The following is a 56,252-nucleotide window of genomic DNA, read 5'->3' as shown; positions in this document are numbered from 1 at the left end:
GTTCCTGATGGCAGCAGACACAGGCTGTCAGCCGATCTTTCTGTCCGTCCAGACAGTGCGGAAGCTGAGTGGAGAAGCAGTGGACCCCGAAGAATGCTCTGCAATTCTGGAGTGCCGCTCGTTCCGGACTGCTTATACCAAGTTTCTGGAATGGCATACCTCTTCGGACCATGTATGTCCGTTTTTACAGCTATGCCCAGACCGGGATACCTACTTCGGATGATTCTGCCTGTTAAGACGCAATGCCGCCGTCATCGGCGCGTAATGGAGGTGATTTTATTGAAACAAAAGCAAATCAAATGTCCTTATTGTCATGCTCACGCTTCTCTTCGGCCTGCAAGCCTTGTGTATGGATCTACTCCACAGACCAGAGGAAAATTCCTGTATGTCTGCGACAGATGGCCGGCCTGCAATGCCTATGTCAGTGCTCATGAGCGCACATTGCTCCCCATGGGGACACTGGCGAATGGCGATCTGCGCCACAAACGCATTCTGGCCCATCGTGCCCTAAAAAAACTGCAGCAGGACTGCCATATGGAAAAATGGGAGGTCTATATCTGGCTGCAAGCCAAACTGGGGCTTGATGCACACCAGACCCACATCGGCCAGTTTTCCGAATATATGTGTGAGCAAGTCATTTCCCTCTGTCAGCAGGCTCCGGCGTACACATCCGGGCGTGCTGCCTGAACGGAGGTGAAGCCTGATGAAGCAAAACTTTAAGCTTACCAAAGACCAGCAGACACTGGTAGAAAAAAACCTATCCATCGTTCACTGGGTCATTGTCAACAACATCCATGTAAATCCCGGCATCTGTGGTCTGGAGTACGGAGATCTGTTTCAGGAAGGATGCCTGTGGCTCTGCAAGGCCGCTTTTACCTACAATGCCGGACAGGCGCAGTTTTCAACCTACGCCAAAAAGGTTGTGAAAAATGGACTCCTCTCCTACTGCCGAAAAATCTGTAGTCAGGGGCGGCACATCAGTCGGCTGATCATCGGAGAACAGGGCGAGCTGGCCGCAGATGGAGAGCAGGTAGACCAGCCGGATGACCATTTTGACTCCCACCTTTCTCGTCTGGAGACCCTTGATCTGCTGGAAGCCAGCAAACAGAACTATCAGGGCGTTGCCAGACTTGGCATCGAAGCACTGGCGCTGAAGGTTCAGGGAATGCGCATTACAGACATCGCCGCCCTCTATCAAGTCCCTCCTTCCCATGTGGGCGCCTGGATCTCCCGCTCCCTGGAAAAACTTCGCAATGACCCTGACTTTTTAACCTGCCTGCTTTGATCTGTTGAAAATCAGCATCAATAACAGTAAGGGATATGTATAAAAAGGAGGTATCGAAATATGGCAATCAAAACCCTATACACTGCGGTCGGCCGGTTTGAACGAAGGACAAACGGCTGCAACCGCAGTTGTCCAATCATCCTGTTAGGCGGTCAGGAGTACATGGCCGATATGCAGGAAATGGTGATTTGGAGCATGCTCAACTGGAGAATCCTGCGCTGGGATGACATCGCACAAGAATACGAAAAGCTAGCCACCGCATCCGGTTACTGTACCGAGCGTTCTTGGGAAGACTGTACAAACCGACTGCTTACCCGCGGTCTTCTGGTATCCGGCAGCGGTGAAACAGAATACGATGCTCTGTATGACCTGCTTGGTTCGCTCAGCATTATCCCAACCAGCGGACCGTTCTTCCTCCGGCTCGCCTCTTTTGTCAAGCTGACGCTGCTGGCACATGTTCCGGTATCCGCTGCGCGGAAACTGTTCCAGAAAGATAAACGCACCAAATACGAAGTTCTGGTCATGCGCCTTGCCGGCCAAGCCCTGCTCTCCACTGCAGAGATCATCAAGTGCATAGATAAAAATATTTCCCGCCTCCCCAATGAATGTGCGCTTTTGGATTCCCTCTACGGAGATGAAACGACCACCAGTGACAACATTGCCAGCATGGTCAAAATCAGCCAGAGCAGCAAGCCAGTGACATTAGCCGTTGCCAATCTTTATCTGCGGCAGCAGATTATCTTTGAGAGGGTATGAGCATGATGAAACAATGGACTCTTTTTCCCACCGTATTGCAGCGAAAGTTTCTGCTCACTCTGCTGGCCGGAATCGCCAGTGCGGGAATCAGCGTCATCATCTGCGTGGCGACTAAAGATCATATCCTGCTGGCATTGGGGATTGTCGTACTCTGCGCCTGTCTTATATCCTGTCGATGGATCTGGGCGACTGCAGCACATAAGAACTACGAGGTAGTGGAAGGCATCTGCGCCGGTATCAGTACACCTATGCTCCGCCACTACCGCAAAGTACATCTGATAGACAGCCATGGTATAGAGATCACACTGCTTCTCAGTAAATCGGCCCGGCTTAAAATAGGCGCACCCTACCGATTTTACTTTCAGAAAGGGGCGCGGCCTGCCGTGGGAAATGACTATCTGGACGCAGCCCTTTCAACGAACAGCTTTTTGGGCTATGAAGCAATCAGCGAGCCGGAGTAACATCCCGATCCGTCCTCTGAATCCTAAAAATGCGAGGTGGTTTTGAGCCACCTCGCTTTCTTAAAGGGCATTTTGCAAATCACAATGACCAACGCCTGATTTCCTTATATTTTGCAGAATACATTCCTTCTGTCCCTATTTATTGGGTAGATCAAGGAAAGGAGGGTTTCCTATGTATAAGCCCCATACCATCGAACAATATAAAGTCTATCGCTTTCTGGAAGAAAACTTTGCGCTGGAGCATTTCCTGCTCGCTCCTTTGTCGCGCTTCGGACTGATGCTGGAGGACAAAACCGGTGAAAAAATCGCGTTTGCCTTTCTCAATGACTGTGTACAGGAAATACCTATACCAGCTCCAGCTGCTCCAGAAACAGTAATCGCTTTTCTAAAGCAATTCCGCAGCCTTACGCCCCGCCCAGTCGTCCATGACTTTGAAGCGCTGACCCGCTGGTGGCTGGACAATCCCAACCCGCTTACCTACCAGCAGGCACTTGGTATGTCCGATGATCTCTACCACCATTTTCTGTCCCATCCTTTGATCAGTGAAGATGACGCCCTTCGGCTGGCACGCAAAAGACTCGTTACCGAATCGGAATATAATGACCTGCAGCTATGGTATTTCAACGGCCATACAATGTCCTGCTGGTTTGGTCCTCTGGGAGTAGATGGCACCGGAAGCCTATACGGCCTGACCTTTGACTATCAAACGGCATCCCCAACAAAGACTCAGTTCTACCTATTGGATGACTACTACCGCGTTATGAACCATCTTACAGAGTAAAACCTTTTCAACTACTACATATCGTACTTGTCGCTGGCTATAAATCTATATATAGTGTTTTACATCTTGACAGGCACAAGATGCAGTGCTATACTGTATCTGTAATTGATTTTTGTGCGTATCCCATTTGGGAATACAGGTCTTTTTGATCTGTACCGTAGGCCAAAAGCCTGCATTGCACACGCTGTTAAGTTTGTATGCAAGTGTCAGTGATTTTTTGCGCCCTTTTAGGGTCGAAAAACTGCTGGCACTTTTTTATATAGATAATAATGCCAATGGCAGAAAGGAGTGTTATGGCACAGATTTTTGTGTTCGGGCGCGTCATGAACGACCTCGTACCCAAAGAAAGCCAGTCCAAACAAAGCTATGTATGCTTTGATCTGATGGAACGCACCAAAAACTGGACGCAGTTCTATCAGGTGTGGGCCTGGGATGCAGATGTCACCCGGCTCATGCAATTCAAGGTCAAAAAAGGCAGTATGATCTGGCTTGCCGGCTCACAGCGGCTGGTAGATGTTCGCATGAAGGACGGCAAATTGGAAAAGAAACTGAAGGTCAGTCTAAATGACTTCGGTTTTCTCCCCAAACAGCCCGCCGCGGCGAACAGACAAGAGAATGACCCGGACATTACGGCGGAACCCGCACTGCCTCCCGCGGAGGTATTGGACGGTGACCGTGAATCCCTGCCGGAGTAGTTTACTTCGGCTCCTAAGAGGGACCGTATCAAGTTTTTCAGAATGAAACTGAAAGCTTGGTGCGGTCCCTCTTTTTTTGTTTTCCAACAAATTCAGAAAAAAGGATGGTATCAAACATGAATAATGACAGAGGACTTTTGAGTGGCAGCATCACGATCCTGATTGGTGCGGTCATCGCAATTATGGCTCTCGTGCGCAGGCCCTGGCAGATCTGGCTGCTGCTGGGCGTTTTCACTCTCTGGGGACTGTGGGTAGTTTTGATCCTGCTTCTCCCCTATATGCAGCAGGCCCAACGGCGTCGCCAGCGTCAACAGCGCACCAGACAGCTCCATGCAGAAGGCATCCAAACACGAAGTTTTGAGATTCCTGACTTGGGCGGCACCAACTCCGATGACCTTCTGGTGCGCCACACCAACCATCGTATTCTGGCATATCTGCGCTCCGCTTATCCGCAAGCCACCTTCGAGTGGTGTGAAAAGCAGCCGGAGCAGCTGATCCGCAATGGCGGTACCGGCCGAATCCGTGTGTTTGGCATTGACGAGTTTGATCACGCCGATGTGACACTGGATCAGAACGCCAATATCAAATGCGATATGGTCAAAATCGTTCCGCTGTCCAAGGTCGGCGGAGAAACTAACGAGGATGATGCAACACCTCCGAACAGGCAGCCTGTTGATCCCCGTATCTGGTATGAAACGCAAGGACGCTCTGTACTGGAAGCACTGATCTCCGACCTTAATTCCCGTGGGCACAGTAAACTGACGCTTCGGGAAGACGGTGATATCTGCATTGAGCAGGGCGAAGATGCTGTTTCTCAGGAGCATCTGAACAACTTTCCCCAGAAGGTCTACTGGCCCCGTCTGGCAGAGGTTCTGGAAAGCAATGGTCTGGCCGCTGAAGTCACTGCCCAGGGCATTCAGGTGTCCTGGTAATGCTTCTGCTGCCAAGGAACACAGAGAAAGGAGTGAACTTGACGAATGAAATCAGGACTTACCATCGTGGAAATGGCACAGCAGATTGAACGCCAATCCAAACTCAAGCAAGACTATTTGCTTGATACCCGTCGGCTTCAAGTAGAACCTTTTGGTTCTCAACTTTATCTCCACACCTTTGATGACCACGATGACCCACTGGTGGAGCCACTGGAGATCAACCAGATCGCCCATCGGCAGATCGGCACACATCTGAAGATTCCGGCTGCTTACTATGACCGTATGCTTTCCGATTATCCGGAACTGCTGGCGGAGAATGTGAATTCCTGGTTCCAGCGGGAACCGACCCAGCGTATGGTCCGCACCCTGGATGGCACTGTACGGGCGTTTTTGAGCAACCGCTATCGCCGCATTGACAACCTGGACATTGCAGAAATCGTCCTTCCTGTCATTCAGCAAATGGAGGACGCCTATTTTGAAAGCTGCCAGATCACGGACAGCCGTATGTACATCAAGGTAGTCAACAAGCGGCTTGAAGCCGAAGTTGTACCCGGTGACATCGTGCAGTCCGGCGTTATCATCAGCAATAGTGAGGTTGGACTGGGTTCCGTCAACATCCAGCCTTTGGTCTATCGGCTGGTATGCAGTAACGGCATGGTTGTCAACGATGCCCAGACTCGCCGTACTCACATCGGACGGGTCAATGAGGCAGACGAAAACTTCCAACTGTTCTCACAGGAGACATTGGCCGCTGATGACCACGCATTTGCCATGAAGATCAAGGATACCGTGATGGCCGCCGTGGATGAAACACGGTTTACACGGGTAGTCGGCATGATGCGTGAAGCCACAACCGTCCAGATGAATACCACTGATATTCCCAGTGTTGTCCGTCTGGCAAGCAAGGATTTCAATATCACCGAGGAAGAAAGCACCGGCGTTCTGCAGCGTCTGATTGAAGGCAAGGATCTGACCCTCTATGGGCTATCCAATGCCGTAACACGCTTTAGTCAGGATGTGGACAGCTATGACCGCGCCACTGCCCTGGAGGGGATCGGATACAATATCCTGTCCATGCCCCGGCAGCAGTGGAACCGTATCAATCAGATGGCCGCCTGACCATCTGCAACCATCACATTTTTAAGGAGGAACCACTATGTATAATCAGAACAGCGATTTGATGAAACAGGAAAAATTCATGCTCCCCACTATGATCGAAAGCGATTTCAGCGCCGAGGAACTGGCCGAGGACGCCGATGGTCTGCAGATGAGCTTTCCGCGTGTCAAGATTCCCGCCGGCGGCACACTCCAGTTCGAGATGCCGTCCGATGATCCGGACAATCCTGACTATGAAAAGACTCTGGTAGGCGTCATTCTGCATAGCCACGCCACCTGCGCCTACTGGCCGGCCGGCAGCGAGTACGATGACGATACCACGCCGCTTTGTTCTTCTGCGGATGGCAAGATCGGCATCGGTACACCCGGCGGTGCCTGCGCCACCTGCGCAATGAACCGCTTTGGTTCTGCACCTGATGGCAGCAAGGGAAAAGCCTGCAAAAATATGCGTATACTCTACCTGCTCCGCAGTGGAGAGTACATGCCTCTGCAGATAAATCTGCCCCCCACCAGCATCAAACCTTTCAAAGACTTTTTGAATCGAGCTTTTATGTTCCGCTGCCGCGCCACCTGCGGAAGCATCGTGCAGATTGGTCTCAAGCGTGAGAACAACGGCACCAATGACTACAGTGTTGCTACCTTCAAACTGCTGCAGGATTTCCAGGGCGAGGAACTGGCTCAGATCCGGGCTTACGCCAACAGTTTTAAGGAGCAGATCAAACTCCTGCTCCAACAGCGTACCGAAATCACTGAGGAGCAGCGCGACACCGGCTGCGATTATGTAATCGAGCCTGGCGCCATGACCAACGAGCCGGCAGACGGTCACTATACTGTCAGCCAGATCAATGGTGACTGCGAGCAGCTGCCCGCATAAGTATCTTGATGTGACCTGCGCCACATGACACATGAACAAAGGGATGCCTTCGGTTGAACACACCGGAGGTATCCCTCTTTTTTTATTTAAGGAGGAAAATACAATGTTATGTGAAGTACCATTAACCAAAGAACAACAGGCATTTGCCACCGCCCATCATAGCCTGGTCTATAAGTTTCTGAACGAAAACCGGTTGCCAGAAGATGAATTTTACGATGTAGTCATTTTCGGCTATCTGAAAGCCGTTCGGGATTACTTTTCTGATCTCACCGCACAACAGTTCACTTTTTCCACCATCGCTAATCGGAGAATGAAATTCTGCTTATTCGATTACTTCCGTACCCAGGAGCGCCGCAAGCGCAATATGGAGGTTCTCAGTATTCATGTCGGATTATATCCTGATGGTGCACCTTTAGAAGATACCATTCCTGCCCATGACCCAATCATGCAGCAGTTGGAAATGGATCTTCTGCTCCACGAACTGGCCGGCAGAGTATCCAAGCAGCAAATGGATATTGTGCATCTGAAACAGGGCGGCTATGGTATCCGTGAGATTGCCCGCACCCAGAAGGTTCCTATGCGGCGCATTAAAGAGCTTCTGGCCGAAGTCCATGATGTGCTGTTGGACATTTGCTATGGGTAAACCCATTACAGATACGAAATACCCTTACATCCACATTTTCAAAAAGATTGGAGGTCAAACCGAATGAAGAAAGAAAAGAAACAGATCGTTTTGAATGGTTCTCTGCTACGTCCACTGTCTGTTGGGCGGGGTGCGCTTCTGCACGCCGGAGGAAACATCTACCACACTTCGCGTGTGGTGGCGATTCTGGAGGAGTCGGAGGATTGCGTCCGTTTTGAAACGCAGAACTCCCACTACCATCTGTCCATGTCCCCTTTTCCGCTGGCGGCTGTCAGTCCGCTCCCTGTGAGATTGGCCGCATGTGCGTGAAGGGACTGTAAATGGATTGGAACAGCCGGCTCCCGCTGACTATTCCACAAGTTCTGGCCGTGGCGGATACCATTCCGTCACGGCTCTTTTTATGGAGGAACAAAATGAACGAAGAAATCATGAATGAAATTCAACCAGTCCGCCCCAAAGACCAGTTTACCTTTTCCTGCCGTCAATGCGGGGCGTGCTGCCGCAATATCGAAGGCTGTGTAATGGTGGAGAGTCTGGACGCCTACCGCCTGGCTCGCTATCTCCGAACAAAAGGTGAGCCCATTGAAGGAATAGAGGATTTCCTGTTCCGCTACTGCGAACCGGAACCACTGACCGAAGAAGGCTTCCCTATCTATATGCTCAAGACAAAAGCCCCAAACGGCCCCTGTATCTTCCTTATGGATGGGCGCTGTTCCGTCTACCCTGCCCGTACCCGTACCTGCCGTATCTATCCTCTTACCGTAGGTCCAGGGGAGCGTGGCCGTGATTTTGAATACTGCCTGTGTCTGGACCGGCACCGGAGCCACTTTACCGGCAGCCGGGTATCCGTCAAGGACTGGTTGTATCAGAATTTTAAGAGGGAAGACAAAGAATATGTAAAGCGGGAATATGAGATCGCCACCGAACTGGGCAAACTGATGCGCGCCATTGACCCTGACATGCGGCAGGGCATTGTATTCAAGGTGATCTACTACCGCTATTACAATTTTGATTTAGACCAGCCTTTTCAGCCTCAGTATGAGCAGAATAACCGGCACCTGTTAGCAGACCTGCACCGGATTGCCAGGGAACAGTAAAAGGCAAATGGCTTTTAGAAAGGGGGCCTCATTTTATGAATTTACACGAAACAGCAATGGGGCAAAGATTTTTTAATGTTCAGCTCCCTGCACTGATCAACACACTCAAAGATATTGCGGCGGCGCTTTCCCGCCCTGCACCATCTGCTATATCCTTTCCGGCAGACCCACGCTTTCTCACTTCGCTCTATTATGGCGAATATGAAGCAGATGTGTTCAAGCTTGATAAACGCCTCACACCTTTTAATCAGGCAGTACAACAGAAAGAAAAAGCTCTGCTCCCGCTGCTCTCCAACGAGGCATCCATCGCTTTTGAACAGTATCAGACTGCGGTACAATGCCGCAATTCTGCTGTATTGGAGCAGGCATACGCCTCTGGTTACCGTACCGCTGTGCAGATGTTTGCGGCAGGCTTAGGCCCACAGCCGCCAATACCGGAACATGAGGAGGATAGCAATGGATGAGGACAGACTGCCCGAACTGCCCCAGGAAGCTTTTCGGCCAATGATCGCACAATCAGTCCAACTGGAACAGTTTTTGGGGGAAGAACTGATTTTTTGCTTTCGGGATCTTGATGGCGTCCATACCTTTACTACCTGCTATGGCGATATCTACAAAACAGTCAACGCACTGCGGGATTATGTCCGGCTTCTGGAATCGGTGTGCGATCAGTGGGAGCTGACTGGATTCCATCGTGCTACCTATGAGTACCATGCAGAAAAGCTACGTAAAATTGCGGACAAGCTGCAAGCTGGTATCGGCTACGACTATGACAAAGCCGTGGAACGATGCAAAAGAAAACGAGCCCAAAAGTCCCACAGCAGCGATGTCGGGGAAGATGCCCTTCTGCTGACGGTACGGGCTGCCGACAAGTCCACTGACAATGAAAAGGAGGCTGCGCCTTATGAGGAAGATACCCCTTGGGAACCTGAACTCGAATAACCCTATAAAAACATCTGTTAAAAAGTATCATGCAAACGTTGCCCGGCAATCTTCCAGAGAACGGAACCGATTGCTGGCCTGCAAGAGCTTTGCGTTTACCCACGCCAATGTGCATGAGCACTGCCGCCACTTCCGGCGCGGATAACCGCCCGGAAGTTACCCACGGAGGATGCCTATGGAACGAGATGAACTACGCACCACTTTAGTGAACCATCTGGAAACCCTGCGGCGCAATCTGCAGGTCGTATCCATGGAGGTGCTGAAAACCAAGTACAAAAAACCATTTGATGCCTTGCGGCAAGACATCTGTAAAGCTGCTACCGCCTATACCCGCTTTCTGGTATTTGACGGTATGCGGATCAAACACAAATACTTTGATGAGGCCGTACCCTATATAGATGCAGCTGTGAAGCAAACCAAGCGGCTCAAACAGATCTCAGATGCTGCCTTTCAGCGCCAGGATATTGACGAGATCGAATCCCTCGCCCTTGCCCTGCGCAAAGAGATTGAAGCAGCTCTGCAGCCCTTCTATATGGGACATATGTGCCTTTATGTGACGCCAGAATGCTTTGACGACCCGCCCAAGATACCGGAAGTCTACAACGATGCAACCGCCTGCGTCTGGCGGGATGGTACATGGCAGCTTCTGGAGGATACCAGCGAAGGGTTCCTACTCTTTGTTCAATCCAAATCCAAGGAGGAAGCTGCCGCATGAAAAATACATCCCAGCAATATCTAAACAGCGAAGCACACGGTTATCTCATGGAGGCCAAAGCCTGCAAGCTTTTGCTCAAAGACTTGGAGCGCATCCGCGCCAAGCTCAAGCGGCACATCGAAAAGGAAGCCGCAGACCGCGAGGCAGAATTTGAAGCAGCTATGCAATACCATAGCGAAAGCGACATCCAGGAAGCCTACGGCTGGGAATTTATCAGCGAACAGCAGTATGAGCGCTATCTGGAATTGTTCCGTCAAGGCCGCAAGGCGCTTGATGAACACAGCCCCACTGTTACAGAGCTGGCTCTCTCCATCCTGAACCGCATCTTTCAGGATATTGATAGAGACTGCCGCCAATGCGAGTTTGAAGCCCTGTCGCCGGAAGAACAGCTTGCCGAGTTGAAGCGTGCTGAAGAATCCAAGCAGGCATGGAGGCAGTATATCGCCAGTCTGAAAGAAATGGTCGGCTCCGCCGCTGCGCAGGAATGACCCTTAAAAATCGCTACTGAGGTTTACTTTGCAGACTGCCTACTTGCAAAATCAGATTTTTTCGGCTAAAATAGGTATATAATAATATATCAGCCGAAATCAAGAAAGGAGGAACGCCTGTGTATATCACCCGACACATGGAGAAACCGGTAATGGAGCTGAATGAACAGTATCCTGTGCTTCTGCTTACCGGCCCAAGGCAGGTTGGAAAAACCACCATGCTGGAACATTTGATAGAGGTCGAGGGCAAGGGGCGCAAGAAGGTCTCTTTGGATGATCTGACGCTGCGGGAACTCGCCAAGACGGACCCAAAGATGTTCTTCCAGCTGTATCAGCCACCGCTGCTCATTGATGAAGTGCAATACGCACCGGAACTGTTCCCATATATCAAAATCATGGTAGATGAACGCCATCAGCCCGGCGATTTCTGGCTGACGGGTTCTCAACTTTTCAAGATGATGGAGGGCGTACAGGAATCTCTGGCCGGCCGGGTGGCTCTGCTCCACCTCTCACCGCTTTCCCAGAGTGAGATCATGAAACGGCCCCCTGAACCACCGTTCAGCCTGGAACTACCTCTTTTGTCAGAACGGCAGAACGGACGCCAAATGCTGAACACACCAGAGGTCTTTCAGCATATCCATCAGGGCGGGATGCCTGCCCTGGTCACAGGAACCTATTCCAATGCCTCCATCTTCTATTCCAGTTACATTGACACTTACATGGAACGGGATGTGCGGCGGCTGTCCAATGACATTGACAGCTTGAAGTTTTTGCGCTTCCTGCGTTCTGTTGCCGCCAGGACTTCCCAGCAGGTCAATTACAAGGGCATTGCCGATGATGCGGAGATCGACCAGACCACAGCCAAAAACTGGCTTCATGTTCTGGAGGCGCTGGGGATCATCTTTTTATTGGAGCCCTATTCCAATAATGTCCTCAAACGCACCGTATCCACGCCCAAGCTCTACTTCTACGACTCCGGCATTGTCTGCTACCTGACCCGTTGGAGCAGTCCGGAGACAGCCATGGAAGGAGCCATGAGCGGCGCACTGCTGGAAAACTATACCGTAGCGGAAATCATCAAGACCTATCAGAACGCCGGTCAGGAGCCATTCCTGTACTACTACCGGGATAAGGATGCCAGAGAAATCGACCTGATCTTGGAGCAGGACGGAAAACTGTTTCCCATCGAGATCAAAAAGATGGCCTCGCCGCCAAAGAAATTGACGAAGGTGTTTGACCTGATCGACAAGTCTCCGCTGCAGCGCGGCACTGGTGCTATCCTGTGCATGGCTGACCAGTTGGGTGCTTTTGATCAGAACAATCTGATTGTGCCTATCTCTTTGATTTAACCAGGAACCCTGCCGCATTCCCTGCGGCTTATAACCGAAAGGATCGACAGACTGCATTTAGCGGCCTGCCGGTCCTTTTTTCATTTAGGAGGAAACATCTGATGATAAAACGACAAATATCTTTTCTGTTTGAAGATCCCGGATTCTGTATAGATGTATTCTGCACCATTGCAGAACCGATACGCTACTACAACCGGGATAACGAAAGCGGCGCATGGTACAGCTCTACACCGGACTGGCATGAAAATGGCAATCTCATCCGGGAAGACCTCATCTTGGAAGTGATCGCAGATGGCGTAGTCTGTGCACTGGACGGCAATGGTAACTTTGAAGGCAAGAAACCCTTCGTACCTTTCTGCCAATTCCGCCAATCGCTGGTGCAGTCCGTTCATACACAATATCCGCACCTGCAGGATCAGGAAGCACTAAGGGAAAAGCTACTCTCCCTGCCGGATGCCAGAGAAACGGTTGGACATGGCTGGTACTGGGAAAACTGGCTCTTTGCCGCCGATGTTGAGAACACCGCTGAGGAAGCCGTAGACTCAGCTGAATGGCTAAATAGTCAGTTCCACATTCTGGCTGTCCGCTATATCCACAAGCCCACCGGCTTTGTGTTTACCAATTACCGTTTCCGTGACAAAAGAGCCGAAGCCAAATCTTCCGGACATGACCTACTGCTCTATGACTGGAAAGACCAATGACCACACTGCGTCAAAAAATGCAGCAGCTATACACAAGGAGGAGGCAAAATGAAAATTCACGAAGATCGTTCTCATATGAATATTGATACCAGATGGTTTGAAAAAGGCTATGCCAAAGAAGACATTCACTCCCTGCGCCTGCAGTCTCTGTGCACCGAAGCAGAGGCAGCAGCCAACAAACAGTTTTTTGACAGCCACACCCGCGAAGAATGGGATCAGTATATCCGTCAGACAAGTTTGGAGAGCAGCGCAGCAATGAAACCCGTCATGGAAGCTATCGCACAGGACTTTGTCTGCTACCAGTATGACGAAAATATCCCTGTGTCCTATGGCAGCGACCGATGGGATCTGTACTTCTGGTGTAATCCCTTTAGCGGCGCCGCAGACGCATCCGAACGGGATTTCTCATATTTCACGCTGACCTTTAACGAGCGTCAGACGCTGGAGAAACGAAAAAAAGTCTGTCAACAGGTACTGGATCTCCTATGCTCACGCTTTCAGGAGCATCCTAATCTCGATGTAGCCGTACAGTATTCCATATGGTTTGACCATCCAAAGATCCACGATGCGGTGGAGCGCGCAAAGCCCCGTCTGCATGGCCTGCGCTGTATTCAGGACCAAAAAGAAGGAAAGCTGCTCCTGCAGAACGGTGCCCTGCTCTTCAAGCCAAAATACGCAAAGAAATATGCTCGCACGCTGAGCCAGAGCCAGATTTTGTCCCTTAGTTGGGAACTGGGCGTAGAGGGCGGAGAACCTGATACCAATGCTGCACCTGTTACCTTGCCTTACGAGAAATTTGGCGCCACGCACCCCATTCAGCTGCAGGTGACTTCCTACCTGAATGGAAACCTTGCCATACAAATGGTGACATGGGAAAGCGGCGACCCGGAATCCTGGGCGACTCTCACCGTCAACCTGTCCGGCCAACGGCAAAAAGACCATGCCTTTATCGACACCAATGCCGATTCGGAATTTCCCACCTGGCTCATCCGACATGGTCTGGCTATCCCCACCGGCCGCACCTTGCAGAGCGGGTTCTGCACCTATCCTGAATATCGTTTTCGTGCCAACCGGCTGCAGGAACTGGATCCAAAAGGGTATGCAGCCTACCTGAAAAACCTTGAAAGGCGGTGCAGTGCATGAAATATAAGGCAGTTTATGATGTACTAAATGAACGACGGCAGACTACTCCCGGCTTCTGCTACGATGACCGCAGCGGTTGGCGTGCTTCTCCCCAGACCTACATGACCATACAGCGCCCTTTATGGATTATTGCTGAAGATCCTGCCACGGGCAGGCGTCTGTGGATCACCCAGGAAGGCACCCGATTTAGCATTGCCATTCGAAGAATGGATGAACAGAGGCATAACTATGGCCCTACCTATCACATTACTTGTGAAAACAGGACAAAGCTAGCTCAGATTCTGCGCTATCAGTTCGAGTCAAAGACTTTGGCTGTGTAGCTGACGATGACCTAAGAGGAACTGTATTCCTCTCCCCCGCTCCGGGTTTTCTTGTCCGGAACACACACTAAGAAGCACCGGCAATCTGCATTTTTGCAGGCGTCCGGTGCTTCTTTGGAGGAAAACACTTATGGATACTCTCGCATTTACGCTGGGCGAACACCGATCCCAGCTGACTTTGAAAATCAGTACATATCCCAACGGCAATCTCGCCATCAAGCTTTATGAAAAGGATCACGGCATCCTAATTTTTTTGGAAACCCTTACCACCAACTTAACCGGAATCCGGCCCGACCACTGCGCTTTCATCAATATAAAAGCCGCAGACGGACTTTTTCCGGCCTGGCTGTCAGACAATCACCTTGCGGAACCTACCGGGCAAATTCTTGAATCGGATGGCTGCCTTTACCCTGAATACCTGTTTTATGGCAAAGAACTGGATGCCCTGGATCATGAGGGGCACACCCTCTACATCCGGCAGCAGAAAGGCGAACTGGGGCGCCGCTTTGAGCGGCTGTATATTGCCCTGCGCCGGCTAGCGCGGGAAATCAACGGGTTCAGCTACACCGATTACAGCGGCTGGCGGTGTCCGGATGGGGTTTCCACTACCCTGCCCCTCTGGATCGAGGCATCTGACCCTTCTCATGGCCGCAAATTCATCTTCACGCAGAAAGGTCCCGCACTCCAGACTACCATCCGCTATGCCGATGGTACGGAGAAGCAGCGCATCTACCGGCGTAAAGAGGACATGGCAGCCGAGCTGATGACCATGTTTCAGGAGGAACTTCGTGTCTACCCTCCCTGGTCTGAAGACCGGAGGAAACGGTATGAATATGAAAGACAATAAAACAGGAGGACATCATCATGAAGATCCGTATCTATCCCAAATCCCTATTGGAAACCGTATGGCAGCAGGACAAACTGCTGTTTACCCCAGAGGCGGAGCAACCACCCTTGTGTCTTCGGTGTGGTCAGCCGCTGGACCGCAGGCTGGTCATCAACGCCCTGAGCCGCTATGCAGATGTCCATATCTGCGAGGCGTGCGGTATGGATGAAGCCCTGCGTGATACCAACCGTTGCCCACTCCCTCTAACAGAATGGGCAGCTGTCAAAAACGGTTTGAGCCAGCAGCAGACCGATTTTGAGGATCCGCTGCTGACTACTTCCTGCACCTTTGAAGATCTGTTTCAGCAAGGCTCCCATCCTGCCAGCGAGATAGCCTATTCCCGTTCTGATTATGATGGATGGAAATGGTGGACCACCTGGCATCAGTGCCAAAAGGATACGCCTGTTCTGGAAGTTGCCCGTGAAATTGATGCTTTCCAGGATGCGCTGTTCCAACTGCCGGAGTTTCGGAATTTGGACACCTTGACACGGTTCTGCCGAGGGTACGCCCAACCCACTAGCGAGCCCACCGAATTCAATTTGTATTCGGAAACTGCTCACTTTTATATCTGGCTGCGGCTGATTACCAGGCGTCGAGATTATAATGTGTATGTACATTACTATCTGAAAGGTTAAAAAGTCTGCAACGCACCGGATACAGTATGCCTATCGACCCTGTATTCGGTGCATTTTTCTCTATGAAATAGTTATTTATTTTGCTATACACTTATAAAATCTTGTTGCAAAAGTCAACCTGCTATATAATTATAAAGAAATATATTTTTCAAAATCTGTCCGTTGTAATATTTCGCAGACATTTGCCTGTTATAATATCCGCAAAAGCAAAGGAAGTTGAGGGATTTTTGAGATTTACCATATATCATATAAAGAATGGAGGTGCATGATTTTGAATCCTAAATTACTGGTCGTTGATGATGAACGCGGTATTGTTGATATGATACAGAGTTATTTTCAAACACGATATGATATTCTGACCGCTTATAGCGGCCAAGAAGCACTCAAAAAAGTAGCCTGCAAACCAGATTTAATTTTATTAGACATCAATATGCATGGAATGGATGGCCTGACTGTATGCCAGAAGATACGGGAACACATAGCCTGTCCCATTCTTTTTTTGACTGCTCGTATTGAATCCAGCGATAAGATTATTGGATTTCAGGCCGGGGCGGATGATTATATCGTCAAGCCCTTTGATTTGGATGAATTGGGGGCGCGTATTGCTGCACATTTGCGCCGTGAGCAGCGACGCCAAAATAATTCGGCAGTACGCTTCTTTGGTGAATTGATACTGGACTATTCCGCCCGAACAGTTACAATCAATAATCAGAACATCCCGCTATCTAAGAGGGAGTTTGAGATTGTAGAACTTTTATCCCTCAATGCAGGACAGGTTTTTGATCGTGAGCGGATTTATGAGCGTGTGTGGGGATTAGATGGGGACGGAAACAGCGATACAATTATGGAGCATATCCGGAAAATACGCGCTAAATTTGCAGCACATACATTGCACAATTACATTGAAACAGTTTGGGGGTGTGGGTATCGGTGGAACGCCTAAAAAATATGGGACTAAAGAAATCTTTCCTGTTATTATCCCTCTCCTGTTTAGCGGTGGCATTTCTCCTGCTTGGTGCGGTTATCTTTCTTTGCCGTGGCATTGAAAACTATTATCCTTTAGGCGGTGTAGAAATCCTATCGGATGGTTCAATCGTACCCCTGCCATCTCCTACGGCGTCACAACAGCGCATTTTGGCTATCCTAAATATTGTGCAGACGCTTTCCTGTATTCTTTTCCCGGTAGGTGGATTGATTGTTTCAGTCTTTCTTTTTTATTATCTCAAATTGAAGCAGCCTATTTCCTGCCTGCAAAATGGCATTATGCGGATTCAGAATAATGATCTGGATTTTTCGCTACCGATTTTGTCTAACGATGAAATGGGACAGCTATGTGCTGCCTTTGAAGAAATGCGGAGTGAACTTTTGAAATCGAATCGGCTGTTGTGGCAACAGGCCGAGGAACGCAAACGGCTCAATGTCGCATTTTCCCATGATCTGCGTAACCCGATTACGGTCTTAAAAGGAAGTGTAAAACTTTTGCGGCAAGGTATTCAGGATGAACAGACCATAGACCGGCTGGAAAGTTACACTTTACGGATCGAGCAGTATGTAGAAGCTATGAGCAGTGTTCAAAAATTGGAACAACTCTCTGTTAAGCCAAAAGAAATCAGACTATCAGTTTTACAGAGTGAATTGCAGGAAACAGCACGGCTGTTAGCACTATCCAAAAAAGTTTCTGTTTTAGTACCATCAGATGGAACAGTTTGTATAGATCACGGGCTATTTCTTACCGTAGCGGAAAATCTGATTGGAAATGCAGCGCGATTTGCAGAAAAAGCAATCTCTATTCAAATAACGCTGCAAAATGATTCTTTGGTCTTGAAAGTAGAGGATGACGGTGCGGGGTATCCGCTGTCTCTCGTGCAGAATGGGCCAAATCCCTTTGAAACGACAAGTAGCAATTCCTCACATTTCGGAATGGGACTTTACAGCAGCAGAATTTTATGTGAAAAACATGGTGGACGATTGATTTTGGGAAATCAGGCCGGGGGCGGTGCATCCGCAACTGCCATTTTTCATTTCGTGTAATCCTTGAGCAATTTTTGAGATTTATCATTTACACTCTCCTTATACCACAAATAAGGAGAGTGTTTTTTATGAATATTGAGGCAAAGAATTTATCAAAGATTTATGGTGATGGTGAAAACCGAGTGGTGGCTTTGGATCATGCGAATCTCGAAATTGTATCCAGCGATTTTATTTCTATTATGGGACCATCTGGAAGCGGAAAAAGTACCCTGCTTCATTTGCTTTCCGGCTTGGATAAGCCATCTTCCGGTTCGCTGACCTACGATGGTAAAGATATTTACAGTTACAGCGATAAGGAGTTGTCGGCATTCCGCCGGAAACGGATCGGATTTATTTTTCAACAATTTAATCTGCTTCCGGTTCTGACGGCGAAAGAAAATATTATCATGCCTCTTTTGCTGGATAAACAAAAACCGGATGAAGCATACCTGAAGCAGCTTACAGAACTGCTTGGCATTCAGGGGCGCTTGGAACATCTGCCCCATGAGTTATCCGGCGGCCAGCAGCAGCGTGTAGCCATTGCCCGCGCTTTGATTGCAAAACCAGATGTGATTTTTGCTGATGAGCCTACGGGAAATCTGGACAGCAAAAGCGGCGGCGAAGTCATGGAACTGCTTCAAAATGTATGGAAAAAGATGGGTAAAGCTCTCGTTGTCATTACCCATGACAGCCGTATTGCGCGAATGGCAGACCGCCAGTTTCAGATCGTAGATGGTTTGCTTGCGGAGGTGACAGCGAAATGAAATCTTATCGTACATTAGCATTAAAAGAACTGCTATCCCAAAAAGTCACTTCTATTCTTATTTTGATTGCCGTTGTGCTGTCTACTATGATGACAACTATTGTGGGACAATCCATTGGCGTACTTAGTGCAATGCGGGAACAGCAGGCCATCGCTGTCGGAGGAAACCGATATGCCACTTTTTTGCAGATGAATGCAGAGCAGCTTCATGCACTGGAACAGGATGAGCGTCTTTCCTATGTAGGCAAATCTATTTATATGGGAAGTTTAGAACTCTCCCCATCTCTTACCCTTGGTTTGATGGAGTATTTGGATGATACTGCCGCTATCTACCCATCAAGTACCAGTATAGAGGAAGGTCGCCTGCCGGAAGCCTCGATGGAAATAGCGCTTTCTGAAGATATTCTGAAATACCTTGGCTTTGAGGGTGATATTGGAGATAAGATTACACTTTCACTGCAAAAAAATCTTCGCCACAACATTGCGGACAGCTATTCCTACACAGCGGAATTTGTCCTTACAGGGATATTGAAAAATAACTACTTAGGATATACAAGCGGCACTGTTACGGGAGTTGTAGGAGAAGGAACTGCCGAACAACTTTTGCCAGAATCTTATGTTTATTACAATGTAGATATTCGGACTGCCGATAAAAAGAGTTTTCAAGCAGTCGTCAATGACATCAACATGGAATTGAACATCCATGAGCTTGATACCAGCTACAATATTGTATATTTGAACGCTTTGGGAATTTTCTATACTGCAAATTCCGAGGATGCCAATGATAAGGGATTCTCTTTTATGACAGTCGCAGGGATATTAGTGGGCAGTTTAATTTTGCTGGCTGCTGGCCTTGTGATTTACAACATTCTGAAAATATCTGTCTCAAAACGAATAAAGGGATATGGAACACTTCGGGCTATTGGAAGCGAAAAAGGACAACTTTATCAGATCATTGTAATTGAAGTAACCCTATTGTGTCTGATTGGGATTCCTATTGGTATGCTTCTTGGCTTTTTGAGTGCCAGAGGGATTTTAGAGGCAGCTACCGGCCTGGTTTCTCCTGAATTGTTCTTGGTTCAGGATTCTTCCGAATTGAAAACCCTAATAGCAGAAAACAGTTCTTTGAATGGAACCTTACTGATATTAAGCGGAGCAATCACTTTGGCGTTTGCGTTGTTTGCAGCATTACCAGCAGCCAGATCAGCCGCAAGGGTATCCCCTATTATGGCGATGTCTGGAACAAATCTGAAAATTCGACGCAGAAAGCGTAAAACAAAGAAAATCCATAATTTTGAAGCATACTATGCCCGTCTGAACTTAAAGAGAAATAAAGGCCGTACTGCAATTACAATTTTGTCCCTTGTTATGAGTATCACGGTTTTTATTGCACTGCAAGATTTTTCCTCTTTACTGAACGCTGCAAGTGCCCTGCAAGATAACCATTTAGGAGATTATCAGATCACAAATGAAAGTGTTGGATTTACCGCAGACGATCTGAATACCTTAAAGAAAAATAAAGCAGTACAGAGCGTAGCTGCTATACAGTTTTCGCTTTACGAACAAAATGAAAATGGGCAGCTCGATGGAATCAGTCTTGAATTTCAACTAAAACCCGGCGAAACTTTTCAGGTTGTCGGATTGAACGATGAATATTGGGATTATTTCATGGGAGATCAATTATCAGAAGAACAGCTCGGACAACTGAAATCAGGGAACGCCTGTATCGTAAGGAATCCTATTCCAATGAGCTACGGCGAAGATGTTCTTGAATTTACAAACATAGAGGCTGGAGAAAGCATCTGTGTTGCGGAAACGGAGCTGGATGTTTTGAAAACCTTAGATGGTTATGACGGTTATCTTGGTATTGGCAATGGCGGTTTCACAAATGGTGTCCAGGTAATCGTTGATGACGCTATCTATGAACGCCTGACGGGAAAAGATACCTATTCAGAGTTTTTGCCCACGCTGAATGAGGGCGCAGACAGGGAAAACTTTGATACATTTATCGAGGCGTTTTGTAATAAAACACCGGGGACAACATTCTTGTCATATGAAGAAACCGACCAGCAACTAAAAGAGAGTTTTGCACAGATTCAAATGCTGGCATGGGGACTGATTCTTTTTGTTGGCCTAATCGGCATTCTTAACATCATCAATACCGTTTACACAAATATTCACACCAGAGTAACAGAAATCGGTATGCAACGGGCCATTGGAATGAGCGCCGGTAGCCTCTATAAAACTTTTCTTTGGGAAGGTGCATATTACGGGATTATTGCCTCTGTGATTGGAAGCGTGCTGGGATATGTTTGTACGATTTTCATTGAGGCGGCCACGAGCGACACCCTCCAGCTTGTTGCAATTCCTGTCATACCCATTCTTGAAGCAACCCTCTTGGCAGTAGGGGCTTGCTTGCTGGCAACAGCAATTCCTCTGCGGAAAATTTCAAAAATGAGTATTGTAGATTCCATTGAAACGGTTGAGTAGAACACTATTTTTTGAACTGTCCGAACTTTCTAATATTTTGTGGACATTTAGGTTTTAGAATGACCTTATCAGTGAAAGCAGGTGGATAAAGGAGCTTTTGTCTATTTGCTGTGCTGATTCTGGTACTGTTGGCGGCCACTGGCGCAGCAGTTTTCCGCATTTACCCCAAGCAAAGGAGGCGAACAATATGGGCAAAATTTTAATATTATCCGTCACTGACCACGAAGAACATATACTCAATAAAATTATGGAAACTATCGCAAACGAGCCGGAGCTTAACCATATTGCGCCTCCTCTCCCTTGCAACATTCTTTCTTTTACAAATCTGGAAATCCGGCTGAAGGAGCAGACAGTGTCCTGCAGCGGTCAACTTGTTACTCTGACTCACCATGAGTTTGCTGTCCTTACATATCTGGCTCGTCATCCTGGCTGGGTATTCTCAGCCAGCCAGATTTATGAGGCCGTATGGGATAGAGACGGTGAACGCTGCGGCACTGCCGTTGCCAGTATCATCAGTCAGATCCGGCGCAAGTTGACGCCGGATACACCAAAGGGTGGCTATATCCGCACTGTACTGGGCAGTGGATATAAATTTGAATCCGTGATATAGGAAATGCCGGACATGATGACCTACTGGATCTGTCCGGCGTTCTTTTTTCCTTAGCTTCTCGCATTTGCAGCTCAGGAGTGGTGAACTTTTATAGCCCTAAATTCATAAACAAAAAGAGGTTTTCTGTATCCTGAAGCCTCTTTTTATACTAATGGAAAAAAATAAGAGTCGTTTTATATCCGCAGTTCGGCATGCTTTCAATTTTCATAGTACCATTATGTGCCTCTACAATTTGCCGTACCAACAGTACACCAAGTCCATGACGAAGGTTTAGTTTTTCATCTGTGCTTTCAAGATAGTGCGTTTTGGTATTCAATTCTTGCAACTTATCGGTAGATACCCCCACGCCATTATCCGCGACAATAATTTCTGTATGTCCATCCGTACAGTCAACCGAGATTGTTATTGCACAGCCGTTTGGATTGTGGCCGATGCTATTTTGAAGAAGATTTGTAATCGCCCGCTTTAAGAGCGCTTCATCACCCAGCATATAGTGTAGCTCGCTTTCTTCATCCGATTGAAAATCAATAGAGAAGCTTTCATCAAGCCCACTATCCAGAAAATCACATACCACTTGCCGGGCCAATTCTACCGGGGAAATTTTCTCAGTTCGTAATGGCTGCATATCATATTCCAGTTTTGAAGTCAAATTCAAATCCTCAATGAGCTGCTTAATTTTGGTAGCCTGCTGGCGGATTGCCACAATCTTTTCTTTCTGTTCTGTGTTCAAATCCCGGCTTTCCTCTAAGCTGCTGGAATAGCCAAGCACCATTGATAGAGGTGTGCGGATGTCATGTGAAATACCGCTGATCCAGTTTGCCCTTGCCCTGTCCCTGCGTTGCAGGGTTTTGGCGACCTTATTCAGCTTTGCGTTGATTTCCGCCAATTCCCCCCGTTCAACTAACTGTGTTTTCTTCCCAGATGAAATTTCTTCTATGCCGGTGAGGATCGGCTTAATGGATTTTTCAATCTTGCGGTTATTGTGAATGAACAGGATCAGCACAATGATGATATTGAACAAAAATAAAGTAACCAATCCAAATATGTCTATTTTAATGCTGTCAGAAGTTTTGTAAGCAGACAGTTTCCAAAAACTATCCTGCGGGTAGCCGACAACCAGCAGACCATAAGATTGATTTGACACGAATACTGGATAATCCTCTAAGTACCACCTTGTCATTTCTGCAATATCGCCCGGTGTATAGTGCAGAGGTAATTCGGACGGTATTTTGTAATTCCAGACCACATCGCCGGTGTCATTGCTTATCAGCATACACCATGCGTTTTCCTTCGTCATTTGGATAGCCGTATTTTCTGAAAGACGGTAGCTTTCTTCACTTTGCTGCAAGTCTGCGGAAACCTGCTCTAATAGTTGCGTTGGGCTATGGCTGCCCCGACTGCTTGACACCACAGCCAGCACAACAAAAAGGACAATGTTTATCAGGATAAAGAAGCAGAACAGCTTCACACTGGAATGAACATACCGCTTAAAAAATCGTTGAATATTATTCATAGGCTCACCTTGACTTGTCCTTTAAGATCAACTTATATCCAATGCCTTTTACCGTTACCAGCGAAACCGGCGAAGATGGTTTTTCCTCAATCTTTTCCCGGATATGGCGAATGTGCGACATAAGTGTTTTCTCATAGCCTATATAAATATCCCCGCAAACCGTTTGGCAAAGCGCACCCAAAGTTACAATGCGGCCCGCATTTGCATACAGTTTTTTCAATATCTCCACTTCTTTTGCGGTCAGGGAAACTGGTTCCTGTCCCTCACGATAGACTTCTGCCTGTTCTAAGTCCACTTTGCAGGCATCCAGTAAGAAGCTGCTTTCCTCACTTTCTTTATAGGTTCGCCGCAGAATGGCCGTAATGCGCCATACAAATTCCTGCGCGATAAATGGTTTTACCATGTAATCATCCGCACCGGCCTCAAAACCTTTTGATTTATCGTCGATTTCTCCTTTTGCCGTCAAAAAAAGAATAGGGATCGGGTTCTGTTCTCGGATTGTCTTTGCCAACATAAAGCCGTCCATATCCGGTAGCATAACATCCAAAACAGCCATATCCGGCTTTGCACTCATTCTTTCCAATGCGCTCAGGGCGGTATTGGCGGTTACTATATTTTCAAAACCATTCTCTTTCAGAATGGATTGGCACATCTGTAAAATTGCCGGTTCATCATCAACCAGCAAAATAATTTTGTCCTTGATTGTACCCATCGGCTCACTCCTTTCCTTATGTATTATACCATATCTTTTCATATTTGCAGCTTTGATCGTGAAAATCAAGGTAAAATCAAGGTTCTCTCCAATGCAATGCAAGGTGGGGGCTATATGATATAAGCAGCTTAGGAAAGGAGCAAGAAAAAATGATTGTAGCAACAGATAATTTGTCAAAAGAATATGACGGTGTTTACCGTGTTCAGGAATTAGATATTCGGATTAAAGAGGGCGACATTTACGGCTTTCTCGGCCCGAATGGGGCAGGCAAGTCCACCACCATGAAAATGCTGCTCGGACTTGTCAAACCCACCAGCGGAACCATTGAAATTATGGGAAAACCGTTCAACGAAAAGAACCTCCGTGATATTCTCGCGTCCGTTGGTTCCCTGATTGAATCCCCGTCCTACTATGGACATTTGACTGGCCGCGAGAATATGGAGATCATTCGCAGGCTGCTTGACTTGCCCAAAAAGAACATTGAAGAAGCGGTGCATATTGTCCGTATGGAAAACCAGATGGAGAAGAAAGTCAAAAACTATTCTCTCGGTATGAAGCAACGGCTCGGCATTGCAATGGCACTGGCCCGGTTCCCGAAACTTCTGATTTTGGATGAACCGACCAACGGGCTTGACCCCGCAGGCATCGAAGAAATGCGGGAACTCATTAAGATGCTGCCGAAACAGTATGGCATGACAGTGATGATTTCCAGCCACATTTTAAGTGAGATCGATCAGATGGCTACTGTTGTCGGCATTATCAATCAGGGCTGCCTGATTTTTCAGGAAAGGATGTCAGTTCTGGATATGCAGCGGGAGCCACAGATTATATTGAGAACCAGCGATAACAACCACGCTTTCCAGCTTCTTAAAAAGGCCAACCCACAGCGTACAACGGATGGTTTGCAGATCGGTGCGCTGACTGACGAACAGACCGGCGCTGTTGTGCAATGCCTGTGTTCCAATGGTATCTCTGTTTATCGTGTTGAGGAACACCGGGAAAGTCTGGAAGATATTTTCCTCAACCTGACAGGAAAGGAGCTGACACTGTGATGAAATACCTGTGCCTTGAATTATACAAACTGAAACGCAGAAAGGTTTTTCTGACCTTTGTGCTGATCCTCGGTGTGGAATTGCTCTTTGTATTTTCCAACTATGGAAACAATGAAAATTTCCTCGGTATGATTTCCGACCCCAATGCACCGGCATGGGAGGATTTGATCGTTGGGCCAGCTACTATGAATGGGCTTTTTCTTCCCATTCTGGCAGCGGTTATTGCCAGCCGCATTTGCGATATGGAACACCGGGGAAATACATGGAAGCTGTTGGAGTGCAACAATGAAAACCGCAAGGCAATTTGGTTCTGCAAGTTTACCGTAGTAGCCGTTCTCATGCTGGCGGCAATTCTCATTCAGGCTCTTGTGATTGTCGCCTACGGTAATGCTGTGGGGATTGTTGAGCCGCTGCCGGTAAAAACGCTGTGGGAATTTGTTTTGGGGACAGTAATGGTTACATTTGTGGTTGTAACTATTCAGGTGTTTTTCTCTCTTGTTTTTGCGAACCAGCTTGTCCCGATGTCTATTGGTATGATTGGCGCGTTGATTGGCTTTATTTCTACTTTGCTCCCCACAGGCATCCGCAATATCCTCATTTGGGGAAATTACGCAGAAATGATGGTGCTGGGGCAGGACACTTCTTCCGGCAATTTGCAATCCAGTGAACTTGTCGTTCGGAATATTGACTTTCTTCCGCTTACGATTCTCTTTATTGTTGGATTGATTGCCTTTGTCCTGTTTGAGAAGAAGTTTCAAAAATACGAATATTAAAGGAGGGATTGTAATGCTTATCAATGCAATTCGGGCGGAAAATCTGAAAAGCCGCCATTCTCATATGTGGGTAGCAGTTCTCATTCTGCCACTTTTGACCGCCGCCATTGGTGCAATCATTTATGGCATCAATGCTTCGGCCAATTTGTACGACGGCGCAGTATGGCAGCAGCTTTGGCTTCAAACAGGGCTGTTCTATGGGTATTTTTTCTTTCCAATCCTGATTGCCATTTGTGCGTCCTATTTGTGGCGGCTGGAACACACAAATCACAACTGGAACAGCCTTATGACAACGCCGGTTTCCCGGTCAACCATTTTCATTGCGAAGCTGGTTGTGCTGACAAAATCTATTCTGGCCGCACAAGTTCTTTTGATGGTGTTTATCATTATCGTGGGAAAGGTTGTGTTTCGGTTTGAACAGCCCATCCCTATCAATATGCTATGGTGGCTGTTTATGGGCTGGTTTTCAGCTTTGAGCGTTGGTGCTGTTCAGCTTTACTTGTCCATGCGGATCAGGAGCTTTGCGGTGCCGGTAGGTTTGGCGGTTTGCCTTAGTGTTGGCGGTCTGGCTTTCCATATTGCGGGTTTAAGCGAAATATTCCCTTATTCGCAAATCATTCTCGGCCTATCGTCACAGGACGAAGCATTGCCCATTGACAGCATAACGACTTTGGTACCTATGGTTCTTGTCTATACGGTATTATTTGCGGTTTTGGCTACCCATCATCTGAAAAAAGCAGATGTTGTAGCCGGATAAAGGAGGTGAGCGATATGGGAAAACTCCTGGTACTGTCGGTTTCCGACTGCGAAGAACACATCTTTAATAGAATCATGGCAGCAATCATAGACGAACCAGAGCTTGACCGTATTGCTCTCCCGCTCTCTGCTGCCAGTCTCTCCTTCCCCGATCTTGAGATTCGACTAAAGGAGCAGACAGTATCCTGCAGAGGGCAACTTGTCACTCTGACTCACCATGAATTTGCAGTTCTTGCATATCTGGCTCGTCACCCTGGCTGGGTATTCTCAGCCAGCCAAATTTACGAGGCTGTATGGGATAAAGACGGCGAATGCTGCGGTACTGCCGTTGCCAGTGTCATCAGCCAGATCCGGCGTAAACTGACACCTGATATGCCAAGAGGCGGTTATATCCGCACTGTGTTGGGCAGCGGGTATAAATTTGAATCCAAGATATAGGAAACGCTGGACACAGTGGCCTGTTGGCTCTGTCCGGCGTTTTGCTTTATATAAAATAAGGTTGTAGACATTGCTTCCTTGCGTTGATTGAGCGAAGAAATTATAATTGAGGAATCATAGAAATCCACATAATTTATATTCCATGAAAAAACAAGTAGGAAAAATGGGGTGTTACCCCAAGTCAGATCAATTATTTGTGTGCCGGTGGGCGTATCCCCGGCGCTGTAAAGATGGCTACCATTTGGCTGATTCCCAAGGATGCGGAAAAACCGGCAGACCGTCGTTTCAAAAATACAAAAAATAATCCTCTTGTGAGGTTTCTGTGACATTTGGATGCTACACTAAGAATGAAGGAGTGTGATACAATGCGAATTTTAGTAGTCGAAGATGACCGACTTTTGAATAATACTTTGTGCTATAACCTGGATACTGCGGGCTATGTCGTGGACTCTGCATTGACAAAATCAGCAGCCAGCAACTTTCTGACCAAGCAGGACTATGACCTGATCGTGCTGGATGTAAACCTGCCGGACGGGAATGGCTTTGATTTCTGCCGTGAGGTAAAGGAGCGCCGGCCGGATACAGCGGTGATCTTCCTGACCGCAAATGATATGGAGAGCGATATGCTCAAGGGCTATGAGCTGGGCGCAGAGGACTATGTGACCAAGCCATTTCCTATGAGCGTCTTTCAAAAAAAGCTGTCCGTGGTGCTGGGGCGGCTGGCAAAACAGTCTGGTGGCGGTGATTGCTACGAGGATGGTGCGCTGTCCATCAATTTCTCGGAGATGACGGCTTCCCTGTCCGGTAAGCCGCTGGTGTTCACTCCATTGGAATACCGGTTGTTAAAAATCCTGACCAAAAACCCGCAGAATGTTTTGACCAGGCAGATGCTGCTTGAAAAGCTGTGGGATGCCGATGGGAACTTTGTGGATGAACACGCCCTGACTGCGGCCATCAGCCGGGTGCGGAACAAAATTGAAACAGAGGGATGCCAGTACATCAAGACGGTGTACGGCATGGGCTATATGTGGATCGGAGGGGCATCGAAATGAATATGCGAAAACTCTCCATCAACAAAGCCTGCGTCCTTTTGGGAACGCTTTTGCTGCTGGCGGTTGGTGCAGTCTGCACCGCTGTTTATCTGCTGACCCAGAATATAACCGCTGTCCGGTGTGTGTTCCTGTTCAGTCTCTTTGTACTGCTCTGCGTTATCTTCTTTGTGGCCCTGATCCGCCGGAAGCTGGTCCGGTTCTCCGATGCCTTTTGTGGTCAGATGGATGATATGCTCTCCGGGGATATGCAGCCCAAGCAGACGGTTGAAGAAGAAAGCCTGTTCTATAAAATCAACTATCGGCTGGGGCGGCTGTACGAAGTCATGCAGGAAAATAAAAACAGCATCGCAAAGGAACGGGCTGACCTGCAAGAGCTGATCTCCGACATCTCCCATCAGGTCAAGACCCCGATTGCCAACTTGAAGATGATCAACAACACGCTGCTTGAAAACGAGGTCCCCCCGCAGAAGCAAAAGGAATTTCTGACAGCCCAGGCCAGCCAGCTTGATAAGCTGGACTTCCTCATGCAAGCCATGATTAAAACCTCCCGCCTGGAAACAGGAGTCATTTCGCTGGAGCAAAAACAGCAGCCGGTTTATGATACCCTTGCCGCTGCCCTGGGCGGGATTTTGCTCAATGCCGAAAAGAAACAAATAGATGTGCAGGTGGAATGCCCGGAGCATTTGGATGCACGCCATGATAGAAAATGGACAAGCGAAGCCCTGTTCAACATTCTGGATAATGCTGTGAAATACACCCCGGCAGGCGGGCAGATCCGTGTGTCGGTGGAAGGCTGGGAAATGTATGTGAAGATCGACATTGCCGACACCGGCATTGGCATCTCAGAACAGCACCAAGGGACGATTTTCAAGCGGTTTTACCGGGAAGATGCGGTGCATGATGTGGACGGTATTGGGATTGGCCTGTATCTGGCCCGCGAGATCGTGACCTTGCAGGGCGGTTATATCCGGGTGGTATCAGAGGTTGGGAAAGGCTCAACCTTTTCTGTTTGCCTGCTCCGAAAGTAGAGCAAGCACGCCCCAAAAATTGAAATGTCACAGGTTCGTGACATTTGGGGCCGATTTTACCCAAAATTTTTTGTGGCTCGTGACATTTCTGTGAGGTTTGGTCGTTACAATGGTTTTATCAAAAAGAAAGGATGGTGTTCTTTATGAGCATTTTGCAAACGACTGAACTGAAAAAATATTATGGCGCAAAGCCGAACATTACCAGAGCCTTGGATGGTGTGACCCTCTCCATTGAGGAGGGCGAATTTGTAGCCATCGTAGGAACCTCCGGCAGCGGCAAATCCACTCTGCTGAACATGATTGGCGGGCTGGATGTGCCTACCTCCGGCAAGGTTATTGTGGATGGGCGTGAACTCTCCACATTAAAAGATGAGCAGCTTACTATCTTCCGTAGGAGAAAGATCGGCTTCATCTTCCAGAACTACAATCTGGTTCCGGTGCTAAATGTCTACGAAAACATCGTGCTGCCTGTGGAGTTGGACGGAAACAAAGTAGACAAGAAGTTTATGAAAGAAGTAGTGCAGATGCTGGGGCTGGAGGATAAGCTGAACAATATGCCCAACAACCTCTCCGGCGGCCAGCAGCAGCGTGTAGCCATCGCCCGCGCATTGGTGTCAAAGCCCGCTATCGTTCTGGCAGACGAACCTACCGGCAACCTGGACAGCAAGACCAGCAGTGATGTGCTGGGGCTTTTGAAAGTAACCAGCCAGAAATTTCAACAAACTCTTGTAATGATTACTCATAACAATGAGATCGCCCAGCTCGCCGACCGTATTATTCGGATTGAGGATGGCAAAATCGTACAGTAAAGGGGGCGGGACTATGAATGACATTCTATTTGGCAATAATAATACAAAAACCATCAAACGGCTGTCTAAACAATATTTCAAGAAGAATAAGGTTCGTAATCTGGCGGCGATTCTTGCGATCGTTCTGACAGCATTTTTGTTTACATCCATCACTTCACTGGCATTTAACATGGTATCCTCCATGCAGCTCTCTATGCAGATGCAGAAAGGCAGCAAGGGAGATGGAACCTTCGGCTATATGACAGAGGAGCAATTTGAGCAACTGAAAAACAGTGATTTTGTGGAGCAGGCAGGTCATCGGCGGACGATTGGATATGCAAGCAACGCCCTGGGTCATTCTGTTGAATTGAACTATGCTGACAGCATACAGCAGGAACTTACATTCTGCGTGCCAACGCATGGCTCAGCGCCGGAAAAGGCGAATGAAATTGCTACTACCGAACTGGCTTTGAAAGCCCTTGGTGTGGAACCGGAGATTGGAGCAGAAGTTCCTCTGGAATTTGAACTGCGGGGAAAAACCTATCATTATGATATGGTGCTTTCCGGTTGGTGGGAAGCAAGCAACGATACAGTCAGCGTGGCGATTCTCTCAGAGCAGTTTGTAAAAGATAATCCGGATGTGGTGAAAAATACCCACGCAGTGGATGGAGAAATCTCAGGGGTTACTTTTTCTGAAGTTGTGCTGAAAGACAAGACGAACATTCAGGAGCAGATGGATAGCTTTGTCTACTCCATCGGCGGCAATCCAGAGGATATGTCTGCTGATAACTTTATCCTCTCTGTTGAAAACCAGATGGGAAAAGCCATGATTTCTTCGGAGTCCATCTTATTTGCCGTAGTGTTTGTTTTGATGTTTGTATTGTGTGGCTATCTGCTGATTTATAATATTTTTGATATTTCCGTTATGCAGGATGTTCGGCAATATGGCTTACTGCGGATGATTGGCACTTCTACACGGCAAATTAAAAGCATCGTCAATCGGCAGGCGGTATGGCTGACCCTGATCGGTCTGCCGATCGGTTTAATTGCCGGGTTCTTTGCAGGCAGGGCGTTGCTTCCGGTAGTAATGCGAATTTTCAGTTATGAGTATTCTACGGCAAGTTTGCAGGCATCGGCATCTCCTATGCTATTTGTTATAGCCGCATTGTTTACGATTTTGACAGTGTTTATCAGTACCCGCAAACCGGCAAAAAAGGCATCAAAAGTATCTCCCATGGAGGCAATTCGTTATACGGAGCAGGATGATTATAAAAAGAAAACGGTTACACGAACCAGTGGAGCAAAGCTCTCTCACATGGCATTTTCTAACTTAGGACGTAACAGACGCCGTTGTGTATTCATCGTTGTTTCTATGCTTTTGTGTATCGTTCTGTTCAACTCTATTATCATCGTGACACAGAGTATGGATGAAGAAAAGTGGATTACCCGCACAACAAAAACAGATTTTACCGTCTACAATTCGATTGCAGTCAATGTTCAGGAGGGCTTTAGACATCACGAAGATGCACTTCCACAGCAAGTAGTAGATATGATCCGTGAGCAGGACGGTCTGGAAGAAGAACGGTATCTTTATCGTAACACCGTAGATGACGGTAACGTGCTTGTGGATTACGGCTTTGAGGGACTTACTTGCACAAATACTTTTGAATATGAAAATGGGATTAGCAAGTCTTTCGGGAATTATGCGCTGAATACTGCCCCGGATGCAGAAAATCTTTTCTTTGGAAATGTCTATGGCGCTTCCGAACATTTTTGGTCTGACATGATGATTTATGATGGTGAAACAGATCCTAATGTACTGAAACAGAAAATGCTAACCGGAGAATATGTCATTATCGGAGACCGGTTAGACCGACTGAGTGGTGGCCCGAAAACAACATCCCTGTCAGAGCAGTTGCAGATCGGTGATAGCATTTCTTTTTACAGGGATGGTGAGTTAGTCAAAACCTGCACAATTCTGGCAAAAGCCTGCACCGTTGGGACTGAGGACGAAACGCCGACAACAACTACGGCTACGATGCATATTGGCGGCGATGCGCCTTTTGTGTATTTACCAGACACCGTATTCAAACAGATTTACACGACCCCGACCCTGTTGAACTATGGATTTAATATGGATGCTTCTCTGCATCCGCAAATGGAGGACTTCCTGAGCAGTTATGTTGAAAAGAACCCCTCTGTTACCTATACCTCAACAAAATTACTGAAAGAACAATTAAATTCTGTTGCAAGTATGGTTTTGGTTGTAGGTAGTCTGATTGGCTGTATCATGGCATTGGCGGGATTGATTAACTTTACAAATATGATCATCACCAATATTATTACCCGCCGCCATGAGTTTGCGACTATGCAGAGTATCGGTATGACAAATCGCCAGCTTCAAAGGCTGATGGTTTATGAAGGCGTTTACTATGCCGCTGGTGCAGACATCATTGGAGGAGTGGTTGCGCTGCTGCTTGCCATGACGGTGCTGAAAAATGTCTTGAACTCGCCATCTATGTGGTTCTTTACCCTGAATATCACATTGGTTCCTGTTATGGTCATTGGTGTGCTTTATCTGTTGCTGGCTGCGGTCATTCCGCTGATTGTTCTCCACTTCTTTAACAAGGGAACTGTGGTGGAACGGCTGAGGACTTCGGAGTAAAATATCACAAAAATAATATGTGAGAAAGGATGTGAGCAAAATGGGTAAACTCGTGATCCTGTCCGTTACTGATCATGAAGAACATATAATCAATAAAATTATGGAGCTTATTGCGGATGAGCCGGAGTTTATCCACCTTGCACCATCTCCACCGCAGTCTGCACTTTCCTTCCCTGGTCTTGAAATTCGGCTGAAGGAACAAACTGTATATTGCAACAGTACCTTCATCACTTTGACTTACCATGAATTTGCAGTCCTTACATATCTGGCCCGTCATCCCGGTTGGGTATTTTCCGCTCATCAAATCTATGAAGCTATATGGTGCAAAGATGGTGAGCACTGCGGAACTGCCGTTTCCAGTGTCATCAGTCAGATTCGTCGCAAGCTGACGCCGGACACGCCAAAAGGCGGTTATATCCGCACTGTACTGGGCAGTGGATATAAGTTTAACAGTTCTCCCTTTTAAGGCAGCAAGAAAGGCTTCGAGACCGCAATGTTCTCGAAGCCTTTCTTATTTTTCATAAGACATGAACCCTCTAACTCAGTCAACTATAATCCCTATAAGAATACTGGTTTCAGATTATATTTAAAGAACTAATCCATGCTTGGATTGCTTCCACCAATACATACTGCTGACGTAACACGGCCATTCCTGTTGCCGGAACACTGGAGTCGTTTCCCTTTTCCCGTATATTATCTTCCAGATAAGATTTTAGAATACTAACATTTTCCTGAATCTCTGCTATGCACGACTTTTGTTTTTCAGGCGGCAAGGAATCCAAATTCACAATAACAGCGTTGAAGTCCAGAAAAATGTTAATCGGCTTTGCGGAAATCTCAAACATAAGACGTTCAAATTCTGCTTCTCCGGCTTCTGTTAGGGAGTAAATTGCTTTTTCTGGCATCTTTCCTTCCTTTACGATTTCGCCTCTGATTAGTCCTTTCTCTTCCAACTGAATGGCTTTTTTGTAAATGGATGGGGTGCTGATTTTTACCCATTTTGATATATTTCTATATTCCACCAACTTTTGAATATCATAGGCACTCATTGGCTCCTTTTTCAAAATTCCCAACACGATCAAATCTATGGTAGCCATGTGGATCACGCCCTTTCGCTATGTTCTCTGCATGAAAGAATACCGTCAAATTCACTATAAGTTATAGTAGTAGATTTTATACTCTTTGTCAAGGCAATTTGCTTCACTTCTCTTGACATCTACTATAAATTATAGTAGTATGATCCATGCAACAGTATACTATATTTTATACTACTGTAATTTACACTCTCAGAGAGCGAAAGGAGTATTTACAATGAGTGAACGTAACAACAAACTTGAGCTTTTGGGCAGTGCGCCTATCCCCAAAGCTCTGATGTCGCTTGGCGTGCCGATTATGATTGGGATGTTAATCAATGCCCTATATAATCTGGTGGATGCCTATTTTGTGAGCGGACTGGGAAAGAGTCAAATGGGAGCCATTTCTATCGTTTTCCCGTTAGGACAAGTCGTAGTTGGATTGGGACTAATGTTTGGCAACGGTGCTGCATCCTACCTGTCAAGACTTTTGGGACGAGGCGATAAGGATACTGCCAATAAGGTGGCAAGTACCGCTCTGTATAGTAGTCTTCTGATTGGCGCTATTATCATCCTTTTCTCTACAATCTTCCTTAAACCAATTTTGACTATGTTAGGCGCGACAGAAACTATCATGCCGTATGCTCTGACATATTCAAGAATTTATATATTGTCCTGTGTTTTCAATGTGTTTAATGTGACCATGAACAATATTGTAAGCAGTGAAGGTGCAGCAAAGACAACTATGTGTGCATTACTGTTGGGAGCTGTGTTGAATATCGGATTAGACCCTCTTTTTATTTACACTTTCAACATGGGGGTTGCCGGTGCAGCGATCGCCACTGCGATTTCTCAGCTGGTATCTACACTTGTTTATCTTACATATATTCTGCGAAAAAGAAGTGCATTTTCTTTCAGCTTAAAAGCATTTTCTCCAAATGGGCAAATGATAGCGGAAATCTTGAAAATCGGTGTACCTACTTTGGTATTCCAGTTGCTTACAAGTCTTTCGATTACCCTGATTAACCGTGCAGCCAGCGATTATGGCGATTCGGTTATTGCAGGCATGGGGGCAGTCACGCGAATTACTGCTATGGGAACGCTTGTTGTCTTTGGATTTCTGAAAGGGTTTCAACCTATTGCCGGATTCAGCTATGGGGCAAAGAAATTTGATCGTCTACGCGAAGCAATCAAAACCTCAATCATTTGGTCTACAAGTTTCTGCTTAGTCGTAGGCTTGGTGATGGCTGCTTTCTCCACGCAGATTATCTCTCAATTTACCGAGGGAGATGTTCAAATGATTTTAACCGGTCAAAAATCTCTGTTTGCGAACGGTCTTACATTCATTTTTTTCGGTTTCTACACGGTATACTCCTCTCTATTTCTTGCTCTGGGCAAGGGAGCGGCAGGTTTCTTTTTAGGAGCATGCAGACAAGGTATCTGCTTTGTTCCTGTCATTTTGCTGCTTCCTATGGTATGGGGCATGAATGGAATCCTATATGCCCAGCCTATTGCAGATATAATTTCCGTAGTAATCACGCTATTTATGGCAATACATCTTCATAGGGAAATATCCATAGCCGAAAATCATACTATTTCTGAAAAAAATCAATAACCTAATTTTACCACAACGAAAACCCATGTTCGCTGACAAAAGGAAAAATCACCGAACACCAAATATAAGTATGCAGGAGGGGATACACACAATATGGGAAAACTCTTGATAGTGTCCATTTCTGACCACGAAGAACATATTTTTAATAGAGTCATGGCAGCCATCGCAGATGAACCAGATTTTGACCATATTTCCCCTCCACCACAGTCAAGTCTTTCCTTTTCTAATTTGGAAATCTTACTGAAAGAACATGCTGTGTACTGTAGTGGCAATCTTATTCCTATGACCCAACATGAGTTTGCTGTCCTCGCTTATTTGGCTCGTCATCCTGGCTGGGTATTTTCTGCCAGCCAGATCTATGAGGCTGTGTGGAATGCGGATGGTGAACACTGCGGTACTGCAGTTGCCAGCGTCATCGGTCAGATCCGTCGCAAGCTGACGCCAGACACGCCGAAGGGCGGTTATATCCGCACCGTACTGGGCAGTGGGTATAAATTTAACAGTTCTCCTTTTTAAGTCAGTAAGAAAGGCTCCGAGGTCGTAATGATCTCGGAGCCTTTCTCATTGACTTAAATCCTAAACAGGCTGATTGCCTTCAGTAAAATAATGCTCAATTCCTGGTATAAATCTTCATCAAGTACGCCATCAATAATGGCATACTTGAGTAGCAATGGCCGGTACATCTGTAAGATTGCCGTAATGGCATCCTCGTTGCCAGCCTTGGCGCTGAGAAGCAGACATTCAAAATTCATTTTTTGTCACCTCCTTCAATGCACTTTCTGATTTTCTGAATCGTCCTGTAGTAAAGTGCCGCTGCCCCTTTATAGGACAGCCCAAACTTTAGTCCCAGCGTCTCAAAATCTTCTTCCTCCAGCGTTCGAGCCAGAAATATCTGGCGTTCCCGTTCATTGAGTTTCTGCAACGCCTCCAGAAGCACTCCATTCTCAATGACATCCATAAGCGGCAATCTGTCCAAGACCACTTCCTCTGAGCTGGGTTCGGATTCATAGACCGCTTCCACAGCACTCTCTATACTGTTGCGCTTATAGAGCTGGATCAAATAATCTTTTCTGCGGCGTTTGACCGCCGAAACTAAATATGCTGTAAACCTGAATTGCAGGTCATCTTCTGCCTGCCCATTGTTCCGTTGCCACATGGCTTTACCTCCAAAAGTCTCAAGAATTCCGATGGATTTCCTGAACTTCTGGTGGTGACCTGCACCGGACCAAATCTGGCTGAGATAAAGAAAAACAGCCAGCTTTGTACCAATGGACAAAACCAGCTGTTCCTTGAATTTCTGCATCGAGCAGTTCAATAGATGCCGTCCGGGCAGGTGGAGGTTTATCTTTATGTAGAGAAAACTCTCTTGTCCTACCTCGACGATATACCCCTATTGAGAGCCGTTCATGAAAAGCCGTGTGTCCTGGAGTTATGAAAGCAATGAACTGCTCGATGTTGTGGAATCCTTTCTCCATAACATCGCTACTCCCTGTCCGCAGTTATGCGGACGGCACACAGGCGGCCTGCATCATCCCCTTTCTTTCGCGATATGGCAGCGCAACGCTGCCGCCCTGCTGATAATTGTTAAATTGTGAAATAATACTTTTTTCAAATGCTATTCCAGCTATTCTATTAAATTAAAACAAAAGGCGGCCTCCATCCTTATTGTCAGGATAAAGACCGCCTTCTTCTTCCGATTTTCATTGGGTATCGTACTGATCTCATACCCCCACCTCCGCTTATCGAATTTTCATTGATTTTTGGGATTACTGCCATAATTACAGTGTAACTGACAGTTTTCGGAAACTTTTGGAGTAGCGTTGGAATCACCTTCGAGAAAAGAGAAAATCGTTCGACATTATATGACAAAACAGGCTCCAAAACGGTCACACCTCTTTCCCGTTTTGGAGCTGTTCCTTTATTTTTTCCATAAAATTGCATCTTCCGTCGTTACCTGTGCCGTATCTGGATGGATATAAATGATTTGGAGTCCTTTCTTTTTTGCATAGTTGACAGTCTGCTGGGTTCCAGACCGCATATTGTGTGTATTGTCATAGACAGCCACCATATATCTGGCCTGCTCCACCATATAGTAATTGCGTTTCTTATAATTGTCACTTGATGGCATTTCACCCAAGATTAAGACCTTCGCAGCATATTTGCGAATAAACCCCATCCTCTTTCGATGCCAGTCATCCCAGCCTGCATCATAACCCTCAAAAGGGAGAGCCAGACACAATTCCACATCTTGATACATTGTCTGTTCTTTCATTCGCAGCAGGATCTCTGCTGCCCACATATCAGCTCCCATTGCTCCCCCAGCCCAAAAGCATCGTACTCCCTGATTATAAAGCCGTATAAGCTGCTCCTGCAGACATTTTTTGATCCGCTGACAACGCTTGTCCTTTTCGTTATATTTAAACTTAAAACGGGTCGGTCTGTGGCCTGTAATCACACACGAAAAACTGTTCATATGGTTCTCCTTTCCCAGCATACTTCTTTGTCTATTATACTTGCCATAGACGAGATAAATCAACCATGACCGCTTAATAATCCATGTCATAGAGGATAAAATGTAACTATAGCATGGAGGTGACGCATGGATAATCTACTGAAAGATATGGGCAAACGGATCTTCGACCGGAGGAAACAACTGAATATGACCCAGGAAACTCTGGCAGAGTTGGCTCATGTCACACCACAGACCATCTCCACCGCAGAACTGGGTCAAAAGGCTATGAGACCTGAAACGATCCTTAAAGTCTGTGATGCACTCAACATCAGCACCGAGTATTTGTTGCGAGGCGTCATCACAGAAACAGATTCCTCCCTTCTTATGGAGAAGATTTCCACACTAACACCCAAACAATACAGGCATTTTGAAGATATTTTAGACAGTTTTATCGCGGCCATACAGGAAGAGGCATAGGAGCATCACTGGCTCCCATGCCTCTTTTGATTATCCCCGGCTGCGGAACGCAGATAAAGTACTGGCAATCAGGCTGCGTGTCCTATCGTCCATTTCCGGATCATCGTCCACTTCCTGTGCAGTCGAAAGCATCACAGGCGCTGCAGGCTTCTCCACCAATCTGGCTGTGGGAATCTGCTCTTCTGCTTTTTCCTGTCCCATACCTTCCTGCCGCAAAATCTCTTTGACGATAGCCACCACCGCTTCTTTGCTGATGATTGAAGCATTTAGCGGCTGCGGCTCTTGCCCAAAGTGCTCATTATAGTAGACCACTGCATTTGCCACATACTGTGCTTTTGTACGTGGACTCTGCAGCTCCAGTAATCCAATGGCAGTCTCGTGTATGGGATCTCCCTCATTGAATCGCAGCGTAAACCGCCCTCGTTCTTTTTTCTCGCCCATACCATCACCTGCCTGCTGTTTCAATCCGGTACAGATACTCATAGCCATCCGCATTTGCATTGATTTTCGGTACGAAGAATGGTGTTCCCACCTTGCCCGAAGTTTCGATCTGTCGCTTCAAAAGAATGGCGCCACCGCCTACAAATACTACCTTGCAGTATTGCAAATCCAACATCCTCTCTCGCAGCGTGCTGAACAGATCATTGATAAATTCCTGTGCCATCTGCTCTGTCAGCCGTATAGCTGCGTCTGGATATTGGGTCTTCTTCCCCATCAGGATAGCGTCCACATCTCCTTCATCCAACAGCAGGTCCAGCTCCGAATTCACCTTGGAACGCACCTTATTGTACAACAGGATCACACCATTTTCTAACGAATCGCAGGAGGTAAGGTCAATCTCTCCGTTTTTCATCAGCAGATAGTCGGCAGTAAACCCGCCAATATCCAAGATTACCGCTTTGGGCTCCTCCACAAGCGTGTGAAGCATGGTGGCCGCTGCTGCGTAAGCCTGGGGAAAGCAGGCCACATCTTCAATATAGATGGAGTACGGCTTGCCCTGCACCTCAAATTCTACCATTCCCCGCTGCCCAAAGTATTGTGTAAACCGCTCCACCTGGGCGCCAAAGTGTGCCGGCGGCAACCCTACCGCCAGTTGGATACGCTGCACCTCTGAGGAATATGCCCCCCTCGCTTCAATCTCACCAGCCAAAGCAAATAGGGTCAGGATAAAGAAGCGATCATCCTCCGTTTTATCTTTCCGATAAGGAATCCGCTCAGTAGACAGCGTATAGTAGGTATTCTGATACCTCAGTACATTCTGTCCAAAGGGACGGGTGACACTCTGCTTCAGACCGGACACAAAGGGGTTGCAATGAACCGTTTTAATTTGTTTGTTGCCATGATCAACGCCAATAAGCATATGTAATGCCTCCTTTTTACTTTATACATATCCTTTACGCCTATATGACGCCTATTCTCAACAATCACACACTATTTTTATGAAAACAAAAAGCAGGAGACCCATCATAAGGGTTTCCCGCTTTGGACTGCTTCATAATATCGCAGCTAATATATATTTGATTGTTCTATTCTGCCATACCCTGCGGAACTTCAAATTTGTATCCGCTCCCCAAAACAGTACGGATATAACCCGCTTTCGGCATATCCGGAGTCAGTTTTCTGCGGATCTGACCAATGACGCTGGCAACGGCTGTTCCGCAGTTTTCACCATCCTCACCCCACACTTCTTCATAGATCTGCCCGGCAGAAAATACCCAGGATGGGTGGTTTGCTAAGTATACCAATGTCGCAAATTCCCGATGGGTCATAGAAATCAACTCGCCGTTTCGGTGTACAGTTCTCTCCTTCAGGCGAAGCTCCAATCCCGGAAAAACAAGAGTATTACAAGGGTGAGATGACACAATATGGTCAAATCCCGGCTCGGCTGCAATAATCTCCATAATTCTGCTAAGTATATATTCTTCATGGTCTGTTACCGACAATACAAAGATTTTTCCCATATGTCCCTCCCTTATTCATAATTAGAATGCTGATACCCTGCAACCAATATAAAGTTTACTTGTTTATTTCAGTAATAACGACTGTTCCGTTTTTATCCAGCAAAGGGGTAATCCCCGTATCATGGACAAGGTAGTTTACACCTGTTTCGGTGTCTACAACAATACTCAAGGAAGTTCCCTGTGTATAGATTGTTTCAAAGCGCTTTTCTTTGTTTGCCATAGTAATCCACTCCTTTGCATGGTGTAAGGTATCAGCATTTCTAATTTATTACTCTATGATAAAGGCCAAATGTTGCAGAAATCTCCTAACCTCTTTCTTTTTCGGCAAGAAAACAGGCGGAATTGCTTCATTTTTGTAGCAATTCAATTTTTATCTCATTTCCGGTCGAAGAATAACCCGTTTGAATAAGAACATTGTTGCACCAAAATAGGTCAGGTAGATTGCACAGAATAGCAGGATCGTCACCAGACCATAAAGAGGTACAAGTCCCTGCTGCAAGATTGCCTCTCCGAAAAAGAACTGTGCCCCTGTGATCAGTAAAACCGTCAGCAAAAGAGGGAATAGCAGTGGGATCAAAAAGACTGTGGACAGTTCCCTGCGGATCAGGGAAGCCTGCCTGTGGCTCGGTACACCCAAACGGTCAATGACTGCATAATTCTTCTGGTTTTTGTCTATGGCAGAAAGCTGCTCAAATGCAAGAACCGAGCAGGATAGAATGATGAAAATAATGCTTAAATACAATCCGCAGAACGAAATAGCTGTAAATCCCGTCAGCGAATTGGCAACGCCCCACGCCTTTACTGTAACACCCATCGTTACTTTTTCCGGAAGCTGTTGACCGGACTGCAATTCCGGCTGCCATTTCCCACTGTTCAGGAATTGCTTCAAGTCGCTTTTCAATTCCGGGTATCCGCCATCTTCCAGTTTCATCGCCAGACGGATTTTTTCTCCGACGAATTGTGAAGCTGCTTCATCCGGCAGAACAAGTACATATCCCTTCGTTCCGGCCATTTGATACTGCTCCATCGGCTCCGTCAGGATCGGCGTTTCCGCAGCAGACAAGGTCCGACCATTGAATGTGATCTCCGGCTGCTGCGCCAAGCCCTGTCGGATTCCGTCCATATAGTTCCATGTATCGCAATGAACCAAAAATTCGTTGTTGCTCATGGAAACAGGAGAAAGCCCCAGGATTTCACGCAAATGGTTATAGTCGGACAAGGACAAGGCTTCGATCGGTTTTTCAGGAACCGCATACAGATAATAACTCACAGAATCCTCGACTCCACAATGCTCCTCTGTAAAGGAAACGATGGAATCCATGTTGGATTTTTCCAAAGGTGCATCAATCGCCACGCCTGCATCATAGGGATAATAGGCTTTCATGTTGGCTTTGTAGCCTGCTCCCATGGTAAGCCCCACAAACATGGTTGCCAGAGATATGGTTAAAAGAATCGCCACCACAGCCATTGTCCGGCCAGCAGAATGGATGCGCCGCCCAATCTGCCCCAGGAAGAACAGATTTTCTTCTTTGTACTTATGGCGCAGATTTTGTTTTGCAAATCGGTGCAGCAAAAGCGGAATCTGGCGATGCAGCTCGTAAACCCCCACCAGAATGAGCAGGCAGGCTCCGCCAAGGTACAAAAATGCTTCATTGGTTTGTGTCTGAAGCATCCGCCCAAGCAAAATCACGCCTGCAACCATTGCGGCTATTGAAAGCAATACTACCAGAAGACTACGACTGCATGATTTAAAACGGTATTCTTCATTCTTGCGGTTATCATACAGCAAATCGATTACTTTCTGATGCCGGATAATCTTTGCTGCTCGGAGCATCCCAAAACCATACATCAAGGCAAAAAACAAAAATGTTACTGCCCATGCCTGGAGAGAAAAGGAAACCTGATAGGTATGCGGCACCTCAAAGATATTTTTTACCACCTGATTCAGCAAACCGGAAAGCCCTGTGCCAACCAAAGAACCAAGCAGAAAGGCTCCTGTACCGATGATACTGTTTTCAGCAAGGAACAAATTCCGTACTGTCTTTGCTTCCATGCCAATCAGTTCGTAGGTTGCAAACTCCTTCCAGCATAAAGCGGATCGCATAACCGATCACAAACGAGGACAGAAAAGCAACCAGAGCTGACATAAGCAAAATTCCAGTAGTCAGCATCGACATATTTTCTGCCATAGCAAGAACATCTGATGAAAAGCCCAATGCCAAAAATGAGTACATCAATGCCGCAGTCAAGGTAAGCGTCACAAAGTAAATGATATAATCCCGCAGGCTTCTGCAGATATTTTGAATTGCTAACTTCCAGTACATATCTTCTTCCCATCACCTTACGCTATCGGAGTTGCTGCGAATTGAACGCTGGAACAGCAGCCATGTACTGAGAAAATAGCAACTCAGCAGCAAAGCGAAAATCCCGACAATGATACCTATTTGCCGCATCAAGGCTCCGCAGCCAATATAAGCTGAGATTTCAGCAGAAACACTTTGAAGAAAATAGCCAATCACAATCATTGCTAAAACGATTGCCGCTGTGATCGGCATCCCAAACCAAACACCAAGCTGTTTTAGAACCAAAGTATGCAGGTCCTTCTCTTCCACTCCCATTTTTCGCAGAACCGAAAATCTGTAGTTGTTTTTTTCTGCATCTAGGAGCTGCTGAAGAGCCAGCACGGTAAGACACATCACCATCAGCACAATTGCACCATAGATCAAGGACGCTTTTAGGATAAAGTTAAGGGCGATTATACGGTTCACTTCCGTAGTATGGACAGTTGTACTGTATCCTGCCAGATTGTCTTTATCAGGATCTTCTGGATAAGAACGCCCAAGAAGCTGTTCCAGCATTTCTGCCGTTTTGAAGGGAAGCGGATATTGGGTCATCACAAATCGGTTGCTCTGTACCGGAAGCAAGACTTGCGCTATCTCGTCAGGTATGATATACACCACATCTGTATAAAGATTATAGATAGATTCCCCCACAGGCTCCTGAAACACGGCGTTCTCACTGAGTTTCAGGGTGCCTGCGTCAGTTTCCAGTAAGGTATGCTTAGCGATGTAGTTTTCAATATCCTTGTCCTCTGCCGCACGATGCCAGTGGGTAGCAAATTCATCCGTTTGTAAGGTAATAGGTTCATATCCCAACATTTTCCGAACAGCGTTATAATCCTTCAGTGCAATTGCCAAGGGAGGAAAATCGTACTTTACCCGCTGGTGAAAGTCGCTTTTTTGGGGAAGATATTCCGAAAAAGTCAAATCGTCCTTTATCGCTATGTTGTTTTGTTCTATAAACGCAGTAATTTCCCCATAGTCTGTATCCGGAAGATTTTCCACTTCATAAACATCGTTGTAGCGGCTTGAAATTTGAATATCATAGACTGCCCGACTATCCAAATAGCCCAGACTCCATCCTGTCAAAACTGGCGCAATGACAAACAAGCAGATAGAAAAAGTCAGGGTCACACAAATTATCGTCATCGTTTTCGTATTGGTAGCCAGCTTAGAGGAAAGCTGTCCAAACAGAAATAAACTCGTATTGTGATATTTGCGGGACACTTTAGACTCCTTCCAGTATAGGAGCGCCGCATTCGATAAATAAATGACTGCGGAAATGATAAACAAAATATCCGCAACCCCAAACAGCAAATATTGATTCAGAGTTGGGGCGTCAAATCCAAGGAAGTAGGCTTTTTCCAGTTCTGCGATGGAAAAAATCGGGATAGCGGTCAATACAGCACCAGCCAGAAGCCCGCAAAGATATCGGGAAAATCCTATTTTTCTGTGTAAAACAGCACCTGCGATTGCCCAAAGCAGCGTCAGTGCAGGGAAAAGGACATTCCCCCAATACATGAGCTTTACAGGAAGCGGATGTCTGGGATCGAAGTAAAAATGATATTTTACAGCACCTACCTCCAGCATCCACAGCAGCATAATGCCATAGAAAATACAGATCATCGGCATCCATCTGCTTTTATGAAGCGGTTTTTCATTCTGACGGTTTGCCGTCATAAGTTCAATAATCCTGCTTTTGTTGAGAATTCTGACATTCCCGACTCCAACCAGAATCTGACAAACAACAAAGAAGCCCACGGTCAGCAGCACAGTATCTGGAAAAAAAGACCAAGAAAAAGCGTAGGGTTCCCCAAAAGAAGCAAGCAGCATAGCCGTAATGACCTGAGAAACGATCATCCCCAGAAGGATTCCCACCGACACAGAGAATATGAGCAGGAAAAAAGTCTCTCCAAAAAAGAGCAGTCCTATGGTTTTTTGCTCCATTCCCAAGGTTGCCTCAACTGCAAACTCCGATTGTTTTTTTCTCAGCATGAAACGATTGACATAGTGGATCAGGAACAAAAGAAGCAGACTAATCCCGCAAATTGCCAGTTTCATACCTCCAGCCAGCAGGGAAATATTATATTCCGCACCAATGGTCGGATGATAATGGGTGCTGCTGATAGATAAAAACGCATAGAACAGGGTGACACAGAGTGTCATGGTCACAATATAAATCAAATAGTCCTTCACAGACCGCTTTGCATTTTTGAAAATGAGTTTAGCGTACATCACTCATGCCCCCTCCCATCATGGTGAGGACATCCAGGATTTTTTCAAAGAAAGTCCTGCGGGAATCACCACCCTTACGGATTTCCGTAAAGATCGCCCCGTCCCTCATAAAGAGAATACGATTGGCATAGCTTGCCGAGAAAGCGTCGTGTGTCACCATCAGGATTGTGGCTCCGAGATCTTCGTTGATACTCTGGATCGTAGAAAGCAGCATCTGGGACGAATGACTATCTAATGCGCCGGTAGGCTCGTCCGCCAAAATCAGCTTAGGCTGATTGATAATGGCTCTGGCACAGGCGCACCGCTGCTTCTGGCCGCCGGACACCTGATATGGGTACTTATCCAGAATATCCATGATATTCAGCTTTCCGGCCATTTCCCGCACCCGTCCATCAATCTCGCCTGCTGGAACCTTGTTGATGGTCAGCGCCAGGGCTATGTTTTCCGAAATGGTCAGCGTGTCCAGCAGGTTAAAATCCTGGAACACAAATCCAAGATTTTCCCGGCGAAACCGGGCAATCTGTTTTTCATTGATTTCCGTCACATCGGTTCCATCCAGATAGATATGTCCCGCACTGACGGTATCAATGGTGGAAATACAGTTGAGCAGGGTGGTCTTGCCGGAACCGGATGCTCCCATGATTCCTACAAATTCCCCCTCCTGAACGGAAAAGCTGATGTCCTGAATTGCTTTTGTAACATTCCCACTATTTCCGTAATATTTTTGGATATGATCCAGTTTCAAAATTTCTTTCATTGTTATCACCTCTGATCTCTATTGTAAAATAAGAGCGGCTTCGTTTGTATCAAGTTTTCTTACAAAGTTCTAACAAAAATGTAAGAAGTGCAGAACGGTTCTCAGCTCTGCACTTCATGAATCAAACAGTTAATATGAAAAGAAAGGGAAATTGCTGTGCCATGTTCCGACGACTCCGCCGTAATGCCAATGCCCAGCTTTTCACAAAGCCGTTTGCATAGGTACAGGCCAATGCCTGTGGACTGCTGGACCATACGACCATTCTGACCGGTAAATCCCTTTTCAAAGATACGGGGCAGATCGGACGCAGCAATCCCAATTCCATCGTCCTCCACGACAAGAACAACCTGATCCTGCCGTTTATGAGTAGAAATGCGGAGAACCGGCTGTTCCGTACGATACTTGACCGCATTGGCAATCAGTTGGTTCAGAATAAAGCGCACCCACTTTTCATCTGAATAAACCGTGTCCTGCATTTCCTCCACCTCCAGACGCATACCACTTTGGAGCAGCAGATATTTATTATCTGCAATCGCCTGATGCACCACTTGGGACAGTGCCATTTCCCGGACAGAATAATCTTTCTCTGTATGCTCACTGCGGGCATAATAAAGAGCCTGTTCGGTAAAGCGATTGGTCTTTTCCAGTTCCAGCAGAAGTTCTTTTGTCCAGTCCATCCGATGGTTTTCACATAGAAGTTTCATGGCAGTAATGGGCGTTTTGATTTCGTGAATCCATTGTTCAATGTATTCCTTGTACTCCAGGCGTTCCCGCTCGACCTCCCCGATCTGCTCCAACATGGATTTTCCAGCCATTTTCAAAAGCTGATAGTAAACCTGATCCTCAGCCTGCTCCGGCAGCTCCATCACTTCGGAAATAAGGTATCTCTCAGAGAGCTGCTCTGCCATATCCAGAAGTTTTTTCATCTGCCGCTTTCGTTTCCAGTAAGTGAGGACAAGTCCCATCAGCAAAACCAATGCCCATACAATCAGGATCAATACTACTGCGGAAACCGAATTGCCGCACACCAGCAAAAATACAGTGAGTGCAGCCATACAAACAAGGTTCGTCAGCAGAAATGGCAGCCTGTTTTTCCAATATCGTCTGCTGTTCATATCGTGTACCCCTGTCGGTGCTTTGTCTTGATAAAATCCGTCAGACCGATGCCCGCCAGTTTTTCCCGGATGCGGTTGATATTGACGCTCAAAGCATTGTCATCCACATATAGCTGATTGTCCCACAAATACTCAATCATATCTCCACGAGAACAGATTTTCCCTCCGTTCTTGAACAGGTAATAGAGAATTTTCAATTCGTTCTTAGTAAGTTCTACGCTCTGTCCATGATAGTCCAAACTGCTGGATTCCAGATGCAGCACCGCATCTCCATAGGCGATCTGTTCCCGTTGCTGTGCGGGATAGGCTTTCTTCAGCAGAGAAGCAATTTTCGCAAGCAGGACTGCTGTGTTATAGGGCTTCGTGATAAAAGCGTCTCCGCCCAGCATGATGCTATTCAGTTCATCCATATCCGTGTTGCAGCTTGTCACAAAAATAATCGGCACCTCGGAAAATGTGCGAACCTCGGTGCAGAGAGAAAAGCCATTGGTTCCCGGTAGCTTGATGTCCAGTAAAATCAAGTGTGGCTGTTCGGCTTTGATCCGATCAATCACATCAGAAAAATCTTCCGGAGCCGCCGCTTCATTGCCATTGCTTTGCAGCAGCGTTTTCAATTCATTCCGTATCAACGGATCATCTTCTATTATCAATATTTTTTCTTTCATATCAGCCTCCGTGAAAAAATAATATTCTATGATATAGTCGCTCATGCTCCCATTGACATTTGCATCAGGCGAATATAAAAATGCAGCCTTAATGCGTTAGGAACCTTATCCCTCAACAAATGAAAAATGGTAAACTTATATTTCTTCAACATCAATGACATGATATCCTTTTTGTTTTAATGCCTTTGCAAACAAACCCATTCCAGAAACTAACTTTCCAGTGAAGCTACCATCATATATCTGATTAACACCACAGGTAGGGCTTCTGGATTGTAATATAACTAAATCAATCTCTTCATTCTGAATTTTCGATAATGCAACTGCCACTGCCTTATTATATTCTAAACTAACATCATTTCCGTTTTCATCAACTACTCTCCCATTCACAATTTCTGCGCAGGGTCTGGGAGTTTCCATTCCTGCTAATACTTCCGGGCAGATAGAAATCACTTCTTTATCTTTTAAAAAATGGATAGCTGCTGAATTTTTGTTGTTTTTCCCATTATATTTACAGTTCTCTCCCATAATACAGGCACTGACCAATACTTTCATATTTGTCACCTCAAAGCCCAATGGCTTGCTCGAACAGTCCACAATAAAGTCCTTTAACGAATAGTCGAGATTACCAGTCTGTCAACGCACCATAGACGACAGTTCAAAAGCAAACTATGTGTTAAAGCAAACTACCCTTTAACCCTTTTTTGAAAACCAGTACAGCTCTTTCGGTTCCCCAAAAAGACATCGTAACAAGTCGATAGCTTTCCTTTTCCATTTCTTCTATTTTTGCATTGATTTTCTCTGTTACATTTTCCACGGTAATTCCTTCTACTAATTCTGTCCGATACATCATATTTTACCTCCATAAGCACTCAATTCAAAACCAATTCGCTTTTTCTGCTTTGAATTGAGGGGTATCGCCTTCCTGGTATGGATTATAGGTATTGCGATTACACCCAAATTCTTTTAATGCCTTTATTTTATTATCCTCTGTCCATTCAACCAGCGAGATTCCATCAAATTCCTCTATACTTCCATTGTTCATTTCATTTTTGAAATACCACTCCACAATCGTTTGATCTCCCTTATGAAAAAATTGCTTGATTTCCCAAATGACCACCTTGCCACGGGTATTCCATTCCTGAAACCAATGCTTTACTGTTTTTCGGTTGTTATACTGGGGACTCCAGCTTTCTGTATAGATTACATCTTCTGTAAAAATATCATCAATGCCCATATCCTGCTGATTGAGCCACATATCAAACCATAATCGGATTGTTTTTTCTCGTTCATTCATGATATAAACACCTCACCATTCTTTTGTCTTACCTTCGCGTTTGTTCTGCATAACCTGGGTTTGATATACGAGAACAGGAATCAGAGAAACCAGGGCAAGCACACCAAAAACTACCGAACATTTTGCAACCGCAAATATTGCGAACATGAGCAATATCAGCAACCACGGATTACGCAGATTTCTGTAATAGTTTTCCTTGTCCTCATAAGAAGTATGAAGTTCAAACGGCTTACCGTCATTATCTTTTTCTACGATCAACAGTTCCCGATTAAAGGTGGTGGCATTTGTTGCTATGCGTCCGCCTTTTTCAGCCCATGGCCGTAGGCGTACTTTACCAACAGAGTAGTTCAGGTTGATGTTTTTATAAAATACTTTGTAACCCATCCCCTCTAAAAACTCATGATAATCGGATGCGTTGGCCTTCGATTTTTGCCCGATAAACTCCACGCAGTATTTTACCTGATCCGGTTTACACTCCTCAAATTCATACAACATTTTTTCCGCCCGAATCAGACGATAGCCCTTTTCAGACATTTTATTCAGCCAATGTTCCTGGGCAGTCAACAAACCGCCAAAGAAACGATAATACTTTTTGCTCATACCGCACCTCCAATAATTCCATTAGCCACGCCTACAAGTTCATTGAGCCTTATCAGCTCCTTTTCTGCAATTTCTTTTCCTTGCGTTGTAATGAGATATTCTTTTTTCCGTCCCGCACTATCTCCAAAAGGTGCAATCCAGCCTTTTTCCTGCAACGAGTTCAACGCACCATATAAAGTACCTGCCCCCAGCGTGAGCCGCCCTTTTGTATTGTCTTCAATAAATTGCATAACAGCATATCCATGTTTCGGGGTATAAAGGGAGAGCAAAATAAAGAATGTCACCTCTGTGAGCGCACCGCCTTTCGCATTGTCTCGCATAACACCTGCCTCCTTATTACGGTTACTGTAATAAATATATCACTAACCGTAATAGAAGTCAATAATGATCCAAAATATAACAGCAAACTTAAAAAGCGGGGCAGCACACGCCGCCCCGCCGATCCTATATGCTTATTCCATCGCTCGCATTTCTTCCACAAGCGATTGATTTTTCTGCCTGCGCATTGTCCAGAAGGACAGGATGACCTCCAGGCCAAACAGCACCAGAACGAACAGCCCCATTTGCAGGAAGGGGAAGGAATATGGCATGATCGCTCCATGGAAAGTCATTTCGCTGAATTTTCGAGCAGCTATCATTGCAATCGGGAGGCCGACTGCCAGAGTTGCCAGCGCAGCAGAAAACGCATAGCAAATTCCCTCATAGATGGTCATTTGACAGAGCTGCTTTCTGGTCAGACCGATGGCGCGAAAGACGCTGTTTTCCCTCTTTCTGGACATCTGATTGGAGAGGGTGGTGTTGATGAGATTGACCACGCCAAAGAGGAACACCAGCCAGGACAGCGCCTGAAAACCTCCAAAAACGACCCTGTTTTCCATTTCCTCATAATCCTTATGTATCCCAATGGTATCCAAGTCAAGATCCGGATTGGAAGAAATGATCGCACTCAGACTGTTTTCAATCTGCTCCGCCTTTTGGGGATCGCTGACAATGCTCCAGGAATAATCAAAACAATCGATCATAGGCATTGCTTCCTGAAATAGCTCTTTGGTTGCAACAATGCAGGTGCTGTCCAATGCCAGAGGACCATGACCATTTTTAAGCCCATCGTTTATGAGCAGACCGGAAACAGTGACAGGAATCTCTTGATCCCCTATGGTAAGTTTGATAACTGACCCCACATCTACACCGATCATATCTTCTGCATAATCCATATCAAGTGCAATACTATGGGAATCTTGAGGTAAAGTTCCGGACACAAGCGCCGCTTCCATTTGATCCCTGTTTCGGTCACTCAACAGATCACACATTCCGCCGGAAGAACTTTCCTCATTTTCAAACCGCACATGAACCGCCTGACGATTTTCTATCACATCTGTTACGCCATCCACGGCCAGCACCTCCTGCCGAAGCGCTTCATTCAAAGGATTTCCTTTTGACATCACCTCATATTCTGTTTTTTCAGAATGGATATAGATTTTATAATCCCCATCCGGGAAATACTGTCTTGCGATCCGCTCCGGCGAACGAACCAAAAGAATAGAAGCTGTCACCAAAAGGATCACCCCGCCCAGACTCAGGGAAGCCACGATACTGATCGTCTTTTTGCGGTCACGCCTGAAATTTGCAATTCCCATGGAGAGGGGATTTAACCGCATATTCTTCTTATGTGTGTGGGCCTTTCCGCTCTGATTGCCGGTAAAGCGGACTGCTTCAATCGGGGAGATACTGGCGGCAATCTTTACCGGTCTGCGGATCGCAATGGATACCATAAACCAGCCAAGCAGTGCAGTCAAAACAATCGCGGCTGCATAAAATAGCAGATTAAACCCACGGGGAAACAGTGCAAACCCGGCTGCACATCCCAGCAAAATACCGATACCAATGCCAGCCCATCCTAAGAAACGGCCTTCTTTTTTGACAATACGGCGGATCTGTTTTGGCGTTGTGCCGATGGTCCGCAGTTGTCCATAGCTTTGGATTTTATCATTGATAGAAATTCGGAAGATACTTTGTATCACAACATACCCTCCGATGATGACCAGAACTGCAATTCCGGCAACCAGCGCCAGCATACTGACATTCACAGGCTGCTTATAGAACTTCATATAGCTGAGGTTCATGATCGGCATTTCCAGCTGATATTCCTTGGCAATCTCCCTGCTGCGGGCAGTCAGCTCTGTTTCATCCATTTGCTGCTCATTCTTAAAATGCACATAGGCTCGATAATCAGCGGGGTCATAGCCGCTCCATCCTTTCAGGGCTTCTTTGGAAAGAAGGATGGAAGATCCATTTACCTCTTTTTCCTTATAGCCTTCCATAATGCCAGTCACCGTGTATTCTCCGTGAAAGCTCTCGCTGCTTAGCATAACCTTTTCGCCAATCCCGGCGTCTGCAGCATAGTTGGAAAGGAAATAACGGCTCACCACCACCTCATCCTCCTTTTGGGGCAGTCGGCCTTCCAGCAGCTTCATCTGGTCACGGGCAATATACATCGTTTCCTCATCACAATAGATATAGGAGGCATTGTATCCCTGCTCCGCAGGTTCCACAGCCAGCATATAATACTCTCCTACCCTTGAGAAGTCATCCAGCCCCTTCAGGGTGGACACATCTTCCTCAGTAATCCTGGTATAGACCGCCTCATAAGTATCCTCCACATGATTTTTCTCTATCTGCCGGGTAGACAAAGCCATCACAATCGAAAAACAGATCAGACAGGATGCCAGCGCAACGGCGATCACCACCATCAAATTCCGGCGTTTTTCGCTTTTCAAACTTTTTCTTGCCAGTTTCCTGACAATATTTCCTGTATCATTTTCAAATGGTACTGTCATTTTGATCATCTCCTTTAAGTCTTATATTTCTGCTGTCAGCAAAGCGGCGGCTTCACATCGGAAGCCGCCGCTTCTGGTTAGTCCATGGTCTTGATCCGCTCTACAAGGGAAAGCCGTTTAGAGTAACGGACAGCAACCACAGAGAAAATTCCGGTCACGACCAAAAGTGCCAGAACAAAAACAACCGTTTCCATCAAAGGGAATTGATAGGACAGTTCCCCAAAAATATTAAAGCTGCTGATCACATAGTCAAAAATCCAGCCCAGGATTCCGCCAATGCCAACTGACAAAAATACCGTAACCCCTGCGTACCACAGGCATTCTGCGATCAGCATACGGGAAACCTGCTTTCCGGTCATTCCCACAGACTGCAAAATCCCAAGCTCCTGCTGCCTTGCCAGCAGATTGGTCATCAGGGTGTTGACCAGATTTACCATGGAGAACACAAACAGGAACGCCAGCAGCAGATAAACACCGCGGGTCATCATCTTTAGCTGCGATTCCAGGGATGCCGCATGGTCTGCTCTGGAAAAGACCGTCAGCACCGGATTTTCCAGCAGGCTGAAAATAGACGCCCTGAGCGCATCCGAGTCCTCCGAGGTATGGACATTCCAAACGGCCTCCCTGTTCTCAATATCCGGGTAGAGTTGATCGGCCAGTTCTTCTGTAAGGGTAAACAGGCCCCATGCGCCGGTGCCTGATGTTACTGACGGTTTCGCAATCCCCATGACCGTTACTTCTATGGCCTTACCGTCCATGGATTCAAAGGTCAGCACATCCCCGACCGCAGGCGTATAGCCATAAAACATACTTAAAAGATGATCTTCCGAATCAGTCACGATCACACCGTTGTTTGCGGCAAGCTCCTCATAATCTACGCTGCCCTGTTCCAGATTTTCCTCCGGCAGCCATTGTTCCATCTGCTCTCTGTCAAATACAGGGAACTTTAATGCAACACTTTCCTGGGGGAATTTCACCGTTGCGGATGTTACTTCATGGCTGGTGATAGATTCCACACCATCTATGGCAAGAAGCTCCTGACGAAGTTCTTCTGTCAATGGATTTTCACGCGCGATGGCAGGCAATCCTTCCGCGCCTCCCGAATCCATCCAGCTGACCTCATAGTTGCAGTGATCTCCCATGGCTTCTATCGCCATCTTTTCGGGACTGATGGAGTTGAGTACCGTAGCGGCTGTTACCAGAAACACACCCGTCAATCCCAGAGATACCAGAGTGATGACCGTCTTTTTCCTGCTCCGCCTAAAGTTCATCTGTGCCATGGAGAACGGCGTAATGCGGTGGTTTTTCTGATCCTTCCGGTCTGTTGCCGTTTCATAACCACTGGAGCGGACCGCTTCGATTGGGGATACCCTCGCCGCCATGCGGACAGGCGCATGAATGGACAGAAATACCGTCAGGGCGCAGGCTGCTGCGGTCGCAGCCAGATAGGGCAGATTGCCCATCCAGCTCCAATGTGCCGGGAAAATAGCAAACCCGATAGCCCCTCCAACCAAAAGCCCCAGTGGGATACCGCAAAGAGATAACAGCAATCCCTCCCGCCGCACGATCCGCCGGATCTGTTTTGGTGTTGTGCCGATCACTTTCAGGCGTCCATATTCCCGCATTTTGCCCTTTACGGAAATGAAAAAGATACTGTAAATGACCACGGCACAGGCAACCAGCAAAAGGATTGCCACGGGAATGTAATATTTCATCACACCGGACTTAAAGCCCTGCATATCGAAATAGTTGGAACTGTAAAAAATCTGATCCTCTGAGACATCGTTGGCAGAAAGGAATGCTGCAATATCCGCCTTGAGCTGCTCCAGCTCCATACTATCAGCACCAGTATAACGAAGCCGAAATTCAAACAGCGGCTCTCCCTGCGCCATCTCCTCCACAAATGCTTCAGATACATAAAGCTGGAACATACGGGAGTCATTCTCCACATCCATGATACCGCTGACGGTATAGGTCTGCTTTCCGTTTCCAAGATTCACTTCTATGGTCTGCCCGACTTCTGCGGGGATTTCAAAATAATCAAGAAATGCCCGTTCTACCAGAATTTCATTGGCAGCCTGCGGAAGTGTCCCAGTAAAGGAAGGCTTCTTACCCAATTCCATCCAGTTGGCATCCGCATACTCCACAGTCAGAACGCTGTCACCATAGCGGGCAGAACCGTAATTCTGGGAAAGGCCCCAGCGTTCCACTTCCGGGCAGTCTTTCAGTCTTTCAATCGTATCACGGTCACAATTCACCACAACCGCCTGATACTGTCCCCGAATGTCCGCCTCCAGTTTTCTGTCACTTCCCGCTCCTGCACAAAAAATCGCTGCCATCAAAGCGGCTGCCAGAGCGATCGTTACGATCACAAACAGGTTGCGCCGCTTATCTGTCTGAATGCTTCGTGACGCCAATTTTTTAATGACCGGCCCTGTATCATTTTCAAAAGGCAATGTCATGTCTGCCACCTCCTTTATCCAACGATTTTGCCATCCTCAATCCGCACGATACGGTCTGCAAGCTGGGCAATGGCATCATTATGTGTGATCATCACCAGCGTCTGGTTAAATTCACGACTCGTTCTCTGCAAAAGCCCCAACACATCGGCGCTGGTCCTGCTGTCCAGGTTTCCAGTGGGTTCATCGGCAAGGACGATAGCGGGCTTTGACACCAGAGCGCGGGCGATAGCCACACGCTGCTGCTGGCCGCCGGAGAGGTTGTTTGGCATATTCTTCAGCTTATCCTCCAGTCCCAGCATGGACACCACATCCGCCATGAATTTCTGATCCACCGTATCCCCATCCAGTTCCACGGGCAAAACGATGTTCTCATGAACATTTAGGATCGGCACCAGATTGTAGTTCTGGAAAATAAAGCCGATATTGCGACGGCGGAATATGGTAAGCTGCTCGTCGTTCATCTTCGCCAGCTCCTTATCCCGCACCATCACGCTGCCGGAGGTGGGGGTATCCAAACCGCCCATCATGTGAAGCAGGGTGGACTTACCGGAGCCGGAAGTGCCGACCACCGCCACAAATTCGCCCTCCTCCACAGAGAAGTTCACGCCATCCAGGGCGCGGGTAATGTTCGGCTCTGTGCCGTAGTATTTTTTAAGATCAGTTGTCTGCAAAATTTTCATAACAGTTACCTGCCTTTCTTAATTTGTTGAGTATAGAGTAAAGAGCAAATGTTGCAGAATTGTCCTAAATGGCATGAAAATCTATGGTGAATTGCTTCAATTTTAGGACAATTCATATTCTTATTGAACAAGCAACTTTTTTATTGCATTGCTTCATGTATACGCTTGCTTTTGTTGATAAGATCATTATAAAACCCAAATGTCCGAGAAATGTTACAACGCTCGGACATTTCAAAAAAATTTACAGCGGGCATCCAGAAATAACTGTCCGCCGAAACATACTACACGATTTTTTAGATAGATTGATTGTGAAATAATTTCAATCCAATCACCACATTTATCATAAATTCCACAATGAGAATTATACTAATGGCAACATTAAAATTACATAAGTTATATAACCCGATATAGATTTCACAAGTAAGAAATACAACTTGCAGACACAAATTTAGGTATGCCACTAAATACTCGTTAGTTCTATTCCACAATCTAAACAGGAACCTTGTAAAAATAGGTTTTCCAGCAAAAGCAAAAAGCACTGACAATACCGGTACTAAAAATATATAGTAAGAATCTACTGCATTTCTGGGGGATGTACCTGCCCATTGAATTGCTATATTATCAGGAACAACGAAAAATAAAACAATAGATAAAATAACATTGATTATTAAAATGATTGTTGTTGCTTTGCAAAAATTGATTTTTTTCATGGTGTTTTCTCCTGTTATAAGTGTGCTTTAATTTGTTGAGTAAAGAGTAAAGGGCAAATGTTGCAGAATTGTCCTAAATGGCATGAAAATCCATGGTGAATTGCTTCAATTTTAGGACAATTCATTTTGCAGTAAGACTCACACATTTTCATCCTTTAAGGCTTCTACAATAATGTCCCTGCGGATTCTTCTGGAAGCCGCCCTGTAAATCCCACTGATGACCATTAGTACCAGAACAATATAGGCTGCCAGCCCTAATAACGGAAATACCTGAATGAACTCCATAAAAGTCACATCCTGCATCCACATCAAAACTGCGACAATCAAAAACAGAATCGGCAATCCAATGACCAAAGGTTTTCCTCCAAGGAAGAACCCTTCTATATGCAGTAAACGGTCAAGACCTTTTCTATCCAACCCCACAGAACGCAGCATGGCAAATTCCTTTCTTCTCTGATACAGACTGTTCAGGATCGCCACTGCTGCCGATGAGATTCCAATGATACCAAAT

At 46.5% G+C, this 56,252-nt stretch carries 66 protein-coding genes (2 of these 66 cut by a window edge); 40 read left to right on the top strand and 26 right to left on the bottom strand.

The window, feature by feature from the left end:
• The 28 genes from DW724_RS00800 to DW724_RS00665 form a co-directional block, all read left to right on the top strand.
• A protein-coding gene (locus tag DW724_RS00800) for a hypothetical protein (RefSeq protein WP_118760347.1) crosses the window boundary here: on the top strand, positions 1 to 223 show its 3' portion. It extends 125 nt beyond the left edge of the window; 223 of the gene's 348 nt are visible here — the last part of the coding sequence; the start codon falls outside the window, past its left edge; it ends in the stop codon at positions 221 to 223.
• Positions 224 to 270: 47 nt separating this feature from the next.
• Positions 271 to 687 (top strand): zinc-finger-containing protein, encoded by a 417-nt coding sequence (locus tag DW724_RS00795; protein ID WP_238117715.1) that lies wholly within the window; start codon positions 271 to 273, stop codon positions 685 to 687.
• Positions 688 to 703: 16 nt separating this feature from the next.
• Positions 704 to 1,285 (top strand): sigma-70 family RNA polymerase sigma factor, encoded by a 582-nt coding sequence (locus DW724_RS00790; protein ID WP_050624190.1) that lies wholly within the window; start codon positions 704 to 706, stop codon positions 1,283 to 1,285.
• 60 nt (positions 1,286 to 1,345) lie between these two features.
• Positions 1,346 to 2,041: a hypothetical protein gene (locus tag DW724_RS00785; protein ID WP_003499643.1), complete on the top strand. Its 696-nt coding sequence runs from the start codon at positions 1,346 to 1,348 to the stop codon at positions 2,039 to 2,041.
• Positions 2,042 to 2,043: 2 nt separating this feature from the next.
• Entirely contained in the window at positions 2,044 to 2,502 is a 459-nt protein-coding gene (locus tag DW724_RS00780) for a hypothetical protein (protein ID WP_308459193.1), read from the top strand.
• A 172-nt stretch (positions 2,503 to 2,674) separates the two neighbouring features.
• A complete protein-coding gene (locus DW724_RS00775) occupies positions 2,675 to 3,283 on the top strand; it encodes a hypothetical protein (RefSeq protein WP_118760346.1) in 609 nt (202 codons plus the stop codon).
• A gap of 293 nt (positions 3,284 to 3,576) precedes the next feature.
• Positions 3,577 to 3,978: a single-stranded DNA-binding protein gene (locus tag DW724_RS00770; RefSeq protein ID WP_003499646.1), complete on the top strand. Its 402-nt coding sequence runs from the start codon at positions 3,577 to 3,579 to the stop codon at positions 3,976 to 3,978.
• A 116-nt stretch (positions 3,979 to 4,094) separates the two neighbouring features.
• Positions 4,095 to 4,910 carry a hypothetical protein gene (locus DW724_RS00765; protein ID WP_003499647.1) on the top strand — a complete coding sequence of 272 codons (816 nt, stop codon included), beginning with the start codon at positions 4,095 to 4,097 and terminating at the stop codon, positions 4,908 to 4,910.
• Positions 4,911 to 4,955: 45 nt separating this feature from the next.
• Positions 4,956 to 6,029: a DUF932 domain-containing protein gene (locus DW724_RS00760; protein WP_003499648.1), complete on the top strand. Its 1,074-nt coding sequence runs from the start codon at positions 4,956 to 4,958 to the stop codon at positions 6,027 to 6,029.
• A 37-nt stretch (positions 6,030 to 6,066) separates the two neighbouring features.
• Positions 6,067 to 6,900, top strand: coding sequence for a hypothetical protein (locus DW724_RS00755; protein ID WP_003499649.1), 834 nt, complete (start codon positions 6,067 to 6,069; stop codon positions 6,898 to 6,900).
• A gap of 103 nt (positions 6,901 to 7,003) precedes the next feature.
• The gene (locus DW724_RS00750; RefSeq protein ID WP_003502011.1) at positions 7,004 to 7,543 is read left to right on the top strand and encodes a hypothetical protein; all 540 of its coding nucleotides are present in this window, start codon (positions 7,004 to 7,006) and stop codon (positions 7,541 to 7,543) included.
• A gap of 63 nt (positions 7,544 to 7,606) precedes the next feature.
• Positions 7,607 to 7,852 (top strand): hypothetical protein, encoded by a 246-nt coding sequence (locus DW724_RS00745; RefSeq protein ID WP_003502009.1) that lies wholly within the window; start codon positions 7,607 to 7,609, stop codon positions 7,850 to 7,852.
• Between the two features lie 11 nt (positions 7,853 to 7,863).
• A complete protein-coding gene (locus DW724_RS00740) occupies positions 7,864 to 8,640 on the top strand; it encodes a YkgJ family cysteine cluster protein (protein ID WP_044911379.1) in 777 nt (258 codons plus the stop codon).
• Positions 8,641 to 8,675: 35 nt separating this feature from the next.
• Complete coding sequence (locus DW724_RS00735; RefSeq protein ID WP_003502005.1) at positions 8,676 to 9,104, top strand: DUF6809 family protein; 429 nt, start codon at positions 8,676 to 8,678, stop codon at positions 9,102 to 9,104.
• Entirely contained in the window at positions 9,097 to 9,582 is a 486-nt protein-coding gene (locus DW724_RS00730) for a hypothetical protein (RefSeq protein ID WP_003502003.1), read from the top strand. Before DW724_RS00735 ends, DW724_RS00730 begins: the two co-directional genes overlap by 8 nt.
• Positions 9,583 to 9,757: 175 nt before the next feature.
• A complete protein-coding gene (locus tag DW724_RS00725) occupies positions 9,758 to 10,297 on the top strand; it encodes a decarboxylase (protein ID WP_118760345.1) in 540 nt (179 codons plus the stop codon).
• Positions 10,294 to 10,785 (top strand): adenylosuccinate lyase, encoded by a 492-nt coding sequence (locus tag DW724_RS00720; protein WP_118760344.1) that lies wholly within the window; start codon positions 10,294 to 10,296, stop codon positions 10,783 to 10,785. Before DW724_RS00725 ends, DW724_RS00720 begins: the two co-directional genes overlap by 4 nt.
• A gap of 137 nt (positions 10,786 to 10,922) precedes the next feature.
• Positions 10,923 to 12,134: an ATP-binding protein gene (locus tag DW724_RS00715; protein WP_118760694.1), complete on the top strand. Its 1,212-nt coding sequence runs from the start codon at positions 10,923 to 10,925 to the stop codon at positions 12,132 to 12,134.
• Positions 12,135 to 12,235: 101 nt separating this feature from the next.
• Positions 12,236 to 12,835, top strand: a complete 600-nt coding sequence (locus DW724_RS00710; RefSeq protein WP_118760343.1) for a hypothetical protein — start codon at positions 12,236 to 12,238, stop codon at positions 12,833 to 12,835.
• Between the two features lie 48 nt (positions 12,836 to 12,883).
• On the top strand, positions 12,884 to 13,978 hold the full coding sequence (locus DW724_RS00705; protein WP_118760342.1) for a DUF4313 domain-containing protein: 1,095 nt from the start codon (positions 12,884 to 12,886) through the stop codon (positions 13,976 to 13,978).
• Positions 13,975 to 14,298, top strand: a complete 324-nt coding sequence (locus DW724_RS00700) for a hypothetical protein (RefSeq protein ID WP_118760341.1) — start codon at positions 13,975 to 13,977, stop codon at positions 14,296 to 14,298. Before DW724_RS00705 ends, DW724_RS00700 begins: the two co-directional genes overlap by 4 nt.
• 130 nt (positions 14,299 to 14,428) lie before the next feature.
• Positions 14,429 to 15,145: a DUF4313 domain-containing protein gene (locus DW724_RS00695; RefSeq protein ID WP_118760340.1), complete on the top strand. Its 717-nt coding sequence runs from the start codon at positions 14,429 to 14,431 to the stop codon at positions 15,143 to 15,145.
• Between the two features lie 17 nt (positions 15,146 to 15,162).
• Complete coding sequence (locus tag DW724_RS00690; protein WP_243105661.1) at positions 15,163 to 15,819, top strand: hypothetical protein; 657 nt, start codon at positions 15,163 to 15,165, stop codon at positions 15,817 to 15,819.
• A gap of 271 nt (positions 15,820 to 16,090) precedes the next feature.
• Positions 16,091 to 16,762: a response regulator transcription factor gene (locus DW724_RS00685; RefSeq protein WP_442861246.1), complete on the top strand. Its 672-nt coding sequence runs from the start codon at positions 16,091 to 16,093 to the stop codon at positions 16,760 to 16,762.
• Entirely contained in the window at positions 16,750 to 17,850 is a 1,101-nt protein-coding gene (locus DW724_RS00680; RefSeq protein WP_330426311.1) for a HAMP domain-containing sensor histidine kinase, read from the top strand. Before DW724_RS00685 ends, DW724_RS00680 begins: the two co-directional genes overlap by 13 nt.
• Before the next feature lie 68 nt (positions 17,851 to 17,918).
• Entirely contained in the window at positions 17,919 to 18,593 is a 675-nt protein-coding gene (locus tag DW724_RS00675; protein ID WP_097770114.1) for an ABC transporter ATP-binding protein, read from the top strand.
• The gene (locus tag DW724_RS00670) at positions 18,590 to 21,082 is read left to right on the top strand and encodes an ABC transporter permease (protein WP_118760337.1); all 2,493 of its coding nucleotides are present in this window, start codon (positions 18,590 to 18,592) and stop codon (positions 21,080 to 21,082) included. The genes DW724_RS00675 and DW724_RS00670 overlap by 4 nt, the downstream gene beginning before the upstream one ends.
• A 187-nt stretch (positions 21,083 to 21,269) precedes the next feature.
• Positions 21,270 to 21,692 carry a winged helix-turn-helix domain-containing protein gene (locus DW724_RS00665; RefSeq protein ID WP_118501999.1) on the top strand — a complete coding sequence of 141 codons (423 nt, stop codon included), beginning with the start codon at positions 21,270 to 21,272 and terminating at the stop codon, positions 21,690 to 21,692.
• 148 nt (positions 21,693 to 21,840) lie between these two features.
• On the opposite strand, the gene DW724_RS00660 is transcribed toward DW724_RS00665, so the two are convergent.
• Both DW724_RS00660 and DW724_RS00655 read right to left on the bottom strand, forming a co-directional pair.
• The gene (locus DW724_RS00660; RefSeq protein ID WP_118760336.1) at positions 21,841 to 23,205 is read right to left on the bottom strand and encodes a sensor histidine kinase; all 1,365 of its coding nucleotides are present in this window, start codon (positions 23,203 to 23,205) and stop codon (positions 21,841 to 21,843) included.
• Between the two features lie 4 nt (positions 23,206 to 23,209).
• Positions 23,210 to 23,917 carry a response regulator transcription factor gene (locus DW724_RS00655; RefSeq protein WP_055221070.1) on the bottom strand — a complete coding sequence of 236 codons (708 nt, stop codon included), beginning with the start codon at positions 23,915 to 23,917 and terminating at the stop codon, positions 23,210 to 23,212.
• A 149-nt stretch (positions 23,918 to 24,066) separates the two neighbouring features.
• Between DW724_RS00655 and DW724_RS00650 the strand changes: the two genes are divergently transcribed.
• From DW724_RS00650 to DW724_RS00610, 9 genes are all read left to right on the top strand, one after another.
• Entirely contained in the window at positions 24,067 to 24,969 is a 903-nt protein-coding gene (locus DW724_RS00650; RefSeq protein WP_118760335.1) for an ATP-binding cassette domain-containing protein, read from the top strand.
• Positions 24,969 to 25,742, top strand: a complete 774-nt coding sequence (locus DW724_RS00645) for an ABC transporter permease (RefSeq protein WP_055221066.1) — start codon at positions 24,969 to 24,971, stop codon at positions 25,740 to 25,742. The genes DW724_RS00650 and DW724_RS00645 overlap by 1 nt, the downstream gene beginning before the upstream one ends.
• A gap of 13 nt (positions 25,743 to 25,755) precedes the next feature.
• The gene (locus tag DW724_RS00640; RefSeq protein ID WP_118760334.1) at positions 25,756 to 26,499 is read left to right on the top strand and encodes an ABC transporter permease; all 744 of its coding nucleotides are present in this window, start codon (positions 25,756 to 25,758) and stop codon (positions 26,497 to 26,499) included.
• Positions 26,500 to 26,513: 14 nt separating this feature from the next.
• Positions 26,514 to 26,936: a winged helix-turn-helix domain-containing protein gene (locus DW724_RS00635; protein ID WP_118760333.1), complete on the top strand. Its 423-nt coding sequence runs from the start codon at positions 26,514 to 26,516 to the stop codon at positions 26,934 to 26,936.
• 365 nt (positions 26,937 to 27,301) lie between these two features.
• Entirely contained in the window at positions 27,302 to 27,988 is a 687-nt protein-coding gene (locus DW724_RS00630) for a response regulator transcription factor (RefSeq protein WP_118760332.1), read from the top strand.
• Entirely contained in the window at positions 27,985 to 29,016 is a 1,032-nt protein-coding gene (locus DW724_RS00625) for a sensor histidine kinase (protein ID WP_118760331.1), read from the top strand. Before DW724_RS00630 ends, DW724_RS00625 begins: the two co-directional genes overlap by 4 nt.
• Before the next feature lie 143 nt (positions 29,017 to 29,159).
• Positions 29,160 to 29,825: an ABC transporter ATP-binding protein gene (locus tag DW724_RS00620; RefSeq protein ID WP_118760330.1), complete on the top strand. Its 666-nt coding sequence runs from the start codon at positions 29,160 to 29,162 to the stop codon at positions 29,823 to 29,825.
• A gap of 13 nt (positions 29,826 to 29,838) precedes the next feature.
• Positions 29,839 to 32,469: an ABC transporter permease gene (locus tag DW724_RS00615; protein ID WP_118760329.1), complete on the top strand. Its 2,631-nt coding sequence runs from the start codon at positions 29,839 to 29,841 to the stop codon at positions 32,467 to 32,469.
• Between the two features lie 40 nt (positions 32,470 to 32,509).
• Positions 32,510 to 32,935 (top strand): winged helix-turn-helix domain-containing protein, encoded by a 426-nt coding sequence (locus DW724_RS00610; RefSeq protein ID WP_118760328.1) that lies wholly within the window; start codon positions 32,510 to 32,512, stop codon positions 32,933 to 32,935.
• A gap of 109 nt (positions 32,936 to 33,044) precedes the next feature.
• Here the strand turns inward: DW724_RS00610 and DW724_RS00605 are convergent, their stop codons facing one another.
• Positions 33,045 to 33,566: a PadR family transcriptional regulator gene (locus tag DW724_RS00605; protein ID WP_118760327.1), complete on the bottom strand. Its 522-nt coding sequence runs from the start codon at positions 33,564 to 33,566 to the stop codon at positions 33,045 to 33,047.
• A gap of 214 nt (positions 33,567 to 33,780) precedes the next feature.
• On the opposite strand from DW724_RS00605, the gene DW724_RS00600 reads away from it, so the two are divergent.
• Both DW724_RS00600 and DW724_RS00595 read left to right on the top strand, forming a co-directional pair.
• Positions 33,781 to 35,157, top strand: a complete 1,377-nt coding sequence (locus tag DW724_RS00600) for an MATE family efflux transporter (protein WP_118760326.1) — start codon at positions 33,781 to 33,783, stop codon at positions 35,155 to 35,157.
• Between the two features lie 93 nt (positions 35,158 to 35,250).
• A complete protein-coding gene (locus DW724_RS00595) occupies positions 35,251 to 35,673 on the top strand; it encodes a winged helix-turn-helix domain-containing protein (protein ID WP_118760325.1) in 423 nt (140 codons plus the stop codon).
• A gap of 53 nt (positions 35,674 to 35,726) precedes the next feature.
• On the opposite strand, the gene DW724_RS00590 is transcribed toward DW724_RS00595, so the two are convergent.
• The 3 genes from DW724_RS00590 to DW724_RS00580 form a co-directional block, all read right to left on the bottom strand.
• Complete coding sequence (locus DW724_RS00590) at positions 35,727 to 35,909, bottom strand: helix-turn-helix domain-containing protein (RefSeq protein WP_003501974.1); 183 nt, start codon at positions 35,907 to 35,909, stop codon at positions 35,727 to 35,729.
• The gene (locus tag DW724_RS00585) at positions 35,906 to 36,472 is read right to left on the bottom strand and encodes a sigma-70 family RNA polymerase sigma factor (protein ID WP_243105660.1); all 567 of its coding nucleotides are present in this window, start codon (positions 36,470 to 36,472) and stop codon (positions 35,906 to 35,908) included. The genes DW724_RS00590 and DW724_RS00585 overlap by 4 nt, the downstream gene beginning before the upstream one ends.
• A gap of 603 nt (positions 36,473 to 37,075) precedes the next feature.
• Entirely contained in the window at positions 37,076 to 37,630 is a 555-nt protein-coding gene (locus tag DW724_RS00580) for an SLOG family protein (protein ID WP_243105659.1), read from the bottom strand.
• 126 nt (positions 37,631 to 37,756) lie between these two features.
• On the opposite strand from DW724_RS00580, the gene DW724_RS00575 reads away from it, so the two are divergent.
• Complete coding sequence (locus DW724_RS00575) at positions 37,757 to 38,086, top strand: helix-turn-helix domain-containing protein (protein ID WP_118638066.1); 330 nt, start codon at positions 37,757 to 37,759, stop codon at positions 38,084 to 38,086.
• A 30-nt stretch (positions 38,087 to 38,116) separates the two neighbouring features.
• On the opposite strand, the gene DW724_RS00570 is transcribed toward DW724_RS00575, so the two are convergent.
• The 20 genes from DW724_RS00570 to DW724_RS15905 form a co-directional block, all read right to left on the bottom strand.
• Entirely contained in the window at positions 38,117 to 38,527 is a 411-nt protein-coding gene (locus DW724_RS00570) for a hypothetical protein (RefSeq protein ID WP_118638068.1), read from the bottom strand.
• Positions 38,528 to 38,531: 4 nt separating this feature from the next.
• Positions 38,532 to 39,446, bottom strand: a complete 915-nt coding sequence (locus tag DW724_RS00565; RefSeq protein ID WP_118638070.1) for a ParM/StbA family protein — start codon at positions 39,444 to 39,446, stop codon at positions 38,532 to 38,534.
• Positions 39,447 to 39,612: 166 nt separating this feature from the next.
• Positions 39,613 to 40,047, bottom strand: a complete 435-nt coding sequence (locus DW724_RS00560; protein ID WP_029465871.1) for a winged helix-turn-helix domain-containing protein — start codon at positions 40,045 to 40,047, stop codon at positions 39,613 to 39,615.
• 55 nt (positions 40,048 to 40,102) lie between these two features.
• Entirely contained in the window at positions 40,103 to 40,267 is a 165-nt protein-coding gene (locus DW724_RS00555) for a DUF6440 family protein (protein WP_117497604.1), read from the bottom strand.
• Positions 40,268 to 40,417: 150 nt separating this feature from the next.
• Positions 40,418 to 42,100, bottom strand: coding sequence for an FtsX-like permease family protein (locus DW724_RS00550; protein ID WP_243102642.1), 1,683 nt, complete (start codon positions 42,098 to 42,100; stop codon positions 40,418 to 40,420).
• The gene (locus DW724_RS15910; RefSeq protein ID WP_227595903.1) at positions 42,063 to 42,371 is read right to left on the bottom strand and encodes a hypothetical protein; all 309 of its coding nucleotides are present in this window, start codon (positions 42,369 to 42,371) and stop codon (positions 42,063 to 42,065) included. The genes DW724_RS00550 and DW724_RS15910 overlap by 38 nt, the downstream gene beginning before the upstream one ends.
• A 12-nt stretch (positions 42,372 to 42,383) precedes the next feature.
• Positions 42,384 to 44,621: an FtsX-like permease family protein gene (locus DW724_RS00545; RefSeq protein WP_118760322.1), complete on the bottom strand. Its 2,238-nt coding sequence runs from the start codon at positions 44,619 to 44,621 to the stop codon at positions 42,384 to 42,386.
• Positions 44,611 to 45,378: an ABC transporter ATP-binding protein gene (locus DW724_RS00540; RefSeq protein WP_118668496.1), complete on the bottom strand. Its 768-nt coding sequence runs from the start codon at positions 45,376 to 45,378 to the stop codon at positions 44,611 to 44,613. Before DW724_RS00540 ends, DW724_RS00545 begins: the two co-directional genes overlap by 11 nt.
• Positions 45,379 to 45,479: 101 nt before the next feature.
• A complete protein-coding gene (locus DW724_RS00535) occupies positions 45,480 to 46,493 on the bottom strand; it encodes a sensor histidine kinase (RefSeq protein ID WP_118668495.1) in 1,014 nt (337 codons plus the stop codon).
• Complete coding sequence (locus DW724_RS00530; RefSeq protein WP_118760321.1) at positions 46,490 to 47,158, bottom strand: response regulator transcription factor; 669 nt, start codon at positions 47,156 to 47,158, stop codon at positions 46,490 to 46,492. Before DW724_RS00530 ends, DW724_RS00535 begins: the two co-directional genes overlap by 4 nt.
• Positions 47,159 to 47,293: 135 nt before the next feature.
• On the bottom strand, positions 47,294 to 47,710 hold the full coding sequence (locus DW724_RS00525; protein ID WP_077138745.1) for a DUF523 domain-containing protein: 417 nt from the start codon (positions 47,708 to 47,710) through the stop codon (positions 47,294 to 47,296).
• Between the two features lie 121 nt (positions 47,711 to 47,831).
• Positions 47,832 to 48,008: a hypothetical protein gene (locus DW724_RS15735; protein WP_002578900.1), complete on the bottom strand. Its 177-nt coding sequence runs from the start codon at positions 48,006 to 48,008 to the stop codon at positions 47,832 to 47,834.
• Positions 48,009 to 48,032: 24 nt separating this feature from the next.
• Complete coding sequence (locus tag DW724_RS00520; protein ID WP_004841005.1) at positions 48,033 to 48,452, bottom strand: nuclear transport factor 2 family protein; 420 nt, start codon at positions 48,450 to 48,452, stop codon at positions 48,033 to 48,035.
• A gap of 12 nt (positions 48,453 to 48,464) precedes the next feature.
• Positions 48,465 to 49,052 (bottom strand): DUF2812 domain-containing protein, encoded by a 588-nt coding sequence (locus tag DW724_RS00515; protein ID WP_002578898.1) that lies wholly within the window; start codon positions 49,050 to 49,052, stop codon positions 48,465 to 48,467.
• A complete protein-coding gene (locus DW724_RS00510; protein WP_002578897.1) occupies positions 49,049 to 49,372 on the bottom strand; it encodes a PadR family transcriptional regulator in 324 nt (107 codons plus the stop codon). Before DW724_RS00510 ends, DW724_RS00515 begins: the two co-directional genes overlap by 4 nt.
• Before the next feature lie 132 nt (positions 49,373 to 49,504).
• Positions 49,505 to 51,889, bottom strand: a complete 2,385-nt coding sequence (locus tag DW724_RS00505) for an FtsX-like permease family protein (protein WP_050624151.1) — start codon at positions 51,887 to 51,889, stop codon at positions 49,505 to 49,507.
• A gap of 77 nt (positions 51,890 to 51,966) precedes the next feature.
• Entirely contained in the window at positions 51,967 to 54,351 is a 2,385-nt protein-coding gene (locus tag DW724_RS00500) for an ABC transporter permease (protein WP_050624150.1), read from the bottom strand.
• Between the two features lie 14 nt (positions 54,352 to 54,365).
• The gene (locus DW724_RS00495) at positions 54,366 to 55,031 is read right to left on the bottom strand and encodes an ABC transporter ATP-binding protein (RefSeq protein WP_003501940.1); all 666 of its coding nucleotides are present in this window, start codon (positions 55,029 to 55,031) and stop codon (positions 54,366 to 54,368) included.
• A gap of 293 nt (positions 55,032 to 55,324) precedes the next feature.
• Positions 55,325 to 55,741 carry a hypothetical protein gene (locus DW724_RS00490; protein ID WP_077138744.1) on the bottom strand — a complete coding sequence of 139 codons (417 nt, stop codon included), beginning with the start codon at positions 55,739 to 55,741 and terminating at the stop codon, positions 55,325 to 55,327.
• Between the two features lie 138 nt (positions 55,742 to 55,879).
• Positions 55,880 to 56,252 carry the final stretch of an ABC transporter permease gene (locus tag DW724_RS15905; protein ID WP_227595908.1) on the bottom strand. Its footprint extends 416 nt past the window's final position, so only the last 373 of its 789 coding nucleotides appear in the window; the start codon falls outside the window, past its right edge; it ends in the stop codon at positions 55,880 to 55,882.

The sequence above is a fragment of the Butyricicoccus sp. AM27-36 genome (genome assembly GCF_003480945.1).
GTDB classification, from domain to species: Bacteria; Bacillota; Clostridia; order Oscillospirales; family Butyricicoccaceae; genus Agathobaculum; species Agathobaculum butyriciproducens.
Note: the sequence above shows the minus strand (reverse complement) of the source record. Positions and strands in the feature narration are given on the sequence as shown.

Excerpts from the sequence above, each read along its gene's own strand:
- DW724_RS00790 (WP_050624190.1), top strand. The coding sequence starts at position 704 with ATGAAGCAAAACTTTAAGCTTACCAAAGACCAGCAGACACTGGTAGAA.
- DW724_RS00785 (WP_003499643.1), top strand. The coding sequence starts at position 1,346 with ATGGCAATCAAAACCCTATACACTGCGGTCGGCCGGTTTGAACGAAGG.
- DW724_RS00780 (WP_308459193.1), top strand. The coding sequence starts at position 2,044 with ATGATGAAACAATGGACTCTTTTTCCCACCGTATTGCAGCGAAAGTTT.
- DW724_RS00775 (WP_118760346.1), top strand. The coding sequence starts at position 2,675 with ATGTATAAGCCCCATACCATCGAACAATATAAAGTCTATCGCTTTCTG.
- DW724_RS00770 (WP_003499646.1), top strand. The coding sequence starts at position 3,577 with ATGGCACAGATTTTTGTGTTCGGGCGCGTCATGAACGACCTCGTACCC.
- DW724_RS00765 (WP_003499647.1), top strand. The coding sequence starts at position 4,095 with ATGAATAATGACAGAGGACTTTTGAGTGGCAGCATCACGATCCTGATT.
- DW724_RS00760 (WP_003499648.1), top strand. The coding sequence starts at position 4,956 with ATGAAATCAGGACTTACCATCGTGGAAATGGCACAGCAGATTGAACGC.
- DW724_RS00755 (WP_003499649.1), top strand. The coding sequence starts at position 6,067 with ATGTATAATCAGAACAGCGATTTGATGAAACAGGAAAAATTCATGCTC.
- DW724_RS00750 (WP_003502011.1), top strand. The coding sequence starts at position 7,004 with ATGTTATGTGAAGTACCATTAACCAAAGAACAACAGGCATTTGCCACC.
- DW724_RS00745 (WP_003502009.1), top strand. The coding sequence starts at position 7,607 with ATGAAGAAAGAAAAGAAACAGATCGTTTTGAATGGTTCTCTGCTACGT.
- DW724_RS00740 (WP_044911379.1), top strand. The coding sequence starts at position 7,864 with ATGGATTGGAACAGCCGGCTCCCGCTGACTATTCCACAAGTTCTGGCC.
- DW724_RS00735 (WP_003502005.1), top strand. The coding sequence starts at position 8,676 with ATGAATTTACACGAAACAGCAATGGGGCAAAGATTTTTTAATGTTCAG.
- DW724_RS00730 (WP_003502003.1), top strand. The coding sequence starts at position 9,097 with ATGGATGAGGACAGACTGCCCGAACTGCCCCAGGAAGCTTTTCGGCCA.
- DW724_RS00725 (WP_118760345.1), top strand. The coding sequence starts at position 9,758 with ATGGAACGAGATGAACTACGCACCACTTTAGTGAACCATCTGGAAACC.
- DW724_RS00720 (WP_118760344.1), top strand. The coding sequence starts at position 10,294 with ATGAAAAATACATCCCAGCAATATCTAAACAGCGAAGCACACGGTTAT.
- DW724_RS00715 (WP_118760694.1), top strand. The coding sequence starts at position 10,923 with ATGGAGAAACCGGTAATGGAGCTGAATGAACAGTATCCTGTGCTTCTG.
- DW724_RS00710 (WP_118760343.1), top strand. The coding sequence starts at position 12,236 with ATGATAAAACGACAAATATCTTTTCTGTTTGAAGATCCCGGATTCTGT.
- DW724_RS00705 (WP_118760342.1), top strand. The coding sequence starts at position 12,884 with ATGAAAATTCACGAAGATCGTTCTCATATGAATATTGATACCAGATGG.
- DW724_RS00700 (WP_118760341.1), top strand. The coding sequence starts at position 13,975 with ATGAAATATAAGGCAGTTTATGATGTACTAAATGAACGACGGCAGACT.
- DW724_RS00695 (WP_118760340.1), top strand. The coding sequence starts at position 14,429 with ATGGATACTCTCGCATTTACGCTGGGCGAACACCGATCCCAGCTGACT.
- DW724_RS00690 (WP_243105661.1), top strand. The coding sequence starts at position 15,163 with ATGAAGATCCGTATCTATCCCAAATCCCTATTGGAAACCGTATGGCAG.
- DW724_RS00675 (WP_097770114.1), top strand. The coding sequence starts at position 17,919 with ATGAATATTGAGGCAAAGAATTTATCAAAGATTTATGGTGATGGTGAA.
- DW724_RS00670 (WP_118760337.1), top strand. The coding sequence starts at position 18,590 with ATGAAATCTTATCGTACATTAGCATTAAAAGAACTGCTATCCCAAAAA.
- DW724_RS00665 (WP_118501999.1), top strand. The coding sequence starts at position 21,270 with ATGGGCAAAATTTTAATATTATCCGTCACTGACCACGAAGAACATATA.
- DW724_RS00660 (WP_118760336.1), bottom strand. The coding sequence starts at position 23,205 with ATGAATAATATTCAACGATTTTTTAAGCGGTATGTTCATTCCAGTGTG.
- DW724_RS00655 (WP_055221070.1), bottom strand. The coding sequence starts at position 23,917 with ATGGGTACAATCAAGGACAAAATTATTTTGCTGGTTGATGATGAACCG.
- DW724_RS00650 (WP_118760335.1), top strand. The coding sequence starts at position 24,067 with ATGATTGTAGCAACAGATAATTTGTCAAAAGAATATGACGGTGTTTAC.
- DW724_RS00645 (WP_055221066.1), top strand. The coding sequence starts at position 24,969 with ATGAAATACCTGTGCCTTGAATTATACAAACTGAAACGCAGAAAGGTT.
- DW724_RS00640 (WP_118760334.1), top strand. The coding sequence starts at position 25,756 with ATGCTTATCAATGCAATTCGGGCGGAAAATCTGAAAAGCCGCCATTCT.
- DW724_RS00635 (WP_118760333.1), top strand. The coding sequence starts at position 26,514 with ATGGGAAAACTCCTGGTACTGTCGGTTTCCGACTGCGAAGAACACATC.
- DW724_RS00630 (WP_118760332.1), top strand. The coding sequence starts at position 27,302 with ATGCGAATTTTAGTAGTCGAAGATGACCGACTTTTGAATAATACTTTG.
- DW724_RS00625 (WP_118760331.1), top strand. The coding sequence starts at position 27,985 with ATGAATATGCGAAAACTCTCCATCAACAAAGCCTGCGTCCTTTTGGGA.
- DW724_RS00620 (WP_118760330.1), top strand. The coding sequence starts at position 29,160 with ATGAGCATTTTGCAAACGACTGAACTGAAAAAATATTATGGCGCAAAG.
- DW724_RS00615 (WP_118760329.1), top strand. The coding sequence starts at position 29,839 with ATGAATGACATTCTATTTGGCAATAATAATACAAAAACCATCAAACGG.
- DW724_RS00610 (WP_118760328.1), top strand. The coding sequence starts at position 32,510 with ATGGGTAAACTCGTGATCCTGTCCGTTACTGATCATGAAGAACATATA.
- DW724_RS00605 (WP_118760327.1), bottom strand. The coding sequence starts at position 33,566 with ATGGCTACCATAGATTTGATCGTGTTGGGAATTTTGAAAAAGGAGCCA.
- DW724_RS00600 (WP_118760326.1), top strand. The coding sequence starts at position 33,781 with ATGAGTGAACGTAACAACAAACTTGAGCTTTTGGGCAGTGCGCCTATC.
- DW724_RS00595 (WP_118760325.1), top strand. The coding sequence starts at position 35,251 with ATGGGAAAACTCTTGATAGTGTCCATTTCTGACCACGAAGAACATATT.
- DW724_RS00590 (WP_003501974.1), bottom strand. The coding sequence starts at position 35,909 with ATGAATTTTGAATGTCTGCTTCTCAGCGCCAAGGCTGGCAACGAGGAT.
- DW724_RS00580 (WP_243105659.1), bottom strand. The coding sequence starts at position 37,630 with ATGAACAGTTTTTCGTGTGTGATTACAGGCCACAGACCGACCCGTTTT.
- DW724_RS00575 (WP_118638066.1), top strand. The coding sequence starts at position 37,757 with ATGGATAATCTACTGAAAGATATGGGCAAACGGATCTTCGACCGGAGG.
- DW724_RS00570 (WP_118638068.1), bottom strand. The coding sequence starts at position 38,527 with ATGGGCGAGAAAAAAGAACGAGGGCGGTTTACGCTGCGATTCAATGAG.
- DW724_RS00565 (WP_118638070.1), bottom strand. The coding sequence starts at position 39,446 with ATGCTTATTGGCGTTGATCATGGCAACAAACAAATTAAAACGGTTCAT.
- DW724_RS00560 (WP_029465871.1), bottom strand. The coding sequence starts at position 40,047 with ATGGGAAAAATCTTTGTATTGTCGGTAACAGACCATGAAGAATATATA.
- DW724_RS00555 (WP_117497604.1), bottom strand. The coding sequence starts at position 40,267 with ATGGCAAACAAAGAAAAGCGCTTTGAAACAATCTATACACAGGGAACT.
- DW724_RS00550 (WP_243102642.1), bottom strand. The coding sequence starts at position 42,100 with ATGGAAGCAAAGACAGTACGGAATTTGTTCCTTGCTGAAAACAGTATC.
- DW724_RS15910 (WP_227595903.1), bottom strand. The coding sequence starts at position 42,371 with ATGTACTGGAAGTTAGCAATTCAAAATATCTGCAGAAGCCTGCGGGAT.
- DW724_RS00545 (WP_118760322.1), bottom strand. The coding sequence starts at position 44,621 with ATGTACGCTAAACTCATTTTCAAAAATGCAAAGCGGTCTGTGAAGGAC.
- DW724_RS00540 (WP_118668496.1), bottom strand. The coding sequence starts at position 45,378 with ATGAAAGAAATTTTGAAACTGGATCATATCCAAAAATATTACGGAAAT.
- DW724_RS00535 (WP_118668495.1), bottom strand. The coding sequence starts at position 46,493 with ATGAACAGCAGACGATATTGGAAAAACAGGCTGCCATTTCTGCTGACG.
- DW724_RS00530 (WP_118760321.1), bottom strand. The coding sequence starts at position 47,158 with ATGAAAGAAAAAATATTGATAATAGAAGATGATCCGTTGATACGGAAT.
- DW724_RS00525 (WP_077138745.1), bottom strand. The coding sequence starts at position 47,710 with ATGAAAGTATTGGTCAGTGCCTGTATTATGGGAGAGAACTGTAAATAT.
- DW724_RS15735 (WP_002578900.1), bottom strand. The coding sequence starts at position 48,008 with ATGATGTATCGGACAGAATTAGTAGAAGGAATTACCGTGGAAAATGTA.
- DW724_RS00520 (WP_004841005.1), bottom strand. The coding sequence starts at position 48,452 with ATGAATGAACGAGAAAAAACAATCCGATTATGGTTTGATATGTGGCTC.
- DW724_RS00515 (WP_002578898.1), bottom strand. The coding sequence starts at position 49,052 with ATGAGCAAAAAGTATTATCGTTTCTTTGGCGGTTTGTTGACTGCCCAG.
- DW724_RS00510 (WP_002578897.1), bottom strand. The coding sequence starts at position 49,372 with ATGCGAGACAATGCGAAAGGCGGTGCGCTCACAGAGGTGACATTCTTT.
- DW724_RS00505 (WP_050624151.1), bottom strand. The coding sequence starts at position 51,889 with ATGACAGTACCATTTGAAAATGATACAGGAAATATTGTCAGGAAACTG.
- DW724_RS00500 (WP_050624150.1), bottom strand. The coding sequence starts at position 54,351 with ATGACATTGCCTTTTGAAAATGATACAGGGCCGGTCATTAAAAAATTG.
- DW724_RS00495 (WP_003501940.1), bottom strand. The coding sequence starts at position 55,031 with ATGAAAATTTTGCAGACAACTGATCTTAAAAAATACTACGGCACAGAG.
- DW724_RS00490 (WP_077138744.1), bottom strand. The coding sequence starts at position 55,741 with ATGAAAAAAATCAATTTTTGCAAAGCAACAACAATCATTTTAATAATC.